A 57,006-nucleotide genomic window follows, 5' to 3' on the forward strand; every position below is an offset into this window, starting at 1 on the left:
AGATGAGTATATAGAAAAAGGAACCGCGAGATTCCTTTTCATTTTTTAGAATGGCAATTTACCTGCAAAGGCACCCATTGATTTTTTAGTCGCTTCGTCAATTTGTTCAAGAGCATTGTTAAGTGCTTGAACAGTCATATCTTGGAGTGTTTCCACATCATCAGGATCTACGACAGCATCAGCGAAAGTGATGTTAACGACTTTTTTGTCACCAGTTAATTCAGCAACAACCAAGTCTTGTGCTGATTTTCCAGTGAAGGTTGTAGCAGCCAATTCAGCTTGGCTTTTTTCCATTTGTTTCTGAAGCTTTTGAGCTTGCTTCATCATGTTTTGCATGTTCATCATAATAGTTTCTAGATTCCTTTCATATCAAGGGTTTAGCCCTTGTTTGTTAAATTTTACTGCCCACTTCTGCCCAGAAATAAGTAGTATAAAAATCTTAACTATTATACCATGTTTAGCTTGATTGAAAAAGTGGGAGCAGCATTGGAGGAATTTGTTAAGACTTGATTTTTTCTTATTCATAAAAAATGTTAGAGCAATCACAAAGTAACCAATCCTTAAATTGTAAGACTTGTTAAAAATAGTGTACAATGGTTTATTGTTCATCCGGTCAAAAATTCGATTGGAAATAGAAAAAGAAAGAGAAGATGACAATGAAAAAAAGTAATATTTTAGGGATTTTTGTAGGACTAATTATAGGGCTGTATACAGTCTTGGGAATGAGCCTATTTACCTTTATTAATTTAAAATTTAACTCTGTTTATTATGCTCAGCATATTCCTCATAAGGAGGGGACAGATCCGGATGTCATTATGCTGATGGAGAATATGGGTTGGGCCTATACACCGGAAATAGAAGGTATTAGCTATGATGATGATGGAATGTACGCTATAACTAGAGAAAAAGGAACGAAAACGTCTATATTAGGTCTTTCAGGTGATACTCTATTTTTTCATTCCGAATCAAATGATAGGTATCTTCTTAATCGTAATTTTTCTGTCCAACATGCTTTTGATAAACGTTATCATACTATTAAATATAATCAACGAAAAGTCCAAAAAGAAATTAGAGAAACTGTTCAACCTGTGATTGATGCTCAACCAAAACCATTAATTAATCTTCAGTGGTTGTTTAATTTAATTTATCAAAATAGGTTTAACTAGAGAAAAGGATTGCATAGAAGTGTTTTGTAGGGACTCCTGCCTTTGCTATTTGAAAGTAGTATAGGTTGAGTGAAATAGTCGGGAGAGCGGTTCGATATAATAGGTCTATTTCCTGGCTATCTATGACGGCTAACCTTTGAAAACACCTCATTTTTATGCTACTATGAAAGTTATGAAAAAACAGTTACAAGGCTTGACGCAGGTGGAGGTCAAGCGGCGGATAGATGCCGGTAAAACAAATCATTTTAAAGCAAAAACTGGCTCCAGCAACTGGGAGATTTTTAGGCGTAATGTCTTTAACTCCTTTAATATGCTCAATTTTGCTATTTTTGTGGCCTTGATTGCTGTTCAGGCTTGGTCTAATCTTTTTTTCTTCGGAATCATTGTGCTTAATGCCTTTACGGGGATGATGACAGAGTTGCGTGCCCGTCGCATGATTGATAAGCTCAATCTCATGAATAAGGATCAGATCCGTGTGGTGCGTGATGGCGAGGTTACTTCTATTGATCCGAAGGATATTGTCTTGGATGATATCATGCTCTTGTCTGCGGGTGAGCAGGTTCCTAGTGATGCCGTGGTTGTTGATGGGATGGCTGAGCTTAACGAGGCTATGCTGACTGGTGAGAGTGATCACATTCTAAAGAAAGATGGGAAGGAGTTGCTCTCCGGTTCTTATCTTGTGAGTGGTCAGGTCTATGCTAAGGTCATTAACGTAGCCGAGGACAATTACGCCAACAAGCTCATGCTAGAAGCTAAGACTCATAAGCCAATCGTGTCCCGTATTCTTTATAATATGGACAAGATTGCTAAGTTTACGGGAAAGATTGTCATACCGTTTGGGCTTGCGCTCTTTTTTGAGGCTTACTTGATTAAACAGCTCTCCCTTCAAGAGTCGGTAGTTACCAGTTCGACAGCCCTTCTGGGAATGTTGCCTAAGGGAATTGCCCTTTTGACTATTACATCTCTTTTGACGGCTGTCATTAAACTTGGGATGAAACATATCCTGGTGCAGGAGATGTACTCTGTTGAAACCTTGGCCCGTGTAGACGTACTTTGTTTAGATAAGACAGGGACGATTACACAAGGAAAGATGACAGTTAAAGGTCTGGAACTACTGTCAGAGCGTTTTACGAAAGAGGAGTTGGAGCGTTTGCTTGCGGCTTATATGCAACATAGCAAGGATAAAAATGCAACAGCTCAGGCTATTCGAAATGCTTATGAGGGTCTGGAACATCATTATCAGGTAGGTGACGTTATTCCATTTTCAAGCGATCGTAAATGGGGTGCTGTGAGCGTTAATGAACTTGGAACTCTCTTTTTGGGAGCACCTGAGATGCTTCTTAAGGAAAATCCCAAAGCAGTCGATCAGGCTCAGGCACGAGGGTCTCGTGTTTTGATTTTGGCTTGGAGTCAGTCAGGTGTTGATACAGAGACCATGATTTTGCCGAATGACGTCGAGGCTTTGACCTTACTTGAAATTGCCGATCCTATTCGTGAGGATGCTGCAGAAACTCTGGAATACCTACGTTCAGAAGATGTGACGCTTAAGATTATTTCTGGTGACAATCCAGTGACGGTTTCTCATATTGCTCATCAAGCTGGTTTTGCCGACTATCAAAGCTATATTGACTGTTCTAAGGTCAGCGATGAGGAATTGGAGGCTTTGGCTGAGGATACTGCGATTTTTGGTCGTGTATCTCCGCACCAGAAAAAGTTGTTAATCCAAACCCTTAATGCCAATGGGCATACGACAGCTATGACTGGTGATGGTGTCAATGATATCTTGGCACTGCGTGAAGCGGATTGTTCGATTGTTATGGCAGAGGGAGATCCTGCAACACGTCAGATTGCCAACTTGGTGCTTATGGATTCTGAGTTTAAGGACATTCCTGAAATTCTATTTGAGGGACGCCGTGTGGTTAATAATATTGCCCACATTGCACCGATTTTCCTCATTAAAACTGTTTATTCCTTCCTTTTGGGGCTTATCTGTATTGCCAGTATTGTTTTTGGTAAGGCAGAGTACCTCTTGGTCTTCCCTTTTATTCAAGTTCAGATGACTTTGGCGGGTCAATTTATCGAAGGTTTTCCACCGTTTATTTTAACTTTTGAGCGTAATATTCGTCCTGTTGAGAAACATTTCCTCAGACGTTCGCTCCAGTTGTCTATTCCTAATGCCTTGATGCTGGTTATCAGTGTTCTTATTTTCCATCTGTCTCAGGTCTATCTTGGCATGAGCAATACGGACATGCTGACGCTGTCTTACTATATGATGGGATCAACGGGTGTCCTTGCCGTTATTCGTGCTTGTATTCCGTTGAATAAGGGGCGTGTGGCCTTGATTATCTACTCAGTCTTTGGCTTCTTGATTAGCTCTTACTATCTTCGAGATGTGATTGAGATTTCGACACTTAATAGCTATACCTTGCCAATCTATCTGGTCGCAATGGCTATCTGTACACCACTTTTCTTCTGGATTAGCTATAAACAAGGTGCTTTCCAAAAAGCATAAAGCAAAACTCGAGCTTGGTAACAGGCTTGAGTTTTTTGATAGCTGAACAGTAGGAAAAGCCTTGATGTGTATGAGGTGTGGTACAATAGAAGCATGAAAATAGTAGGTCACTTGACGCCAAAAGTCATTAAAACTTTTGATTTGGACTACAAGCCTGGTGAAGAAATCACGCTGTCTGCACAACGTAAGAAGCATATGGAAAAACATCGCCAGGAATTCAGTGATTTTGATGCTACCTATGAACGGATTCCAGAGATTATTGCTCATCCGGACTATATCGGTCGCCATCCTAATGGTCAGTCCTTGGAGTACATCAAACGTATTGATGGTAATGTTTTGGTAGCGGTCAGATTATGTGATAAACTTAATGTCCGTACCATGTTTGTGATTAAAGATTCTAAGCTGAAAAACTATCTAAATGCTGGTAGAGCTAAGAAAATGTGATATAATATAGTTAAGAAGTAACAACGAGGGCGGAAGAGGCAGCCGCCGCACCTTCGGGTCTGAAAGAGATGCAGGACTGTCACCCTGCCGTTGTTTATCAAACCAAGAAGTCCCTTTGGGGGCTTTTTTATTTTGTGTAGCTTAGGGACAAGACTATCTCACTTTCTGGATTAGGTATAGACGAATCTTATAGGAAGGGAATTGTCAAAATTAACAGAAAATTCTTGACATCTTTTTAAAAAGGAGTACAATAGTTAGTAAATCAGAAAGTAACTGGTCTTAGATTTTCAGGGAGCCTGCGGTGATTGTGAGTAGGTAATCGAGATGAGCGAACATTGGGCTGATTGGATGATAATGAGAAGGTAACACATATTCTTCTCGGTTGGCACCCCTTACCGTGCAACTCCTTGTTAGAGGAGATAGAGATGATGGTCGTTTTTTTGAGACCATTAACTGAGGTGGTACCGTGTTAAACTAGATTTAATGCCCTCACAGAGTTTTTCTCTGTGAGGTTTTTTGTTTACTTTTATCTTTAAAGGTCTATTTACCTTAAAGAAGTATTATTTCATTATTCAATGAAAGGTTGGGTATTATGGATGCATTAAACGATATTCGAAGTGATATTGATAATATTGATAGTCAGTTAATTCGACTCCTGGCCCAACGTCAAATACTTGTGGAAAAGGCAGGGCGGCTGAAGCCCAAAGGAGATAAGTCCGCAGTCTGGGCGAATGATCGTGTTGCTCAAGTCATATCTAACCGTCGCAAGGAGGCACTAGAGCTTGGCTTATCGCCAGATGTGGCTGAAAGTGTTTGGAGAAGCATGATTCAAGCCTTTATTGCTTTGGAAGAGAAAGTGAATAAAGAACAATAATGGTGCCGATACATCCTATAAAGGAGTCTTGTATCAGTCTTATTACTCTCGATAAACCAGTTTGAAAGGAAATACTATGAGAAAAATTTTACCAGCCGATACCTTAACACCAATCTTGGCTTATATGCGTGTTCAGGGGGAACACAAGGTTATCCTTGAATCCATTCCTCGTGAGAAAGAAAATGCACGTTTTTCTATTGTTGCCTATAATCCGGTCTTTGAAGTAACCTTCAAGGATGGTGTTCTTTATGAAAATGGTAAGGCGATTGATCAGGATCCTTTCGAATACTTGGACCAAGTAACAGTCAAGGGCATCAAGTCTGACCTACCTTTCGCAGGTGGTGCTATCGGGTTTGCAGGTTATGACATGATTGGTCTCTATGAAAATATCGGTGACATTCCAGAAGATACGATTGGGACACCTGATATGCATTTCTTCATCTATGAGTCTTATTTGATTTTTGACCACAAGAAGGAAAAGGTTTATGTGGTTGAGGACAATATCTACTCAGGTCGTGATAACGATGCGGTGCGTCAAGCTCTGGGGCAGGTGGTAACTAGCCTACAGACTCAGGCGCCAAACGAGTTTACACCTCAGGCCTTGCAAGCCTTGCAATTTTCAAATCATATCGAAAAAGAAGTCTTCATGGATATGGTGGCTAAGGCCAAGAAACTTATTCGTGAGGGAGATATGTTCCAATGTGTGCTTAGTCAACGCTTTTCAGCGGACTTTGAGGGAGATCCTTTGGATTACTACCGTAACATGCGTGTGACTAACCCATCAAACTACCTTTATTTCTATGATTTTGGAGATTATCAGGTGATTGGTGCTAGCCCAGAGAGCTTGGTTTCAGTGAAAAATGGAGAGGTGGTCACCAATCCGATTGCTGGAACTCGCCCTCGTGGTGCCAATGAGGCTGAAGATGTTGCCTTGGCGGATGAACTCTCACATGACATCAAAGAAACTGCGGAACACCGTATGTTGGTTGACTTGGGACGTAATGATATTGGTAAGATTGCCAAAAATGGTACGGTCAAGGTGACCAAATATATGGAGGTTGAGTATTTCCGCTATGTGATGCACCTTACCAGTGTGGTTAAAGGGCAACTCTTGCCTGAGTTGACAGCCCTTGATGCTCTTAAATCAACCCTACCAGCTGGAACCGTGTCAGGAGCGCCTAAGATTCGTGCTATGCGTCGTATCTATGAGCTTGAACAGGAAAAACGTGGTATTTATGCGGGAGCTATTGGTTATCTGTCTGCGACAGGAGATATGGACTTTGCCATTGCTATCCGTACTATGATTCTTAAAAATCAAAAAGCCTATGTTCAGGCAGGTGCAGGTGTTGTCTATGACAGTGTTCCTGAAAATGAATTTTACGAAACGATTAACAAGGCGAAAGCTATGACAAGAATAGGAGATGCCCAATGATTTTATTAGTTGATAACTATGATTCTTTTACCTATAATTTGGCACAATACCTAGGGACATTTACAGAGGTAAAGGTCTTGCGTAACGATGATGAGACTCTCTATGAAGAGGCAGAAAAAGCTGACGGGCTAGTCTTTTCACCTGGTCCAGGTTGGCCAGCTGATGCGGGTAAAATGGAAGCCTTGATTAAGGATTTCGCTGGTAAAAAACCGATGATGGGAATTTGCTTGGGGCACCAGGCTATTGCGGAAACTTTTGGTGGTAAACTTGGCTTGGCTAAGAATGTCATGCATGGCAAACAAAGCAATATTACTTTTGAAACGCCATCGCCAATTTTCAAGGATATTGACAATGATGTCCCAATCATGCGTTACCATTCCATCGTTGTTGACCAAATGCCAGAGGGCTTTGATGTGACAGCTATCACAACTGATGATCAAGAAATCATGGCCATTCAACATAAGGAGCTACCAATTTATGGTTTGCAATATCACCCAGAAAGCATCGGAAGTCCAGATGGGCTCAAGATGGTTGAAAATTTCGTGAAAATTGTTGCAGACTAGTTAGACAGTCTTTTGACTAGATTGGTCTATGCTCAAAACATCTCCTCGTGCATCAGAAAACATTGAACAGTTTTTAAAAGGAAAACAGATATGAAAGAAATATTCCTACAAATCTCAAACCGCCAAGACTTGTCTCAAGACCAAGTCCAAGCAGTCTTTGACCGCATTCTCAAAAATGAAGTCTCAGAAAGCCAAATTGCTGCCTTCCTTATGGGGCTTAAGACTAAGGGAGAAACGGCAGATGAAATTACAGGTATCGTGCGTGCCCTTAAGTCACATGCGACTGTCTTGCCTGAGACCTTCACAGATGCTATGTGTAACTGTGGAACTGGTGGGGATCAGTCTTATAGCTTTAACATCTCAACGACCGTTTGCTTTGTCCTAGCAGCAGGTGGTATTCGTATGGCCAAGGCTGGTAACCGTTCGATTTCCTCTAAATCTGGTTCAGCTGACGTGCTTGAAGCCCTTGGAATCAACGTTGCGGCATTACCAGAAACCCTATCTAAAGCACTTGATGAGGTTGGTTTGGCCTTTATCTTTGCTCAAACCATGCATCCAGCTATGCGTTTTATCGGTCCAGCTCGCCAAGCTCTTGGGATTCCAACGATTATGAACTTGGTTGGCCCACTGGCTAATCCGCTTGACCTTGAGACACAACTCATGGGGCTCTATCGTGTGGAATTACAAGAAATTGTTGCTAATGCTATTCAACAGTTGGGACGTAAACGTGCGGTTATTATCACAGGTCCTGACAATATGGACGAAGCTGCCCTCTATGGCACTAACACCTACACCCTTTTGGAAGATGGTCACATCAGCCAGCACACTTTCACTTATGAAGATTTGGGGATGGAAAAGGTTGAGTTGTCTGACATCACAGGTGGCGATGCCAAGGAAAATGCAGAGATTCTCCTTAGTGTCTTGAAAAATGAAGCTAGTCCTTATCTTGAAACAACAGTGCTTAATGCAGGTCTTGGCTTCTTTGCCAATGGTAAGGTTGCGACCATTAAAGAGGGTGTTGAGCTTGCTCGTCAATTGATTGCGGATGGCTCAGCCCTAGAGAAACTTCGCCAACTCCAAGAGGTACAAGTATGAGTAAAGCCTTTCTCCCAACAATTTTAGAACAAAAAGAAAAAGAAGTGGCCCAGTTGGTCATGGAAGACTTGCAGCCCTTACGTCAGACCTATCGTCTTTATGATTTTCTCAAGTCAAATCAAAACAAGTTGCAAATTATTTCTGAAGTGAAAAAAGCTAGTCCAAGTATGGGTGATATTAACCTAGATGTGGATATTGTGGCTCAGGCCAAGACCTATGAGGAAAATGGGGCAGCCATGATTTCTGTTTTGACAGATGAGGTCTTCTTCAAGGGTGATATCTCCTATTTGAAAGAAATTTCGTCACAGGTGGCTATTCCAACCTTGGCTAAGGACTTCATTATTGATGAGAAACAGATTGTGCGTAGTCGTAATGCGGGTGCGACAGTCATTCTCTTGATTGTAGCGGCCTTGCCAGAGGCTCGCCTCAAGGAGCTCTACGATTTTGCGACAAGCCTTGGCTTGGAAGTCTTGGTTGAAACTCATAATCTGCCAGAATTGGAAGTGGCTCATCGTATTGGTGCTGAGATTATCGGCGTTAACAACCGTAATTTGGTCACTTTTGAGACAGATATTAACACCAGTCTTGAGTTATCAACGCATTTCAAGGACAAGCCTGTTTATATTTCTGAGTCGGCTATTTTTACAGGTCAGGATGCTGCCTTAGTTGCCCCATATTTTAATGGGATTCTGGTAGGAACTGCCCTTATGACGGCTGACAATGTGGCTGAAAAGGTCAAGGAGTTGCAAATTGACAAAGGTTAAAATTTGTGGACTATCGACACCAGAAGCAGTGGCAACTGCGGTTGAAGCAGGTGCTGACTACATTGGCTTTGTGTTTGCCAAGAGCAAGCGTCAAGTGAGTCTTGAACAAGCTCACGAGCTGGCTAAAGGGGTGACAGGCCAGACAAAAATCGTCGGTGTCTTTGTTTCACCAAGTCTTGAGGAACTGGAAAAAGCGATTGGTCAGGTTCCTTTAGATATCGTTCAGATTCATGGAACTTTTGATGAAGCTCTGATTCCAAAGATTTCAGTACCAGTTATTCGAGCTATTCAGATTTCGGATAGCGATTCTCAAGTCAAGAGCCAGGCGGATTATCTTCTCTTTGATGCTCCCATTGCTGGTAGTGGCCAGACCTTTGACTGGCAGCTTTTGGCTGACAAGCAGATTGAGCAGGACTATTTCATCGCTGGTGGCTTGACTGTGGACAATGTGGCAGAGGCCAAGGAAACTTTCCAGCCCTATGCCTTAGATGTGTCCTCAGGTGTCGAAACAGATGGTCACAAAGATTTAGACAAGATTAAAGCATTTATAGAAAGAGTGAAAGCATGACATATCAACAACCTGATGCAAAAGGATTTTACGGAAAATTCGGTGGTCAGTTCGTTCCAGAAACGCTGATGACAGCCGTTATTGAATTGGACAAGGCCTATCGTGAAGCCAAGGAAGATCCAAGTTTCCAAGCGGAATTGGATGATCTCCTCAAAAACTATGTGGGCCGTGAGACACCTCTTTACCACGCCAAACGTTTGACTGACCATATCGGTGGAGCGCAAATTTATCTTAAACGTGAGGACCTTAACCACACAGGTGCCCACAAGATTAACAATGCCCTTGGTCAAGTTTTGCTTGCCAAACGTATGGGCAAGAAGAAAATCATCGCCGAAACGGGTGCAGGTCAACACGGTGTTGCAACAGCGACAGCCGCAGCCCTTTTTGACATGGATTGTACGATCTATATGGGTGAAGAAGATGTTAAACGTCAGGCGCTTAACGTTTTCCGTATGGAATTGCTTGGTGCCAAGGTATTTAGCGTGACAGATGGTTCGCGCGTGCTTAAGGATGCTGTAAATGCTGCCCTTCGTGCTTGGGTTGCAGGTATCGAGGATACGCACTACATCATGGGATCTGCCCTTGGTCCTGCACCATTCCCAGAAATTGTTCGTGACTTCCAATCTGTCATCGGTCGTGAAGCCAAACGCCAATACGCAGAAATTTCAGGCGGTAAATTGCCTGATGCTGTAATGGCTTGTATCGGTGGTGGTTCAAATGCTATCGGTATGTTCTACCCATTTGTTAATGATAAATCAGTAGCCATGTATGGTGCTGAGGCTTCTGGTTTAGGGCTTGATACTGAAAAACACGCCGCAACTTTTGCCAAAGGCCGTCCAGGTATCCTTCATGGAGCGCTTATGGATGTCCTCCAAGATGCTCACGGTCAAATCATGGAAGCCTTCTCTATCTCAGCAGGTCTGGACTACCCAGGGGTTGGTCCTGAGCACTGTTATTTCAACGAAATTGGACGTGCGACTTACGACTCTATCACAGACGAAGAAGCTCTTGAAGGCTTCAAACTTCTGTCACGTTTGGAAGGTATTATCCCAGCTCTTGAGTCTAGCCATGCCATTGCGCTTGCGCAAAAAGTGGCAGCTAAGATGTCACCAGACCAAAGCCTCATCGTCTGCCTCTCAGGTCGTGGGGACAAGGACGTTATGCAGGTTAAAGAACGTTTCGAAGCTGAAGCAGAAGGGAAATAAACCATGACAAAAACACTAACAAAACACCTACAAGCTATCAAAGACAGTAAACGCGGTATTTTCGTACCTTACATCATGGCGGGTGACCATGCTAAAGGTCTAGACGGACTCTTTGAGACCATTGCTCTCTTGGAAAATAGTGGTGTCTCAGCTATTGAGGTGGGTATTCCATGGTCAGACCCTGTGGCCGATGGTCCCGTTATTGAACTGGCAGGACAACGTAGTTTGGCTAAAGATGTGACTTTGACAGCTATCATCAAGAAGCTTCAAGAACAAAAAACACAGGTACCTTTGGTTATCATGACCTACATCAACCCAGTTTATCAATATGGTATCGAAGCCTTTGTTAAGGATCTTGCAGATACATCTGTCAAGGGGCTCATTATTCCTGATTTGCCAGACGAACACGCTGACTTTATCACCCCTTATTTGAAAGACAGTGATATTGCTCTCGTGCCTTTGGTAAGCTTGACTACAGGTATTGACCGTCAGAAACAGTTGATTGATGGTGCAGAAGGCTTTATCTACGCCGTTGCCATCAATGGCGTTACTGGTAAGACTGGTAATTACCGTGATGACCTTGATAAACACTTGGCTAACTTGACTGCTCATGCTGACATTCCAGTCCTCACAGGTTTCGGTGTGTCAACAGAGGAAGACATCAAACGCTTTAACGCTGTGTCAGACGGTGTTATCGTGGGATCAAAAATCGTCCGTGACCTCCACGACGGTAAGGAAGAAGAAGTCGCTGAATTTGTTACATTCGGTTCACACTTTGAAAAATAGCAGATGATATTCTCCAGAAATGGGGAGTATTTTTTATCAAATCATTCTTTGGGACATTTGATTTTCCTAGTTATCAAGCTTATAATATGGGTGGATTGTAGCGAATTAAATTTATCTCTTGTTTTTATTTTCATCTTACTTATAGAAAGAAGGTAGACAAATGAAAGTATCATTGAGGGTAATACTAGGAATCTGTTTCTTAATAGGAGCCTTACTATTTTTCTATCGAGGAGAAAATCACTATGCACTGATTTTCCTTTTAGTTGGTGCCCTCTATCTCTACAAGGGCTTAAGCTGAGGGTTAAATCTCTGTTAGAAGTAGTAATAGATCATCGTAATCATCTTTCGTATATCTCGTATCAAATGAATAAGGTTTTTTAGTGACATGAATGTCACTATTTTTTTCTTTTCGAAAGCTATAGACTGATTTTATAGCTAAAAAAAGAAGAGAAGGTATCACTAAAGATGATTGATTATATTTTTTCATTCTTTGTATCAAATAAAAAAGCTCTAGCAATACTCTTTATGATAATTTGCTTGGCTGTTATTTATCCTGGCATGTTTACATTTTTGTATGGTGAAGGCAGGGATTTTGGACGTAGCCTCGTCAACTCAATCTTATCTTAGTAAAGTTTAGCACCTCTTAGGAGGTGTTTTTCTAATGCGTTGAACTATTGAAGGCTAGTATGTTCAGTGTTACAATAATGGCAATGAAAAAGAAAAGGTTTAGAAATCGTTAATGTTTACCAACAATTCCAGAATTATTTTCCCTAATAGGTTTTTGTCGCTGATTATCGAGTACGGTTATGCGATAGCACTGAGCATTATTTTCTCTAAAATCTCAGTGGACTATGTCTTAGGGTTATGGATTGCCAAATTCTTAGGAGGGATTCTTGCCAATGTGGGACATCAATTTGTAGGAAAAATCACAAATAAAAAATATGTTTTGATTGGTATTGAATTGCTTAAGGCAGTCTGTCTGGCTTTGATTTATCTTGCCATGGGTAGTGTTTTTGTATTTGCTTTGGTGGTTTTGACTGAAGTGCTGACGACTTACTTTAACAGTTTGTTGTCCTCAGCGGTGCCTGTGCTTGTAAAAAAAGTCAACTTACAAAAATTTAACAGTACTTATACCATGATTGGGTCAGCTTCCTATTTCTTAGCACCTATGATAGTTGGTCTTTGGGGTAGCCTTGATTTAGGGAGCTTATTTTTGGTCTACAGTGTGCTAACTCTACTAACAACCCTCTTATTGTTTAAACTCGGACCGATTATTTTTGACCGTGAGAATGAATCAGAAGAGGAGGTTTCTTCCAGTCAAGGTAGTCCTATTTTTGGAAGGCAGAGTGTCGTCCTTAAGATGGTTATGATGACTATACTCTTACAATCAGTGGGTGTCTTATATGATGCATATGAGGTTATCTTCCTGACCAAAGATGTCGGTATTTCTAGTCAGGCATATTCTTTCTCTCTGTCCTTCTTGGCCATTGCCTTTCTAGCAACGAGTTCAATTCTATCTTTCAAAAGTCTCACTAAATACTCCCCTATGACCGTTTACTTGTTGGGGTCTCTTGTCTATTTGGGTTACGTTGTCGTCTTTCCATTTGTACCTAACCTACCGACTGTTTTGCTTAGCTATATCTTTTTAGCAGTTGGTCAAACTATTTCTGGAATCTCGCAAAATGTTTACCTGCAAGAGAAGTTGAATCCCCTACAGCTCAACAAGCTTTATTTGAAAATCGAGGTCTTGAATCAGGTTTTGACAGGGATTGTTGTATTTGTCAGTGGTATGCTTATTAAGAGAGGTCTGCAGGTCACTACGATTTATTTGGGATACAGTCTTCCAGTCATTATACTCGTCTTGGGAATAATGCTTATGACTAAACTGTATAAGAGAAATCCTGAGGCATAACTTTTATCCAAAGATAATGAAAACATTCCAAGGTCCTTGAAGTGATCTTGGAAATTTTTTTAAAAATAAATCTACAAATGTAAACAAAACTCTTGACACGTTTCTAAGATAGCGTTAAAATGAATTTACAAACGTAAACGAATAACGAAATTCAGAAAGGAAATATCATGCTGACAATTTCATCTGCGGAATGGGAAGTCATGCGAGTGCTCTGGGCTAAGGGGCAGGCGACTTCTTCAGAGATTATAGCGATTCTAGCTAAAAAGCTTGACTGGTCGGCTTCGACAGTTAAGACCTTGCTTGGGCGTTTGGCGGACAAGGGTTACCTAACCAGTCAGCGTCAAGGACGAGGGTTTATCTATCAAGCTAGCTTGGGGGAAGATGAAGCGAATTTTCAAGCTTTAGAGGCTGTTTTTGACAAGATTTGTTTGACCAAACACAGCGATTTGTTGGGACAACTCATGGCAAAGACACCCATGACCCAAGCTGATGTGGATAAGTTACAGGCCTTGCTTCTAGCAAAAAAACCTGTGGATCAGGTAGTTTGTGACTGTGTGCCAGGCCAATGCGCCTGTGGGCATCATATGGAGATGATATAGGAAATGGCAAAAGAAACCTTTGTGGTTAATGGGATGACCTGTGCATCCTGTGTAGCCAATGTTGAAAATGCTGTTAATAAGTTGGATGGTGTGGACAAGGCTGTGGTCAACCTAACCACCGAAAAAATGTCTGTGGACTATGCTGGGGATAAGGTCAGTCCAGAAGCTATTGAAAAAGCTGTGGCTGACGCTGGTTATGAGGCCGAAGTCTACAACCCAGATACAGCTAAAAGTCAGGAAGAACGTGAAGAGGACAAGATTCACAAGGTGCGTGAGCGTCTCATTTGGTCATCAATCTTCACCGTTCCTCTCTTTTATCTGGCTATGGGGCCAATGGTCGGTCTACCAGTGCCAAACTTCTTGTCTCCTCACCATGCAGCCTTGACTTATGCCTTGGTTTTGCTAGTTTTGACAGTTCCCGTCATGTGGTTGGGCCGTTCTTTCTATAGTAATGGTTTTCGTACCTTGGCCAAGGGTCATCCTAACATGGATGCTTTGGTAGCCTTGGCAACATCGGCAGCCTTTCTTTATAGTCTCTATGGTACTTACCATATTTCATTGGGGCATGCCCGTCACGCCCACCAACTTTATTTTGAGTCAGTGGCTGTTATCTTGACCCTGATTACTCTAGGTAAGTACTTTGAAATCCTCTCTAAGGGTCGAACATCAGAAGCTATCAAGAAACTCATGCACTTGTCAGCCAAGGAAGCAACTGTCCTTCGTGATGGTAAGGAAGTCAAGCTTCCTGTGGATAAGGTTGTTCTTGGTGACCATATTGTGGTCAAACCTGGGGAAAAGATAGCCGTGGATGGTCGAGTGATTTCTGGTAGCTCTGCTATTGATGAGAGTATGCTTACAGGTGAGTCACTTCCTATTGAAAAATCTGCTGGTAAACCAGTTTTTGCAGGTTCTATTAATGGTCAGGGTAGCTTGATTTATGAAGCTGAAAAGATTGGTAAGGACACCTTGCTTTCCCAAATTATCAAATTGGTTGAGGATGCCCAACAAACCAAGGCACCGATTGCCAAGGTTGCCGATCAGGTATCAGCAGTCTTTGTTCCCGTTGTCATGGCCATTGCCCTTGTTTCAGGTCTCTTCTGGTACTTTATCATGGGACAAACCTTTACCTTCGCTATGACAGTAGCAGTCAGCGTCTTGGTTATTGCTTGTCCATGTGCATTGGGACTTGCGACACCGACAGCCATCATGGTTGGTACAGGCCTTGGTGCTGAACACGGTATTCTCTACAAGCGTGGGGATGTGCTCGAGTTAGCTCACAAGGCTGATGTCCTCGTTTTTGACAAGACAGGAACCATTACTCAGGGGAAACCTCAGCTCGTTTCTAGCTATACTTATGGCAATAGCAGAGCAGCCTTGCAGCTTTTGGCATCCTTGGAAGCCAAGTCTGAACACCCCTTGGGTCAAGCCATCCTTGTGGCAGCAGAAAATGCTAACTTGGACTTGTTAGAGATGGACAATTTCTCAAGTTTGACTGGACGAGGACTAACTGCTAGCTATGCAGGAAAAACTTATCTAGCTGGGAATCAAACCCTAATGACAGAGGAAAAAGTCGACTTGACTTCAGCACAAGCTGATTTCCAAAGTTTGACGGCTGATGGTCAGACTCCTATTTTTCTGGCTGAAGATGGTAAGTTAATCGGACTCTTTGGTGTAGCTGATCAGGTTAAAGCAGATAGTGCCGATATGGTGGTAGCTCTTCATCAAATGGGCAAGGAAGTCATCATGTTGACTGGTGATAATGACCTAACAGCCCAAGCCATCGCTCAAAAGGTTGGCATCAAGCGTGTTATCAGTCAAGTGCTTCCGCAAGAAAAATCTAGGGTGATTAGCGACCTTCAAGCAGAAGGAAAATCAGTCATCATGGTTGGTGATGGTATCAATGATGCCCCAGCCCTTGCGACTGCAGATATCGGTATTGCTATGGGTTCTGGGACAGATATTGCCATGGAAAGTGCTGATATGGTCCTTATGAAACCAAACCTCATGGATGTCGTTAAGGCTCTGAAAATTAGCCAGGCGACAATTGCAACGATTAAAGAGAACCTCTTTTGGGCCTTTATCTACAATATCTTGTCTATCCCAGTGGCCATGGGTGTCCTCCACCTCTTTGGAGGTCCCCTACTTGACCCAATGATAGCAGGACTGGCCATGAGCTTTAGCTCTGTCTCCGTCGTTCTCAATGCTCTGCGACTCAAACGCCGCAAAGTCTAAGCGTCAGTTACTTATAACTCCCGCCACTTAAGCTGTGTATCAAAAAAATAATTAAAGAAAAGGAAGAAAGAAAAATGACAAAAACATATAATATTACAGGAATGAAATGCCAAGGTTGTGTCAACACCGTTACCGAAAAACTCTCTGCTGTCAAAGGCGTAGACAAGGTTCAAGTTGACCTCGAAAACAAACAAGTCACTATCGAAGGTAAACCATGGAAGTGGTCTCTCAAACGTGCCCTTAAAGGCACTAAGTTCGAACTTGGTGATGAAATTTAAGACAGGAAAAAAACAGCTATCAGGCTGTTTTTTTCTGCCCATAATCTTTTTGAAAATCCCTCTCTTTTGTGATATGATTAAGGTAATTATGTTCTCAAAATTGAGACTAGAAAATCAAGAAAAGAAAACGGTATACCTATGTCTAAACAAATCCTTATCCTTCTCTACGGTGGACGTTCAGCAGAACGTGAAGTGTCTGTACTCTCAGCTGAGAGTGTTATGCGTGCGGTGGATTACAGCGCATTTGAGGTTAAAACCTACTTTATCACTCAGTCTGGTGATTTTATTAAAACACAAGAATTTACAGAAACACCAGGTGATGACGAGAAGCTCATGACTAATGACACAGTTGTGGCTAGTCAGGCTATCAAACCGAGCGATATTTATGAAGCAGGCGCTGTGGTATTCCCAGTTCTTCATGGTCCAATGGGTGAGGATGGTTCTATCCAAGGTTTCCTCGAAACCCTCAAATTGCCATACGTGGGTACTAATGTTCTTTCTTCAAGTGTGGCTATGGACAAGATTATGACCAAGCATATTCTTGAAGTTGCTGGTGTGCCTCAGGTTGCCTACACAGTCTTCATCGAGGGTGAAGATTTGGAAGCAGCAGTAGCAGAGACACTTGAAAAATTAACCTTCCCAGTGTTTGTCAAACCTGCTAACATGGGGTCATCTGTTGGGATTTCTAAAGCTGAAAATGAAGCAGAGCTTCGTGCAGCGATTGATTTAGCACTCAAATATGATAGCCGTATCTTGATTGAGCAAGGTGTGGTTGCCCGAGAAATCGAAGTTGGTATCCTTGGCAATACAAATGTTAAGACAACAGATCCAGGTGAAGTGGTCAAAGACGTGGCTTTTTATGACTATCAAGCCAAGTACATCGACAATAAGATTACCATGGACATCCCAGCTCACGTGCCTGCAGAAGTCATGACGCAAATGCGTGCCTATGCGGCTAAGGCCTTCCGTGCTCTCGGTGGTTGTGGTCTTGCCCGCTGTGATTTCTTCCTGACAGAGGATGGAGCCATCTACCTTAACGAGCTCAACACCATGCCAGGTTTCACCCAATGGTCAATGTACCCACTTCTTTGGGAAAATATGGGACTTTCTTACTCAGACCTTATCAAGGAATTGGTGGCCTTGGGACAAGAAATGTTTGATAAACGTGAAAGCCATTTGATTTAAGCACTATGATTTAGAACACAGACATCTTAGTCTCGGATAAATCTCTGAGACTAAGGTGTTTTTTTCTTTACAGAAATCTAGATTTTATTTATATCTTTTCTTTATCACCTCGATAAAAAATACATATTATCCAAATAATCTAACAGGTGGTAGAATAAATCTAACGTTTCAAATGAAATAAAGCAATTCGTTCGTGTTTGATGAAGATTTGCGTATCGCAATGATTATCAGAGGCGAGTGAAGGTCAAAGGGCTAGAAGTAGATGGCAGTCAGCAAGTGTTGACGGAATTTTCCACGCCTTTTGTATCTTGTAGAATTGAACACAGGCTAAATTCCTAGAGCAAAAGATAAACTTCCTAGTGTGCCAGCACACGTCGTCAGTTTCCTATTTGTTTTACGGAATTTTCTACGCCTTTTGTATCTTGTAGAATTGAACACAGGCTAAATTCCTAGAGCAAAAGATAAACTTCCTAGTGTGCCAGCACACGTCGTCAGTTTCCTATTTGCTTACGGAATTCTATACGCCCTTTGTATCTTAAATGAGGAGGTAAGTTTTGGACTGGTCCATTGTTCAACAATATTTGCCCTTTTATCAGAAGGCATTCTTTTTAACCTTACATATTGCCGTTCTGGGGATTCTTGGTTCCTTCCTTTTGGGCTTGGTGGTGAGTGTTATTCGTCATTACCGAGTGCCGATTTTGAGTCAGCTTTCGACGGCTTATATTGAGTTATCTCGTAATACGCCGCTCTTGATTCAGCTCTTCTTTCTCTACTTTGGCTTGCCTCGTATAGGTTTGGTTCTATCGTCAGAGGCTTGTGCTGTGGTAGGTTTGATTTTCTTGGGTGGTTCCTATATGGCGGAGTCCTTCCGAAGTGGTCTAGAGGCTGTTAGTCAGACCCAGCATGAAGTGGGTTTGTCTATTGGTTTGACGCCATTCCAAGTCTTTCGCTATGTGGTCCTTCCTCAGGCAGTGGCTGTGGCGCTTCCGTCATTTAGTGCTAACGTCATCTTCCTTATCAAGGAAACGTCAGTATTCTCAGCGGTAGCCTTGGCGGATTTGATGTATGTGGCCAAGGATTTGATTGGTCTTTACTACGAAACCGATGTGGCTCTAGGCATGTTGGTGGTGGCTTATCTCTTGATGTTGCTGCCGATTTCTCTAGTCTTTAGTTGGATTGAAAGGAGGTTACGCTATGCAGGATTCGGGCTTTCAGGTTCTTCTTCAGGGGAATAATTTCCTACGTATCTTACAAGGTTTAGGCGTAACTATTGGAATTTCCATTGTCTCAGTTCTTCTGTCCCTTTTACTAGGAACCCTTTTTGGGATTGTCATGACTTCGAAGTCTAAGATTGTTCGTTTCTTGTCACGTATTTATCTGGAATTTATTCGTATCATGCCCCAGTTGGTCTTGCTCTTTATTGTTTATTTTGGTCTGGCTAGGAATTTTAACATCAACATCTCAGGCGAACTATCGGCTATTATCGTCTTTACCCTTTGGGGAACGGCTGAGATGGGTGATTTGGTGCGTGGATCAATTACATCGCTACCTAAACACCAGTTTGAGAGCGGAAGGGCCCTTGGCTTGACCAATGGGCAACTCTATACCTATGTGATTATTCCACAGGTCTTGCGTCGCTTGTTGCCTCAGGCTATTAACCTGGTGACACGTATGATTAAAACCACGTCCTTGGTGGTTTTGATTGGCGTGGTTGAGGTGACCAAGGTTGGTCAGCAGATTATCGACAGTAACCGCCTGACTATTCCAACAGCTTCTTTCTGGATTTATGGCACGATTTTGATTCTTTATTTTGCCATTTGTTACCCAGTATCTAAGCTGTCTACTTATCTTGAAAATCGTTGGAGGAATTAAGATGACAGAAAGCATTTTACAAATCAAGGATTTGAGAAAGTCCTTTGGGGACAATGAGATTCTCAAAGGCATCTCCTTGGATGTTAAACAAGGTGAAGTCGTTGTTATCCTGGGTTCCTCAGGTTGTGGGAAATCGACCTTGCTACGTTGCATCAATGGCTTGGAGACCATTCAAGGAGGCGATATTCTCCTGGATGGCAAGTCTATCACTGGCAGTAAGAAGGATTTCCACTTGATTCGTCAGAAAATCGGAATGGTCTTTCAAAGTTATGACCTCTTTCCACACTTGGACATCCTGCAAAATCTGATTTTGGGGCCGGTCAAAGCTCAAGGACGTAACAAGGAAGAAGTCATTGCGGAGGCTGAGAAACTTTTGGACCGTGTGGGACTTCTGGACAAGAAGCATAGCTTCGCACGACAACTGTCAGGAGGTCAAAAGCAGCGTGTGGCTATTGTCCGTTCCCTGCTTATGCATCCTGAAGTTATCCTCTTTGACGAGGTGACAGCTTCGCTTGACCCTGAGATGGTTCGTGAAGTTCTGGAATTGATTAATGACCTCGCTCAAGAAGGGCGTACCATGTTGATTGTCACCCATGAGCTTCAGTTTGCGCGTGCCATCGCTGACCGTATTATCTTTATGGATAAGGGAGTCATCGCTGAGGAAGGGACTGCTGAAGAATTCTTCAATCATCCGAAGACACAACGGGCTCAAGAGTTCCTCAATGTCTTTGATTTTAGTCAGTTTGGTGCCTATTTGTAACCCATTGTTTTTAGTAAAAATATAATATTTTAGGAGATATTTATGAAATTAACAAAGAAAATTTTTGCCCTATTAGCCCTCGTCTTTGCCTTGGTGGCAGTGACTGCTTGCTCAAGTAACAGTAGCTCTGGTAAATCAACAGCCAAAGCACGTACTATCGAAGAAATTAAGAAGAGTGGTGAACTCCGTATCGCCGTCTTTGCGGACAAGAAACCTTTCGGTTATGTAGATAACAAGGGTGCTTACCAAGGTTACGATATTGAACTTGGTAACCGTTTGGCCAAAGATTTGGGTGTTAAACCTAAATACGTCTCAGTAGATGCGGCCAACCGTGCAGAATTCTTGATTTCAAACAAGGTAGATATTACCCTTGCCAACTTTACAGTAACTGATGAACGTAAGAAACAAGTGGACTTTGCCCTTCCTTACATGAAAGTCTCAATCGGTGTGGTGTCACCTAAAGACAAGGTCATTAAGGACGTTAAAGAGCTTGAAGGTAAAACTTTGATTGTTACCAAGGGAACAACTGCTGAAACTTACTTTGAAAAGAACTACCCAAATATCAAATTGCAAAAGTATGACCAATATAGCGATGCTTACCAAGCCCTCCTTGATGGTCGTGGCGATGCCTTCTCAACTGATAATACAGAAGTTCTTGCTTGGGCTCTAGAAAATAAAGGTTATGAAGTAGGAATCACATCACTTGGTAACCCAGATACCATTGCCCCAGCCGTTCAAAAAGGTAACAAAGAACTCCTTGACTTTATCAATAAAGACATTAAGAAACTTGGTAAAGAGAATTTCTTCCACAAAGATTATGAAAAAACACTTCGTCCAACTTACGGTGATGCAGCTAAAGCTGATGACCTCGTGGTTGAAGGTGGCGAAGTGAAATAAGACTGACAGCCTTCGTAAGAGGCGAGTCTTGCTTAATAAGAATAAAACAAACCACCCCGTGGCTATCTAGCTCAGCTAGAAGCAGGGGTGGTTTTACTTGTTTTAGGGTGATTTTTTCTCACTTTTTGCTTTTTATGTTTCTCCAACAAATGACAATACATGACAAGAAAAGGGCTCCCATCATTCCCCAAAAAAGAAATGGTTCAATATAATCAAAAAAAGTTTTGCGTTCACCATAGACCGAGGTAGAGCCATCTTTCCAAGTAATGGTTTTGTCCCTATCATCAATCCTTTTGTAGGACTCCCCATTATAAGTCAAATAATGATCCTTCCGTACATACATATTCAAATAGTTATGGCCGTTCTTTGTGGGAAGGTCTGAGAACAGACTTTCCTTGGCGTAAACTTCAATGTAGATGGTTCCATCTTTAAGACCTTTAATTTTCTGAGTTCGAGCATTTTTGATAAGGAGTTTTCCATCTTGTACAATTTCCCAATCGTACTTACGACTTTTTCCTCCTTCGTTATAGGAAATAGCAAGCTTGTGATTTTCAGACTGCCATAGCCCGTAGATACTATTTTCACTGATACCATCATAAAAGCATCTAAGATAGATGGTGACTATAGGTACCATGAATAGAAAACAAATCCTCAAAATCTTGACTAAACGGTCTTTGAATTCACCCCAACGTGCTCGCCATCCAGTTTTGTACTTTTGTGTTCTTCGATATTCATTTTGTGAATAATCTTTTCTATCAATTTCCTGTTGATCACTATATTTTTTCTTTATTTGATGCCTCATTTAGCCTATTTTTCCTTTTTAGATTTCTTTTTATTCTCCAATCGACAAAAATGGCATACAAAATCATAGAACCAATAATTCCAAATACGATATAAGGTTCCAGACGATCAAACAAGGTTATTCGTTGACCATAGGGGCTGGTAGAACCATCCTTCCAGGTAATGCTCTTGTTTTCATCATCAATCAGTTTGTAGGATTCGCCATCATAGGTCAAGTAGTTATCTTTACGGACATACATATTCAAATAGTTGTAGCCGTTCTTAGCGGGAAGGTCTGAAAACAGACTTTCCTTAGCATAAACTTCAATGTAGAGGGTCCCATCCTCTAAGCGTTTAATATCATCGATACGTGCATTTTTGATGAGGACATTTCCATCTTGAACAATATCCCAATCACGCTTACTTCCCTTTGACCCATCTTCATATGATATGGCAAGTTTATGATTTTCAGATTGCCACAAACCGTAGATACCATCTTTATAAACCCCATCATCAAAGAAAATCATATGGACGATGAAAATCGGTATCATGAGTAAGAAACATATCATAAACACATTGACTAGACGGTCTGTAAATTTATCCCAGCGTGCTCGCCATCCCCTTTTGCGTTTTTGTTCTTTTCGATATGCTTTTTGTGAATGATACTTTCGGTTGAGTTTCTTTCGGTCAGCGTATTTTCTGTTTGTTTGGTGTCTCATTGAGTTTTTCTCTCCTCTTTTGCCGAGCCTCTTTAATGATAAGAACTGAGCAAATCCCCATAAGTATCAAATAGAGGGCTTCAAAAACCTCATCTATAGTTGTTTTCCTTTCACCATAAGGGCTGGTGGAACCATCTTTCCAAGTGATGGACTTGTTTCCAGAATTGATACGCTTGTAGGACTCACCGTCATAGGTAAGATAATTGTTTTTGCGAAGATAGAAATCCATATAGCTGAAGCCGTCCTTGGTGGGTAGGTCCGTCAGGTAGCCTTCCACAGTGTAGAGCTCCATGTGAAGAGTCCCGTCATTAAGTCGCTTGACCGAGCGAGTTCTAGCAGCATAGATAATATACTTACCATCCTGTACGACTTGCCAGTCGATATTTCCTCGTTTCCAAATATGCTTATAGGAAATCGCTAACTTATGATGATCAGACTGCCAGAGACCATAAATGTTGTCTTTATTGACTGTATAATGATCGTGATAATAAAAGCCACCCCATAGTAGTGCCAGTAGAACTAAGATAATCAATTCAGCTGTTGGTTCTAGTAGGATGATTTTTCTCCAATTAAGGCGCCATCCTTTAGGTTCTTCGATACTTTGGCAGTCGCTATTTATATTTTCCTTTCCTTTAGTGAGGTTGATTAATTTTTTCTTTGTCATGCCTAATCCTTTCATCAACCATTGTAACAAATTCGTCTCCCAAGCAAAAGCTAGCCTGATTTGTGATATAATTGGGAGTGATTGCAGGTAAGAAGATCTTATTTCTTACCAGACTTGTAAAAATTAAACAGAGGATTTTAAGATGAAACTGACACTCCATGAAATTGCCAAGGTTGTTGGCGCTAAAAATGATGTCACAGCCTATGAAGATGTTGCCATTAACCAGATTGAGTTTGATAGCCGTAAGATTACAGCGGGAGACCTCTTTTTACCACTAAAAGGTGCACGTGATGGACATGATTTTATCCCAACAGCCTTTGACAATGGTGCTCTAGCGACATTCACAGAAAAAGAATTATCGGCTGATCAAGCCCATATCCTAGTCGATGATGCTCTTGAAGCCTTCCAAAAACTAGCTGCCTACTATCTTGAAAAGACCGGTGTTGACGTTGTTGCGGTGACTGGTTCTAACGGTAAGACAACGACCAAGGACATGATTTATGATATCTTGGCCACAACCTATCGTACTTACAAGACCCAAGGTAATTACAACAATGAGATTGGTCTTCCTTATACTGCCCTACACATGCCTGATGATACGGAGAAAATCGTCCTTGAGATGGGGCAAGACCACATGGGAGACATTCACCTCTTGTCAACCTTGGCGAAGCCAAAAACAGCTGTTGTTACCTTAATCGGAGAGGCTCATTTGGAATTCTTTGGTAGCCGTGACAAGATTGCTCAAGGTAAAATGCAAATGCAAGACGGTATGCCTGATGGTAGCCTCTTGCTGGTACCTAGTGATCCTATCGTCGATCCATTCTTGCCAAGCAATCTTGAAGTGGTACGCTTTGGGGATGGTGCGGAGCTTACGGTCTCTGAGTTGACAGAGTTCAAAGACCACCTCACCTTCTCAACAAACTTCCTAGACGGACAAGTTACTTTGCCAGTCACTGGAAAATACAATGCCACAAATGCCATGGTTGCTGCCTATGTCGCAAAACACTTGGGTGTAACTGAGGAAAATATCCTCTCAGCTCTTGCTAACTTGCAGCTTACAAAGAACCGTACTGAATGGAAAAAAGCAGCTAACGGTGCCGACATCCTTTCAGATGTCTATAATGCCAATCCAACAGCCATGAAGCTCATTTTGGAGACCTTCTCAGCCATTCCTAAGAATGAAGGAGGCAAGAAAATCGCTGTCTTAGCCGATATGAAAGAACTCGGTGAACAGTCCGTGCAACTTCACACGCAGATGATACTAAGTCTGACACCAGATGCTATTGATACGGTGATTTTCTACGGTGAAGACATTGCAGAATTGTCACAACTTGCTAGCCAAATGTTCCCTCTTGGTCATGTTTATTATTTCAAGAAAACAGCTGACGAAGACCAATTTGACGCTATGGTTAAGCAAATCAAAGAAAGCCTAGGTGAGCACGATCAAATCTTGCTCAAGGGCTCTAACTCTATGAACCTAGCTAAGGTCGTGGAAGAATTACAAGCTAAGAATTAAGTTCTCTAACCTGCTCTCTAAAGCAGGTTTTTGCTTTACCCTGAAATTTGATATAATAGCAGGCATAGTAATTTCAGCAGGAGAAGAGAATGAAGAATTTTTTGACAACCACCCAAACTCATCCACCTCAGATACCTTTGCCCTATTATTTGCTTATGCTTTTGGCGATGGTACTTCTGAGTTACTTGAGTTGGCGTTGGTATAAGAATAAGATATGGCGTTGGACCTTTCTCACTTTCCAAGCCATTCAACTCTTTGCCCTTTATACCTGGTACCTCTGGCAGGGCTTTCCACTTTACATTAGTCTGCCCCTTTACCATTGCCGCATGGCCATGTTTGCTGTTCTCCTCCTGAAAAATAGTAGAATAAAGAGCTATTTCGCTATTATGGGAGTTGTCGGGACTTACTGTGCATTGATTTATCCAGTATTTGATCCCTATGAGTTTCCACATATCACAGGCTTTTCTTTCCTAATTGGTCACTATGCCCTACTGGTCAATAGCCTCAATGTCATTTTTAACAGTTATAAAATCCATCCCGTCAGCAAGCGGCTGATTGTGGTGGCTACCTTATTACTAAATCTAGCTTTGGTAATAGTTAACCAGACCATCGGTGGAAACTATGGCATGCTTAAACACACACCATTTATTATGGGAACTCCCTTACTTGTCAAATACCTTGCTGTTTCAGGAGCTCTGATTATTCTCATGATAATCATGAAAAAAGGTCTGGAGCATTTTGAAGAGAAATATTAAATAAATGAAGAAACACGCTATCAGAAAGTTGATAGCGTGCTTTGTCAATTTATTTGTTTTATTCTAGTTTTATTCTAACACAAAACGCTTTCAGAATTGCTTTCACACTGTAATTTGGATATAATAAAAGAGCTGTGCCTGCGAGAATTATCGCAAGCCTTGACAACAAATGTAGCTTTCAAAAGACAGAAATTTTCTGAAAGAAGTGCTACAACGATCTTGCTTTTCGTTCTGGTAAAAACCCTATTGCTATTAGTAGCTCTGGGACATGTGATTTTTGAGATTTACAAAGAAGCTGCTGACATCCATACCACTAAGGAAAAGTAACAAAAAGATTATTTTTAAAAAAGAAAGAAAACTATGAGCATTCAAGACGAAATCAAAAAACGCCGTACTTTTGCCATCATCTCTCACCCCGATGCTGGTAAAACAACAATCACTGAACAATTGCTTTACTTTGGGGGTGAAATCCGTGAAGCTGGTACCGTAAAAGGTAAGAAAACCGGAAACTTTGCCAAATCAGACTGGATGGATATTGAGAAACAACGTGGTATCTCAGTAACTTCATCTGTGATGCAGTTTGACTATGCGGGTAAACGTGTCAATATCCTTGATACCCCAGGGCACGAAGACTTCTCAGAAGATACCTACCGTACCCTTATGGCGGTTGATGCTGCCGTCATGGTTGTTGACTCAGCCAAAGGTATCGAGGCCCAAACCAAAAAACTTTTCGAAGTTGTCAAACACCGTGGGATTCCTGTCTTCACCTTCATGAACAAATTGGACCGTGATGGACGTGAGCCACTTGACCTCTTGGAAGAGTTGGAAGAAGTGCTTGGTATTGCCAGCTACCCAATGAACTGGCCTATCGGTATGGGTAAAGCCTTCGAAGGACTTTATGACCTCTATAACGAACGCTTGGAGCTTTACAAAGGTGACGAGCGCTTTGCCAAGATTGAAGATGGTGATACTCTTTTTGCCAACAACCCATTCTATGAGCAAGCTAAAGAAGATATTGAACTCTTGACAGAAGCGGGTAATGAATTCTCTGAGGAAGCTATTTTAGCTGGTGAATTGACACCGGTCTTCTTCGGTTCTGCCCTTACTAACTTTGGGGTTCAAACCTTCCTCGATACTTTCCTCAAATTTGCGCCAGAACCACATGGTCACAAGACAGTGGATGGCGATGAGATTGATCCTCTCAACAAGGATTTCTCTGGTTTTGTTTTCAAAATCCAAGCCAACATGGACCCACGTCACCGTGACCGTATTGCCTTTGTTCGTATCGTGTCTGGTGAATTCGAGCGTGGTATGAGTGTTAATCTAACACGTACTGGTAAAGGAGCTAAGCTCTCCAACGTCACTCAGTTCATGGCCGAATCCCGTGAAAATGTCGAAAATGCCGTGGCTGGAGATATTATCGGGGTTTACGATACAGGAACTTATCAGGTTGGTGATACCCTTACTGTAGGTAAAAACAAATTTGAATTTGAGCCACTACCAACCTTTACGCCCGAGTTATTCATGAAAGTCTCTGCTAAAAACGTCATGAAGCAGAAGTCCTTCCATAAAGGAATTGAACAATTGGTGCAAGAAGGAGCCATCCAGCTCTACACCAATTACCAAACAGGTGAATACATGCTTGGTGCCGTTGGTCAACTTCAATTTGAAGTCTTCAAACACCGTATGGAAAATGAATACAATGCCGAAGTCGTTATGACACCAATGGGTAAAAAGACTGTGCGTTGGATTCAACCTGAGGACCTTGACGAACGCATGTCATCAAGCCGAAACATCTTGGCCAAAGACCGCTTTGACCAACCAGTCTTCCTCTTTGAAAATGACTTTGCCCTCCGTTGGTTTGCGGACAAATATCCAGATGTAACGTTGGAAGAGAAGATGTAATGTACTAAGCTTGCTTGGCTATTTCATAGCCTAAGCAATCTACGCCACGTCCTATGGGACAGTGGCTAAGTCTCTTACTAACTCGAAAACGGAAAATAATCGTTTCCGTTTTCTCATGTCGTAATACTATGTATAGTTTATGTAAATCGTTCATCTTTTGACGCTAGCTAGCCGTCTCACTAACTATGTCAGACGAATAATATGGATTCATCTGACTTCGTGTCGTAATATCTCATAAAAACATGAAAAACCATAGGACTGTCAATTAAGACTGTCTTATGGTTTCTTTTATTTTTCCGTATTGAGTAATCTGCCTAGGAATCGTTGTAGAGCGAAGAAAACAATGAGGCTGGCCAATGTTTCTCCTAGGAAAGATGAGCTATTGACAATGAGTGAATAGAGATAAGGGCTTTGTCCCTTAGGGGCATAGCTTCCCCAAAAGATGACACCGGCTATAAAGTGAATGAGGTAACGAGCAAAGCTACCAAGCAGAATCCCCCAAGTGATAAGCATCAGAGACTTGACTTTATTGTCTTGTTTAATGGCTTTATCAAGGGCTGGTTTGACCACACCACTGATACCAATCAGACTAAAGGCGACAAAGTACTCCAGAAAACCTTGTGTCAAGGTCAGCCAACCACCGGCGGCTTGCCCTGTAACAACTTGAAGTAGCCCCCAGATAAGACCGCCCATAGCACCAGCTTTTAAGCCCCAGCGAAAACTGAGGAGAAAGATGGGCACCATCTTAAAGGAAAGGGAAATCCAAGGACCTATGGACATGGGTTGAGTAACCAAGTCGAGAATGTAAGCAATAGTTGCAAAAAGGGCAACCTCAATCATTGGTCGAATACTTGTTTTCGACATAAAAAAACCTCCTATACCAATCGTCTTGATTGGCTATTTTTGCCACATCAAAACGTTGTCATAGAAGTTCTTCTATTTCAATCTATTTTGAGACACATCCCTACGCAGGTCTTAACCTGATCAGGTGGTAAGAGTTTAGGCAAGTCTTGAAAAAAATTCAAGCTAGCCATTCTCAGCAATTGCTCCTCTTGTGACTCCTTAATTGTACTACCAGAAACCCATTTCTGCAAGTGTCTGAAATCCTAAAATTGTGGTATAGTTAAAGCAAGGATTATCTTTACAATAAAAAAGGAGAAATAACTATGGGACTTTTTTCAGGACTGCTTGGCAATGCATCTAAAAAAGATAATGATAAGGTTGAGCGTCAATTGGAGGGCATCTTAATTCCAGGTGAACAGGTGGAGTTAGCCTATGCCCTTGTTCGTGACTTGATTGTCTTTACAGAGAAGCGCTTGATTTTAGTCGATAAACAAGGTGTTACAGGGAAGAAGACTTCTTACAAGTCTATCCCTTATCACTCAATCTCTCGTTTCACTGTAGAGAGCTCGGGCCACTTTGACCTAGATGCTGAACTTAAGATTTGGATTTCATCAGCACTTGAGCCTGCAGAGGTCCTTCAATTTAAGAGTGATAATAATGTCTTTGAAATCCAACAAGCTTTGGCAGCAGCAGTGCTGGAATAATGAGGAAGAAAAATGTTTATTGAAAAAGAACTGGGTTATAAGCGTCACTGGATTAATATCGACTCAGATATTATTTCTGAGCAATCCTATCTTTATACCAAGTATGATATTGATCAGGAAACCATAGAGTATGCTTTGGATAAAAATGAACGAGCTCACATGGACTACAATCGTGAGAATGGGACAATCACCTTTATCTATAACGTTCTGGCGCTTGAAAAGGACAAGGAATACTATGAAACCATTCCTCTGACCTTTATTGTTCAAGATACGCGTTTGGTGACCATTAGTAACGAGGATAACGCTTATGTGATAAGCAAGATGCAAGATTATGTGGATAACCATGAGGATTTGTCTATCTACAAATTGCTCTTTGCAGGACTTGAGATGATTTCAAATGCCTACTATCCCGTCATTGAATGTTTGGATCAGCAAAAAGATGAGGTTAGTCGACGCCTAAGACAGACAACGACGAGTAAGAATCTTTACGATCTTTCAGATTTGGAAATAGGCATGGTTTATTTGGTGGCTGCCGCTACACAAAACCGTCTTCTTTTGGAGCACATCAAGGGGCACGCCATTTATCGTCGTCTCAACGAGGTCGAAAAAGAACAGTTTGATGATGCTATGATTGAAGCTAGACAGTTAGTAGCCATGACGGACCTCATTTCTAAGGTCTTACAGCAATTATCAGGTTCTTATAATAATATCCTAAACAATAATCTGAACAACAACTTGAGTAATTTGACCATTATTGAGGTACTCTTGGGAGTGCTCGCCGTCATTACCGGTTTCTTTGGGATGAATGTTCCTTTACCGTTTATGACGGTTAGTCCAGCCTGGATTTTCATCATTATCGGTAGTGTGATTCTTTGTTTGGTCTTGGCCCGCCACCTTCGTTGGTTGGTCCATAAATAATAATTAGTGAGTGAAACCGTCTTCTCAAATTGAAGGCTGTTTTAAAACGTTATTTTCTGTCTTTTTATTTCTAAATATGATAGACTAGATGAGTTGTTAAAATAAACGACTATTAAATACAGGTAGTTAATCTACTACACAACCAAGTCTCATAAGGTGGCTTCGCACCGCCTTCAAATAGAAAGAAGAATACTTTGAAATTTACAGATTTAAACCTATCAGAAGACATCCAATCAGCTGTTGTAGCTGCCGGTTTTGAAAAACCATCACCTATCCAAGAGTTGACAATTCCACTCGCTCTTGAAGGTAAGGATGTTATCGGTCAGGCCCAAACTGGTACTGGTAAAACAGCTGCCTTTGGTTTGCCTACCCTAGATAAAATTCGTACAGAAGAAAATACAATCCAAGCCCTTGTTATTGCCCCAACACGTGAGTTGGCAGTGCAATCTCAAGAAGAGCTTTTCCGTTTTGGTCGTGACAAAGGCGTTAAAGTTCGCTCAGTCTACGGTGGTTCTAGCATTGAAAAACAAATCAAGGCCCTCCGTTCAGGTGCCCACATCGTTGTAGGGACACCAGGTCGTCTCCTTGACCTTATCAAACGTAAGGCTCTTAAACTCAATAACATCGAGACTTTGATTTTGGATGAAGCGGATGAAATGCTTAACATGGGCTTCCTTGAAGACATTGAAGCTATCATTAGCCGAGTGCCAGAAGAACGTCAAACTCTCCTTTTCTCAGCAACTATGCCTGATGCCATCAAACGAATTGGTGTGCAGTTCATGAAAGACCCTGAGCATGTGAAGATCAAGGCTAAAGAATTGACCAATGTTAACGTTGACCAATACTTTATCCGGGTGAAGGAACAAGAGAAGTTTGATACCATGACTCGTCTTATGGATGTTGATCAACCTGAATTGTCAATCGTCTTTGGACGTACCAAACGTCGTGTGGACGAATTGACACGTGGTTTGAAACTTCGTGGTTTCCGTGCAGAAGGTATCCACGGTGACCTTGACCAAAACAAACGTCTTCGTGTTATTCGTGACTTCAAGAACGACCAAATCGATATCTTGGTTGCGACAGACGTTGCGGCGCGTGGTCTTGACATTTCAGGTGTTACTCACGTCTACAACTACGATATTCCACAAGACCCAGAAAGCTATGTTCACCGTATTGGACGTACAGGTCGTGCAGGTCAATCAGGTCAATCGATTACGTTTGTAGCACCAAACGAAATGGGTTACTTGGGAATCATCGAAAACTTGACTAAGAAACGTATGAAAGGCCTTAAGCCACCAACAGCTCAAGAAGCCTTCCAAGCTAAGAAGAAAGTTGCCCTTAAGAAAATTGAACGTGACTTTGCGGATGAAGCTATCCGTGCTAACTTTGATAAGTTCAAAGGCGATGCGGTTAAATTGGCTCAAGAATTCACACCTGAAGAATTGGCGCTTTACATCTTGAGCTTGACCGTTCAAGATCCAGAAACAATGCCAGAAGTGGAAATTGCGCGTGAAAAACCATTGCCATTTAAACCATCAGGTGGTGGCTTTGGTGGTAAAGGTGGCAAAGGTGGCCGTGGTAACCGTGGTCGCGATAACAACCGTCGTGGTGGATATCGTGGCGATCGTAACCGTGATGATCGAGACGGTGGCCGTCGTGACTTCAAACGCAAGTCTAAGAAGAACAGTCGTGACTTCGAAAATCGTGGCAACAAACGCCCACACCGTACCTCAAGTGAAAAGAAAAACGGCTTTGTTATCCGTAACAAGGGTGATAAATAAACAATGAAAACGCTCTATGAAAATAGAGCGTTTTTTATTATTTGCCTAAGTGATTAAATTTTTATAATCTTAAAGATTAATATATATAACTTATTCTCTATTTGATATAATTGCACTATCAAGAGTAGGAGAATTTGAAAGTTATGAAAAAATGGTTTATAGCATTTTTAACAGTCTGTTTGATGTTTTTAGTATTAAAACCATACCGAATTTTAGGTGATACATACTATTTTGATGTACAGTCAGCTAATAAAAATCTGACATTATTTAATGCTGGTGAGGGATATGAGAAACAGAATAAAATAAATAAGAAGGACTTACACTATGGTTGGAATTTAGGTAAATTTGAAGTCTCTGGTTTCTCTAGTCAAACAGATGGTGACATACCGGTTTTTTATAAGACTACGGGAGATAATCTTATTCTGAAATTTAATTTGTTACAAAATATTGATAAGTTAAATAAAAAAGAAATGCATATTATTGAGGATAAGAAGGGACAAGATGTATTATTTGAAACTGAGAAAACAAATTTTGGAAAAGGTGCATTGATTATAAAATATACCGCGACAAACAATAATTCTGAATCTCCTAAAATATACACGGATTTTTTAACTGGTAAATCAAAGAATGCTAAGAATATGTCCGTTACTTTGAACGAAGAAGGAACGTATGAAATTGCCCTAGATTATAGAATCAAAAAAGATGGGACGAAAGTTTTTAAAAAAGTCATTACTTGGGACTCAGAGAGATATCGGATGAGCTTCAAATTTAAAGTATTAAACGCGAAAGCAATGGGATATTTGTTTGATTTAAAGTCAAACTCAGAGTTATCTAATAATGCTATAGCGAATGATGGTTTTAGAATAGATTTAGCAAACTCAAAAACATTAAAAGCAGAGGTGAGACGAGAAATTTGGAATGATGGTGAATGGGATTCAAAAGGTGTAGAACCTGCTTATGATGGTAAAAAGTATACTAAAAACGGTAAATATACTATCACTTTTAGTAACGAAGCGACCTCTGAATCAGTAACTAAAATTATATATGTTAATGAGAAAAAACATTCTTAGATACTAGGAGTCATTTATGAAAAAAATTCTATCAATAGTTGGGGTATTTATCTTACTTTTTGCTTTAGGATCAACTGCATTTAGTCTTTTTTATAGTGAACAAAAGAAAAATAGGATGATTTTTACAGAAAATTCTTCAGAAACCCAACAAAGTCGATTGTATGATGAGCTTGTAAAAGAGCTAGGAGATGATTACTTTATTGAAAATGTAAATTCGACTTATGTCTCTGAAGAGTATGTAGAAGATTTAGAATATAATTCAAAAAAGAATATTTACTTTGGATACACCTCTGAAGAGTTGGATAAGGAATTTGGTGGAAAAAAATATGTCTTTACTTATGATAAAAAAGTAAATTCAACCAAGGTTAAAGAATTTGAAAAGTATGATGATACTTACGATAAAGCTTTAAAAAATGTGGCTGTGGGTTCTGGCGTAATAATTACATGTATTACCGTATCATCTCTGACAGCGGGAACAGCACCTGCGATAAGTGTTATTTTAATGACAGCTGCTAAGACAGGAGCAGTTTCGGCTCTATCTACTGGTACGATGTCCGCATTAACTGCTGGTGTGATTGAAGCTGTAAAAACAAACGATAGTGAAAAGGCGCTTAAAGCAGCAGCTAGTGAAGGTAGTAAGGGATTCAAGTGGGGGGCCATTGCAGGTAGTGTTGGTGGTGGCTTTAGCAAATTTAAAGTTTTAAAGGGTGCAACACTAAAAGGTCTAACTATGAATGAGGCTGCAATTATTCAGAAAAAAACTAACTGGCCTTTGGAAGTAATCAAAAATATATCCAGCATGGATGAATATAAACTATATGAAGCAGCAGGATTAAAAGTACAGGTGATTAACGGTCGAATTATACTTGCACAACCGATAGATTTAACAATTAAGAGTAAGTTAGGTGGAAAAACGGTGACTAATCTTGAGAGAATATTGAAGGGGGCTTCCCCTGTAGATAAAACTGGTACTCCGTTTGAACTACATCATATTGGTCAAAGTACAAATTCACCTTTAGCGATATTAACTAGAGAACAACATCGATTAGGAGAGAATAATAAAATACTTCACAATTCTAAAATAGAAAAGGGAGTGCATAAAGCTCTTGAAGATAATAAATGGAAGAACGAGAAAAAATCTATTTGGAAAGCTATCGGAGAAATCTATAAAGGGTCTGCATAATGTCGAGTAATTTGATTGAAATATTAAAAAATAACAGTGAAGTGATTCATGGGCAAGGTGTATCAATAAGTAAGGTTAAGGAAGCGGCGAAAATGCTGGAACTAACATTTTCTTTAGATTACATTGATTATCTAGAACATTTTGGTATTTTGGCTTACGATGGTCATGAATTGACAGGATTAATTGGAGATGATAGGACAAATGTTGTAAATATAACCAAAGAATTATGGAAAGAAAATCCATTAATTCCACATAATCTTTATGTGATTGAAGATACAGGAATTGATACAATAGTGGTTTGGCAAAATGAAAAAGGTCAGATTTTTCAGTCAGCAGTTGGTTTAGAACCTGTTAAAATTTGTGATTCACTAATAGAGTTTCTATTTGATTATTAATTCTTCAGTAATGTGGTGAGAGATAGTAAAAGTGATAGCATGATGATTTTTCCTATATCAAAAAAACACACGGTTATTTTTCCGTGTGTTCTTTGATATAAGCTAGTTTTTTTTCTCGGCTTTTTTTCTTAAAGAGTGCTTCGGCGCTCATGGCTTCTGGTTTGCTGGCGAAGGCTTCTGAGTAGAGGAGTTTAACTGGTAGGCGGGCTCTGGTGTACTTGGCGCCTTTGCCTGCGTTATGGGTTTTGAGGCGGCGTTCGACGTCTGTGGTATAGCCTGTATAGAGGCTGCCATCGGCACACTCAACCACATACATGTAGGCCTTGCTATTCTTTTCTATCATCGTCTAGGACTCACCCTCAGTCTTTTTTCCAAAGTAAATCTCAAAGATTTCGTCAGTATAATCACCATTTTCCTTATGCACAAAGAGAGGTGGAAGGATTTTCAAGCCATCTGTCGAGCCGTCTTTAATGGCTTCAATCAGGAGCATATTAGCCTCACGTCCCATCTTAGGATAGATAAACTGGATGCGTTTAGGTGCTAGATTATATTGGCGCATGGTGTCAATGATATCCAAAAAGCGGTCAGGGCGATGCACCATGGCAATGCGTCCATTGGATTTTAGGGCATGACGTGCGACCTGACAAATTTCCTCCAGATTGGTCGTGATTTCGTGACGGGCCAGGAGGTAGTGCTCTGACAGATTCTTCTTGGACGTTTCTGTCGCCTTAAAGTAAGGTGGGTTACAGAGAATAAGGTCTACTTGAGATCGCGGCGCATGGTCAAGCAAATTTTTCAGGTCGTCATTGACAACAGTCACCTGATTCTCTAGTTGGTTGAGAGTGACGGAACGCTTGGCCATATCAGCCAGACGTTCTTGCAACTCAACCAAGGTAATCGGTGCCTCGGTGCGTGTGCTGGCAAAGAGGCCAACGGCACCATTTCCCGAACAGAGGTCGACGATTAATCCCTTCTTTGGAATTTTTGGAAACCGAGAGAGGAGGACGCTATCAATAGAGTAGCTGAAGACCTCCTTATTTTGAATGATTTTCACATCTGTGGAGAAGAGCTGGTCAATGCGTTCTCCATCTTTTAAAATTGGATTTGTCATAGTTTTTATTGTAACAAAAAACAGCTCCCAAAGGAACTGTTGCGAGTGATTACTCTAGGACACCGAAGGTATATCCTTGATTTTTGAAATATTCGATAATTTGTGGAAGGGTCTGAACAGTCAGCTCCTTACCAGCTGTATCGTGCATTAGTACAACTTTAACAGTAGTTTCAGGGAAATATTTCTGTGAACCGTCCATATAAGCCATCATGCTTTCAGATGTGGTTGGACGAACAGAGAGTGGTTCTGCATCTCCACAGAGCATGTTCCAGTCAATCCACTGGATATCTTCCTTGGCGAGAGCATGGTCAGTACTTTCTAGACCTTGCCATGACATATGACCACCAGGATAACGGAAAATTCTTGTCTTGAAGTCCTTGCCTAAGATAGCTTGGAAATTGGCATTGGTTTGGTTAACCTCAGAAACAATTTGACTTTGATTTGGAACGCGCCCAGGATAAAGTAGGTTAAAGTTGTGGCTAAGGCTATGGTTAGCAATAGCGTGCCCTTCTGTAATTTGACGTTTGAGGATGTCCGCGTTTTCTTGAGTAATAGTATTCCCAATGTGGAAGAATGTGGCATGAACACCGTATTCTTTCAAGATACTCATGACTTGTGGGGTCAGTGTTGGATCAATTCCGTCATCGAAGGTTAAAAAGACAACCTTACCGTCAACATCTTGAGATACACCACGGATAGTGTTATTAACAGCAGTAACGTCGTAGGCATAGTCAGAGGCTTCAATGCTATGGTTACTACCTTTTTTGAGTTGTGTTTTATCATCTTCTTTAGCTTTTTCTGAAGATGAGCTTGTGCTATTAGCGACTTGTTCAGTCTTTTCAGCCTTGGCTACTTGTTCAGCTTTAGAGCTGTGGCGTTGTGACAAGGCAAAGCCTAGAATAGCCAGTACGGCTAGGTTAGCAATAATGAGGCATAGATTAAGTGCCTTCCTGTTTTTCCCTATAATCTCAATACATTTTTTCATAGTTACATTATAGCTCAATATATTAGAAAGTGCCACAACATTTTCAATTGTTTTACAAAGAAATTCGATGAAAAAGCACTCCTTTTTTTGGTATAATAGTAAAAAACTTGTAGAAAAAGAGGTAAAAACGTGTTTTACGCTTATTTACGTGGGCTTGTTGTCTTCCTTCTATGGATTATCAATGGGAATGCCCATTACCACAATCGCGATAAATTATTGAACAAGGACGAAAACTATATCTTGGTTGCTCCGCACCGAACTTGGTGGGACCCTGTTTATATGGCTTTTTCAGCTCGTCCTAAGCAGTTTATTTTCATGGCTAAGAAAGAACTCTTCAAGAGTCGTATCTTTGGTTGGTGGATCCGCATGTGCGGAGCCTTCCCAATTGACCGTGAAAATCCTGGTCAGGAAGCTATCAAGTACCCTGTTAACATGCTTAAGAAGAGTAATCGTAGTTTGATTATGTTCCCAAGTGGTAGCCGCCATTCATCTGATGTTAAGGGTGGGGTTGCGGTTATCGCTAAGATGGCCAAGGTTAAGATTATGCCGGTTGTCTATCAAGGACCTCGTGAACTCAAGGGACTCTTGACAGGTGAACGTGTGGATATGAACTATGGTAATCCTATTGATATTTCAGATTTGAAGCGTTTGAATGACGAAAATATTCAAGAGGTTGCTCGTCGTATCCAGTCTGAATTTGATCGCCTTGATGAGGAAGCTTTGAGCTATCAAACAGGCAAGAAACCCAATCCTTTGACTTATATTTACCGAGTACCTCTCGGTATTGTGGCTATCATTGCGGTACTTTTGACCATGGCTTTCTCATATGTAGCTAGCTTTGTTTGGAATCCTGAAAAACACCGTGCCAAAGAAACACAGAAATAGGCTAATAACTCTGTCAGACATAGATCTGATGGAGTTTTTTTTCTTTTTGATATATTTTTCAAGTTTTTTACGAATATGAAAGAAAATATATCAATTAAGGAGAATAGCGTGAAGGAAAAGATTCTAGCCTATGTCAAAGATAATCGTCTGTTTGTGAGTGTCATCGCTGTACTGATGATGATTTTTTGCTTCTTTCTATGGATGACTTGTGGTGCCGGCAACAGCATGGAGGCGGAGACGTCTTATACAGATGTGACAACCTTGTCTACCTCTTCATCCAAACAAAGCTCAAAATCACTTACGGAATCGTCGTCTGAGTCACAAACTGAAGGAAGTGAAAAAGATAAGTCAAAAGTAACGGTAGATGTTAAGGGGGCTGTGGTCAAGCCAGGTGTCTATACGCTAAAAGCAAGCGCTAGGGTGACAGATGCCATTCAGGAAGCAGGAGGAATGACAGAGGATGCGGACGCTAAGAGTGTTAATTTAGCCGCAAGCTTGTCAGACGAAGAGGTTATCTATGTGGCAACTAAGGATGAAAACCTTTCTGTCCTTGGTCAATCAGGAACTAGTCAGGTTTCTGACAAAGGAGGACAAACTAATGCTAAGGATGGGAAAATTAACTTAAATACAGCGACTGCAGAGGAATTGCAAACCATTTCTGGAATTGGAGCTAAGCGAGCAGAGGATATCATAGCATATCGTGAAAGTCATGGCGGCTTTCAGTCTGTAGATGACCTGAAAAATGTTTCAGGAATTGGTGATAAAACGTTAGATAAAATCAGAGAGTCCATATATGTGGCTTAAAAAAGCGCCAATCAATCTCTTTTCCCTAGCACTCTTAATAGCTGTCCTTTATTTTACGATTTTTGTATCTAATTTCTATGCTATTGGGACTTTTGTCTTTCTGATGGTCTGTTTTTTGAAGCATCATTGGAAGAATAAGGCAGCCCTAAAGTTGGTGGGACTTGTAGGTAGTTTCTTTTTGGTCTACTTTTTATTCTTGCATCATAGAGCTAGCATACAAGATAAACAAGCTCCTGTTGAAATCAATCAGGTGACTCTGGTTGCTGATACGCTGTCGGTTAATGGTGAGCAATTATCAGCTATTGGAAAGGCAAAGGGACAAACCTATCAGGTCTTTTACCGACTCAAATCTGAGAAGGAGCAGCATTTTTTTAAGACTGCTAGTCAAACGATGGTATTAAAAGGGAAAATAAAATTATCCCCAGCAACTGGTCAACGTAATTTTCAAGGGTTTAATTATCAGTCTTATCTAGCCAGTCAAGGTATTTACCGAATGGCTCAGATTGAGCGCTTGGACCATGTGGTACCTAAAAAATCTCTATCTCCCCTAGCTTTTTTTCATCAACTGAGGAGGAGGGCTTTGGTTCATATTCAGACGCACTTTCCTAATCCGATGAGACACTACATGACAGGCCTACTCTTTGGGTATTTGGATAAGGAGTTCGATGAGCAGAGTCAGCTTTACACGAGTTTAGGGATTATTCATCTATTCGCACTTTCGGGAATGCAGGTGGGCTTTTTTCTGGGATGGTTTCGCTACGGACTCCTACGCTTGGGCCTTCCTAAAGATTATCTATTTATTATCTTGCTGCCTTTTTCCTTATGCTATGCCTTAATGACAGGATGGACGGCTTCAGTCCTACGTTCCCTGATTCAAAGTTTGTTAGCGGAGTTTGGTATTAAAAAACTGGATAATATGGGAATAACCTTGCTTCTATTGTTTCTCTTTTTACCTCATTTTCTTTTAACAGTGGGAGGTGTTTTAAGTTGCTCCTATGCCTTCTTGTTATGTTTGTTTGATTTTGAGGAGATGTCATCACTTAAAAAGTCAATCTGTACAAGCTTAGTGTTAAGTCTTGGGATTTTGCCCTTTCTAACTTACTATTATGGGACCTTTCAACCGGTGAGTTTAATTCTGACGGCGATATTTTCGATAGTATTTGATAGCTTTCTCTTGCCTGTCTTGACGGTCTTCTTTGCCCTTTCGGGGTTGGTAATCTTTTCTCAAATCAACCCACTTTTTGAATGGATGGAGACCTTTTTGACTTGGATACAATCCTGGATAGGCCAGCCTTTAATTTTAGGGAAACCTAGTTTGTTACAGTTTAGCTTGATGATAGCTGTATTGGTTATGCTCTTTGATTTTTGGAAAAAGCCTCAGTTTAGGATTTGCCTTTTGATGATTTTTGGTCTTTTGATGGTCTGGGTCAAACATCCTTTAACCAATGAGGTGACTATGGTTGACGTTGGTCAGGGAGATAGTATTTTTCTGAGGAGTATGAAAGGCGATACCATCCTAATTGATGTGGGTGGCAAGGTGACTTTCGGTTCAAAGGAAAAATGGCAAGAGGCTAGTCAGACGAGCAATGCGGAGAAAAACTTGATTCCCTATCTACAGGCTAGGGGAGTGTCCCACATTGATCATCTGGTCCTGACTCATACGGATACAGACCATATTGGTGATTTGGAAGAAGTGGCCAAGCGGTTTAAGATTAAGGAAATCTGTGTCAGTCAGGGGGCTTTGACTAAGCCTAGTTTTGTGAAACGACTTAGGACTTTAAAATGCCCAGTTCGCACTCTAAAGGCTGGAGACAACTTACCCATGATGGGAAGTAAGCTACAGGTTCTTTATCCAAATAAAGTTGGTGATGGTGGTAACAATGATTCGATAGTTCTTTACGGAAAACTATTAGGAAGCATTTTTTTGTTTACGGGTGATTTGGAAAAAGAAGGTGAGGAGGAACTGATGGCCAGTTATCCCAATTTAAAGGCAAGTATCCTCAAGGCTGGACACCACGGTTCAAAGGGTTCTTCGTCTGAAGCGTTTTTGGATCAGTTGCATCCCTCCCTTGCCCTTGTTTCAGCTGGTGAGAACAATCGTTATAAACATCCGAATGATGAAACATTAGAACGTTTTAAGCAACGTCATATTAAGGTTTTACGAACAGATAAAGACGGGGCCATCCGTTTTAAGGGCTGGTTTAAATGGTCAAGTGAAACTGTCCGATAATTGTAAGAGTTCTTAATTTGTCATGCACCTCAATCTATGGTAGAATGTAAAAGCTAATATTCCAGTATAAGAAAGATTGAACAGTATGCGTAAAATTATCATCAACGGTGGTAAGAAACTTCAGGGAGAAGTTACAGTATCAGGGGCTAAAAATTCAGTTGTTGCATTGATTCCGGCCATCATTTTATCTGATGGAGTGGTTACTCTTGACGGGGTACCAGCAATCAGCGACGTCGATAACTTAATTGAAATTATAGAAGTAATGGGTGGTTCTGTTAAGCGTGATGGCGAAACACTCGAAATTGATCCACGAGGCGTTAAGGATATGCCAATGCCATTTGGTAAGATTAACAGTCTTCGTGCTTCTTACTATTTCTACGGTAGCTTGCTTGGACGTTACGGTCAAGCAACAGTAGGCTTGCCTGGTGGTTGTGATTTGGGACCACGTCCTATTGACCTTCACCTTAAGGCTTTTGAAGCGATGGGTGCTAGCATTTCCTATGAAGACGAATCTATGCGTATTGCGACTGATGCTGGTCAACGCATTAAGGGTGCTCATATCTACATGGATACGGTCAGTGTTGGAGCGACGATTAATACCATGTTGGCAGCGGCTAAAGCTGACGGTCGTACGGTCATTGAGAATGCGGCGCGTGAACCTGAGATTATTGATGTAGCAACTCTTCTTAACAATATGGGCGCACGTGTTCGTGGTGCTGGTACAGAAGTCATCACGATTGAAGGTGTAGAGAGCTTACATGGCACTCGTCATCAGGTTATTCCAGACCGTATTGAAGCGGGTTCCTACATTGCTATGGCCGCGGCTATCGGTAAGGGAATTAAGGTTAAAAATGTTCTTTATGAACACCTTGAGAGTTTTATTGCTAAACTTGAAGCAATGGGTGTTCGTATGACAGTTGAAGAAGATGCCATCTTTGTTGAAGAGCAAGGTGATTTAAAACCTATTGACATTAAGACATCGCCTTATCCAGGTTTTGCGACGGATTTACAACAACCGATGACACCGTTGTTACTGAAAGCAAGTGGTCGAGGAAAAATTATTGATACGATTTATGAGAAGCGTGTGAACCACGTTCCTGAATTGGCTCGTATGGGTGCTGATATTCAGGTACTCGGTGGACAAATTGTTTACAGTGGTCCAACGCAACTCTCAGGTGCGCCAGTAAAAGCCAGTGATTTGCGTGCAGGTGCTGCGCTTGTTACGGCAGGTCTTATGGCAGAAGGTCAAACTGAAATTACCAATATTGAGTTTATCCTTCGTGGGTATTCAAATATCATTGAGAAACTTTCTGACCTTGGTGCAGATATTCGTTTGATTGAAGATTAAGTCTAAGGTTCAACCCCTAGTGGTTGAGCCTTTTTCCATTTCTAAAACTGTGTTATAATACTATCATGGATATTTGGACTAGTCTGGGTGCTTTTGCCTTCTTTGAGTCGGAGCGCCTTTCTTTTAGACCACTCATCTTTTTGGATCGTTTTGATTTACACGAAATTGTATCAAATCCTCAGAATCTACAATTTTTCTTTCCTGCCACTCAAACCCAGCATGAAACGGATTGCCTTTTGGTTCATTACTTTATGAAGGAGCCTCTAGGTGTATGGGCTATTGTAGATAAAGAGTTAGAAAAGATGATTGGCGTCGTTCGTTTTGAAAAGATAGATGTCCAGAAACGGACTGCAGAGCTTGGCTATTTTTTGAATGCCTCATACTGGGGTAGAGGCTTAATGACAGAGGCAGTTACTTGTCTGTCAAATTTGGCTTTGACAGCTGTGGGAATGGATCGTATTATTCTTATTGCCCACTTGGAAAATAAGGCATCGATTCGTGTAGCGGAGAAGTCTGGCTTTAAACTTGTGTCCCGCTTTAAGGGAGCAGACCGATACACCCGTACCATGCGTGATTATCTCCGCTTTGAGAAGGAGGAGAACTGTGAGTAAACACCAAGAAATTCTAGATTATCTTGAGGCCTTGCCTATCGGTAAGCGTGTTAGTGTGCGTAGTATTTCGAATCACTTACAGGTTTCTGATGGAACTGCCTATCGAGCAATTAAAGAAGCTGAAAATCGAGGGTTGGTTGAGACACGTCCTCGGAGTGGGACGGTTCGAATTGAAAAGAAAGTCCAAGTTCGCCTTGACAGGCTGACCTTTGCGGAGATTGCAGAGATTACAGAGTCTGAGGTTATCTCTGGTCATGAAGGTCTGGAACGTGTCTTCAGTAAGTTCTATATTGGAGCCATGACTATTGAGAATATCACCCGTTATCTAACCAAGGGAGATCTTCTTATTGTTGGGGACCGTGAGGATATTCAATTGCTTGCTCTGGAACACAATAATGCTATTCTAGTGACAGGGGGCTTTCAGGTTTCCGATAGGGTAAAAGAGCTTTCTCGTTTGAAGCAATTTCCGGTTATGGTCACAACCTACGATACCTTTACCGTGGCAACCATGATTAACCAGGCGCTTTCGAATGTTCGTATCAAAACAGATATCAAGACTGTAGCTCAAGTCTATACCAGACGAGAAGACTACAATTACATGACTCCAGAAATGACGGTCAGGGATTTTCAGAATTTGGTTAAACGGACCAACTTGGTACGTTTTCCAATTTTATCTGAGTCTGAAAAAGTGATTGGGATTGTGACCATGCGGGATGTGTCTAATCAGCAACCGACGACCATGCTTAAAGCAATCATGACCAAGCCGACGGTGACACGACTTGAGACTAGTTTGGCAACTGTTGCCCAAAAGATGATTTTTGAAGACTTTGATATCATTCCTGTTGTGGACGAAGAAAAACACTATCTAGGTGTTATTACCCGTCGTCAGGTTTTGGAAGAACTTCAGGACAATAATCGTGGCAACTTGCATACCTTTAGCGATCAAATGATAGCTAACCTAAACCAGGACAAGCATGCTTTCAGCTTTGAGGTAGAGCCCACTATGATTGACAATTCTGGAAACCTCACTCAGGGTGTTCTTGCAGAGATGGTTAAAGAGGTTGTCTATCGTATCATGGAAAAGCAGGAGCAAAATGGTCTTGTGATTGAAGAGATGATGTTTTACTTTCTTCAGGCGGCTCAGATTGATGACAAGGTGACGATTACACCAAGTATTATCGCTGAGACCAGACGTAGAGCTCATCTGGACCTTATGGTTACTCATGGTAATCATACCGTCTGCAAATCAGTTGTTGTGGTTAAGAAAACTTAGTAACGAATAAAAAATAAAAGATATAAAGAAAACGGAGAAAACAATGATTACATTAAAATCAGCACGTGAAATTGAAGCGATGGATAGAGCAGGAGATTTTCTTGCAAGTATCCACATTGGCCTACGTGACCTCCTGAAACCAGGAGTGGATATGTGGGAAGTTGAAGAGTATGTTCGCCGTCGCTGTAAAGAGGAAAATGTTCTTCCACTTCAGATTGGGGTTGAAGGAAGCATCATGGACTATCCTTATGCGACATGCTGTGGCCTTAATGACGAAGTGGCACATGCCTTTCCACGTCACTATATTTTGAAAGATGGTGACCTCTTGAAGGTTGATATGGTCTTGTCAGAACCTATCGATAAGTCAGTCCTTGATGTGTCAAAATTGGATTTTGACAATGTTGCTCAGGTTAGAAAATACACGGAATCATATTCTGGCGGTTTGGCTGACTCATGTTGGGCTTATGCGATTGGAACGCCATCTGACGAAGTTAAAAAACTTATGGAAATAACACGTGAGGCTATGTACCTTGGTATTGAACAAGCGGTAGTCGGTAACCGTATCGGTGATATCGGTGCAGCTATCCAAGAATACGCTGAAAGTCGTGGTTACGGTGTTGTTCGTGACTTGGTTGGACACGGAGTTGGGCCAACAATGCACGAAGAACCAATGGTGCCAAACTATGGGGTAGCTGGACGAGGTCTCCGTCTCAAAGAAGGAATGGTTTTGACTATTGAGCCAATGATTAACACTGGTACTTGGGAAATCGATACTGACCTTGAAACGGGTTGGGCTCACAAAACTCTTGATGGTGGACTTTCTTGTCAATATGAGCACCAATTTGTTATTACTAAGGATGGTCCAGTAATTTTGACTTCTCAAGGCGAAGAAAGAACTTACTAATATGAAACGACAAGGCTTAATGGCCCGTCTATTGGATAAACTCCAATGGCGCCCTTTGCAGGTTTATCTTAGGCATTATCGTAGTGCAGAGATAGACATTTCAACTATCGCAGTGGCTTACTATCTCATTTTGACGATTTTTCCGCTCATTGTCATTGCGGCCAATGTCTTTCCCTATTTGAATATTGATACGACAGATCTCTTGAAGTTTATGAATGAGCACCTTCCTAAGCAGTTTTATGCACCTGCAGCCAACGTTGTTCAGGATATCTTCTCGACACCTTCTGGACAGTTGTTGGGAGTTGCCTCTTTGACGGGATTCTGGACTATGATTAAGTCCTTGTCTTCACTTCAAAAGGCGATTAACAAGGTGTATGGTGCTTCAGAACACCGTGATGTCTTTATTAGTCACATTATCGGTGGTTTCATGAGTCTGGTCATTTTGTTCCTGCTCACCTTTGCACTAATGCTGTCCACGATTATTCAGTCGGTCCTTCGAGTTATCAATCAGACCTATCCTATTGGTTCCAAGATGACCCAGCTTATTCTAAATAGTATTCAACCTCTGAGTATTGCAGTTGTCTTCCTGGGAATGATGGTGCTTTATTTCGTGCTTCCAAATGTGAAGATTCGAAAAATCCGCTACGTTATGCCAGGGACTATCTTTACGACTTTAGTGATTGGCTATTTAAGTAACTTGTTTGGAACCTACGTGATTCGTACCTTGAGTCGATTGGTTGACATCAAGTTATTTGGATCCATTATGATTTTCGTCTTCATGCTTTGGTTCATCTTTTTGGCCAGGATATTGATTTTGGGTGCCGTCTTTAATGCGACCTATCAAGAGCTTAGACAAGGTGAACTGAAAAGTAGAAGAGGAGATGTGATTACTATTATTCAGAGTTTTTCTGGAGATGGTAGTGACAGCAAAAAACACAAAAAACATGAGGATGATTCCTAGATGATAAAAAGAGCTTGGTGAGATCCAGGCTCTTTTGACGGGATTATTGATTTTTCGTAGCTAATAAAAAACATTGATTAAGGAGGGAAAATGAAAAAACAAACTGTTCGTGATTTAACACATATTGCTATTGTGGCGGCCCTTTATGTGGTCTTGACTGTTGTGCCACCTTTTAACTTAATTTCCTACGGTCCCTACCAGTTCCGTATTGCAGAAATGTTCAATCTTTTAGGGTTTTATAACCGTAAGTATATTATTGCTGTTACTTTGGGCTGTGTGATTGCTAATTTCTTTAGCTTTAACATGATTGATGTGGTTGTTGGAAGCCTATCAACACTGGTCTTTGTCGGCTCAGGTGTTTACTTCTTTGATCGCTTTAAAAACCAAGATATCTTGGGTGGTCTCTTTGACAAAGCCCATGTTTTCTTTGCCTTTTATTTCTCATTCTTCATGGTGACTATCGCAGCTGAGTTGACCTTAGTGACTCAAGCACCATTTTGGGCAACTTGGTTCACCGTAGCAATGGGAGAATTGGCCTCACTCTTGGTTGGTGCAATTCTTATTAAGAAATTGGCCAAAGTCATTGATTTTGTTTCCTAAATTAACGTCTGTAAAGGCGTTTTTTTCTGCTTTTATGTTAAAATGTTCCTATGGAAAAACGAATGAAAGAGCTGGTTGCTAAACTTAACCAGTATGCAAAAGAGTATTATACGGAAGATAATCCATCGGTGTCAGATGCAGACTACGATAAGCTCTATCGTGAGCTTGTAGCTTTGGAGGCTGAGCACCCTGAACTTGTTCAAGCAGATAGTCCAACCCATCGTGTAGGAGGGGTGGTTCTTGATGGTTTTGAAAAATACCAGCATGAGTATCCGCTTTATAGTTTGCAGGATGCCTTTTCACGAGAAGAGCTAGACGCTTTTGATAAGAGGGTCAAGTCTGAATTTCCTAATGCTGACTATATGGCTGAGCTGAAAATTGATGGACTTTCTATCTCGCTGACCTATGTGGATGGTATTCTTCAGGTAGGTGCGACACGTGGTGATGGCTCTGTTGGTGAAAATATCACTGAGAATGTCAAACGTATCTCGGATATTCCACTGAAGTTGGACCAACCGCTTAATATTACGGTGCGTGGGGAGTGTTATCTGCCACGGGCTGAGTTTGAACGCATCAATACCCAGCGTCAGGAGAATGGTGAAGCTGAATTTGCCAATCCACGTAATGCTGCAGCAGGAACCCTTCGTCAGTTAGACACTAAAGTAGTTGCGGAGCGTCGTTTGGCGACTTTCCTTTATCAGGAAGCTAGTCCAACGGAGCGTCTAACACAAAATGATGTCTTAAATGAAGTGTCAGAACTCGGTTTCTCTGTTAATCCACGTCGCATTGTCACATCATCGATGGATGAGATTTGGGACTTTATTCAAGCTGTTGGAGAAGATCGTGATCACTTGGCCTATGACATTGATGGTGTTGTCATCAAAGTCAATAGTTTGGCTATGCAAGAAGAACTCGGTTTTACAGTTAAGGCGCCACGTTGGGCTATTGCTTATAAATTCCCGGCTGAGGAAAAGGAAGCAGAGCTTCTCTCAGTGGACTGGCAGGTAGGTCGTACGGGTGTAGTAACGCCGACTGCTAATTTGACTCCAGTGCAATTAGCGGGGACAACGGTTAGTCGGGCCACCCTTCATAATGTAGATTACATTGCCGAAAAAGACATTCGTATCGGTGATATTGTAATTGTCTACAAAGCTGGTGATATTATCCCTGCTGTACTTCGTGTAGTAGAGAGTAAGCGTACGACACAGGAGCCGATGGAAGTACCGACGCAATGTCCATCTTGTGGCAGTGGTCTTTTACATTTTGAAGATGAAGTTGCCCTACGTTGTATCAATCCTTCTTGCCCTGCTCAGATCAAGGAAGGCCTGATTCATTTTGCCTCTCGAGATGCCATGAACATCGCAGGTATGGGACCTTCAGTGGTTGAAAAGCTCTTTAAAGCTGAATTGGTTAAAGATGTGGCTGATATCTATGGCTTGAACAGTCAGGATTTCCTTCAATTGGAAGGTTTCAAGGAAAAGTCGGCTGAAAAACTTTACGCAGCTATTCAAGCATCAAAAGAAAATTCTGCAGAGAAATTGCTCTATGGCTTGGGTATTCGTCACGTTGGCGCCAAAGTTAGTAAGCAGTTGCTAGAAGCTTTTGGCAGTATACAAGAGTTAGCCAGTGCAGATGTCGAGGCTATCGCTGCTGTAGATGGTTTAGGAGAGGTTATTGCCAAGTCTATCCAGCGCTATTTTGCTAAGGAGGAGGCTCAAGTTCTTATGAAAGAACTGGAATCCTATGGTGTTAATTTGTCCTATCTTGGACAAAAGGTGGCAGATGATGCTATCTTATCTGGTAAGACAGTTGTTTTGACAGGAAAATTGGAGCATCTTAAACGTAGTGATGCAAAGGCAAAACTAGAAGCTCTGGGTGCTAAGGTGACAGGTTCTGTCTCTAAGAAAACAGATTTAGTAGTTGCTGGTAGTGATGCCGGAAGTAAGTTGGAAAAAGCACAAAGCCTAGAAATTGAAGTAAAAGATGAGGCTTGGTTGCTGGATTTATAGGAGTTCAATATGAAACAAAAACGTGCCCGCTTAATTTATAATCCAACATCTGGACAAGAAATTATGAAAAAAAATGTTGCCGAGGTCTTGGATATTCTGGAAGGTGCTGGCTTTGAAGCGTCAGCCTTTCAAACAACACCAGATGAGAACTCTGCAAAAAATGAGGCCACTCGTGCGGCCAAAGCAGGCTTTGACTTAGTTATTGCTGCTGGTGGCGATGGTACAATCAATGAGGTTGTTTCTGGGATTGCCCCGCTTAAAAAACGCCCACAAATGGCGGTTATTCCAACGGGAACGACAAATGACTTTGCACGCGCCTTGAAGATTCCAAGAGGTAATCCTGTTGAAGCAGCCAAGGTTATCGCTAAAAATCAGACCCTTCAGATGGATATTGGCCGTGCCTATGATGACAAATACTTCATCAATATTGCGGCAGCTGGTTCCTTTACGGAACTAACCTATAGTGTACCTAGTCGCTTAAAGACAGTACTTGGTTATTTGGCCTACCTTGTTAAGGGGGCAGAGTTGTTGCCACAGGTAAAGAAGGTTCCTGTTCGTATTACGCATGATGAGGGTGTTTTTGAAGGTGGTCTTTCCATGATTTTCGTTGCCTTGACCAATTCAGTTGGTGGCTTTGAAACGATTGCCCCAGATGCTAAACTGGATGATGGTAAATTTACTCTAATCATGGTTAAGACAGCTAACCTCTTTGAATTGGTTGACCTCATTCGTCAAATTCTCCAAGGTGGTAAACACATCTATGACAAGAGAATTTCCTATATCAAAACGAGCTCGCTGTATATTGAGCCTTTAAGTGATGATCGTATGATGATTAACCTCGACGGTGAATACGGTGGTGATGCACCAATTCATCTCCAAAATCTGAAGAATCATATTGAATTTTATGCAAATATTGATGAGATTTCTGATGATGCCATCACTCTTCCAGATACAGATGAATTAGCTCTTGAAGCCATCGCACAAAAATTCAGTACAGAAGCTGAAAAAATTGAGAATGACTAATGTTAAACCTTTAAGCAACCTAAGATAGGTTGCTTTTTTAGTATATTTGTAGAAAATGACGCTTTCATTTGTTACAATAGAAAAAACTGGGAAATTGTTATATAGAATATTTAGGGGAGTAGATGTTTAATAAAGAGAATGAACATTATTTAAGTGATGATCATCTAAAGAATGGTGATCAGGCTTTCGAGTCGGCTTTTAGTAATAAAGGGTCAGAGTTTGACTCAGCTTTTCAGGAGGAAAAAGCTGAAAAGCGACATTTCTTTTTGACCCTTGCTTTGCCACTGATACTCTTAAGTGTGAGCTGGATTTCGGTCTTCTTATCTTGGAAGTTTAAGCCGATAATTGTGTATCTGGCTGTAATTGTGGCATGTTTTGTCCTTGCTATCATTCTCTTTAGAATGGGACGGAAGCTAGGTAGATTTCTCTTCACCGCAATCGTGGTTGGCTTGATTGGACTATCCTTCTTTGCCACTTTAGGTGGTTCTGTCTATCGAGGGGCTATGAAAAAATACAGGTTGATTCAGCAGGTGTCTCAGTCAGATCTTGATGAAGATAAACCAGATAGCGATGATCCCAAAGATTACGAAGATGAGTCTGCAATTTATAACTGGACGGAAGAAGATTTTGAAAATCTGAAACCCAAGGCTGATACCTTACGTTCGATTATTAAAAGTCATGGTAAGGGGAATTATGTCGAGATGGAGTCTAGTGGTCTCAAGGTGAGATATGACCGTGGAGATGGCAATGAGTATATTAATCTCTCTTTTGTGAAGGACGAAAAGGGACGCTTTGTCTATGATGGCGGAACAGCGACTTATCCAGTTGATGGCGTTACGGTAGTTGATAATTATAGTAGTGACTGGACAATAGAACAGCTTAACCGGTTACGCACTAAAGACCAAGACTATCTTGGTCCAGCAACAGCCTTGTCTGAGGTGGTGAGGGAACACCCTCAGGCGGACAGTGCTCAGAGGCGCATAAGCGTGCACTCTTCAGGAGCTATGCATAAGACAGTTGATCTTGATTATACTGACCAGAATAGCTTTATTGAGAAAGCAAAATGGTTAAGACTATCTTTTGAGTATAACGAAAAGAAAAAGGACTATTATTTGAGCTATAATTCTGCTGCTCGTCGCCATTGGTGAGGGACTATCTAGGCTTATTGATAACTAGACAGCAATTTTTTTAGTAATAAGAGGTTTGATTATAAAGGGGGATTTTATAATGACAGCATCAAAAACCAAACGTCTCTTGTATTTTATGTCCGAATTGGAAAAGGGAAATGACATTTCAAAAACGGACTACCTAGCTCGCTTTGGCATAAGTGAGCGTACACTTAAAGAGGACGTGAGTGAACTCAAGGAAAATTTGACTGAGTTACGTCCAAATATGAAGGTTAAGTATTCTAGAAAATACGGTTCCTATCATGCTGAGTATGAACAAGGTTATGGTAACCTTAAATACAATCAGGCAGTTATCCTATCTAAGATTCTTTTAGAGAGTCGTGCTCTTCGAAAGGATGAAGTAGCAGAGATAATCAACATCTTTGTTGAGAGGGCGGTAGATGATAAGGAACGCAGACGTATCAAGCGATTGACCGAGCTAGAACTAGATAGTTATCAAGAGCTTAAGATTTATCAGGAACAAGATAAGTCACTCTTACCAGCTATTTCAGCCATTTTCGATGCTATTGTGGACCAACGTCCATTGTCATTTAGCTACCGTAAGCCAGGAGAAAAAGTGGAGGAGTATAAGGTCTTTCCGATTTCAGTCATTTTTGACAACCACTATTTCTACTGTATTTCTTACAAATTGGATGAGAACTTTACTTGTGATTACAAGTTCTCTGAAATACGTTATTTCCGTGTCGATCGTTTTCAGACCATTCATAAATCTGAAAATGACGTCGCCTTCACGCTTAGTCCAGAACAAGAAGCCCGTCTCATTACAGATGAGCAGGTGCGCTACCAAGCTTTCTCAATGCTTTCTGGTAACGAATGGGCTCGAATTACCTTTGAGTATAAAGGACTTTACCGTGATGTCTTGGAATCAGATATTCCAAAACTAAAATTGCTTGAAGAAAGCACTAGTGATGGTGTTGATCAGGTCCGTTATGAGATTGAAACCTTTAGTTTATTAGGTTTTCAAAAGTACATTCAACGCTTTGATGGGGATTTTGTGTTCCTCAAGATTGAAGCAATAGATAACAAATGAAAAAGGCCTTCGGTTATCCGAATGCCTTTTTAAATCTGACAAAAATAGTACAATTGTGTTAAAATAGGAGTACGGAAACGTTATCATTTCCATAAGGAGGGAAAATATGAAAGAAAAGAAAAAAGAAATGCAAAAACAAGTCTTAACTCTTTTAGGAATCTTGATTTTTGCCTTTGTCAATGTGTTTATCTTTGATAATAAGATGGGCGCTGGTTTTTCTGCCTTCTCAACTATCACCCTGATGAGTATTGGACTCTTGTCTAAGCGCACCAGTCTGCGAGTTTTGGCCATTATTTCCTATCTCATCAATGTGGTAGCAGCCGTTTTTGGCTTCAACTACGTTGGTTTTCTAACAGCAGTTCAAGCCATTGAACTTATCTTCGTTATCTGGTATCTTTACCCACGTGACACGTTTTTGAGACGAGATACAACTGATAAATACACTTACCGCTATCGTTGGATTCATTTGCTCTTGACGGTTTTAATCTCAATTGGAGGTTATATCGTTTTTACAGTTGTTTCTAGTATTTGGAATGGTTCCTTCCTAGAATACGGTGGGAACACAGCTCTCATCTTTGCCATGCAATATTTACTCTTTTTGAGTATTACCAAGTCAAGGGAAGATGAACCGACCAAGGTTGCCCATTTGTTCCAAAAGGAACGCCGTACTAAGGAAATGAAAGCAGCAATAGAGGCTGAACGCCAAGCCAAAGAAAGAGCACTTGCACAAGCTTTCGAGGTACCTTTAAAGGCACCTAGTCAAACGGCTGCAAAATTTGGTAACAACATGATCAAATTTGCATCTGTCTGGCTTTTGGTGATGGATATGTCCATCTTGGCTTATTTCTTCCGTCCAAATGATGTTGGCTTCGGCTTTGGTGCCTTCTTTGTACTCTTGACCATTGTCTTGTCCTTGATTTTCAAATCTGAGGAAGACAAGGAGGACGTTTTCTCTATCATCTATCATAAGGTCCGTCCTATTCAACCTATTTTCTTCATTTTACTTTTGATTGCCCATGCGCATAAGTTCAGCTACGGTGCTGCTTACGCTCTCTTGTTCTCAGCTGCTTATTTCTTCTGGGCTATCAATAAGATTAATATGAAGACCCTCTTGACCTTTACAGTCATCATTTATTTCTTCCCAGTCTTTGGTTACCTTTCTAACCCATACCGTCTGGGTGCTGAAAACCTTAAGATGGTAGGTGAACTGGTGACAGATCGTGAGAAGTCTAATACCTTCTATCTCGGTCATTATTGGTCACTTCTAGGTCTACAGAGTGATGGTGAATATGAAGGAGTCCCTACTTCTTGGCAGGCTGCTAAGTTCGCTGACATTCAGACATTCTCTGATGATAGTGACATTACTTCAGGTGTTTTCCAAGTGAATAGCCACAATGATTATGATTATGATTATGATTTGCATTTAACAAATAACAAGGGCACCATTGAAGTCACAACTGGCTCTGGAAAAGATAAGAAAGAATACCAGTTCACTGACTTTGCCAGAACTTATTATCGATATGAAAAATTGAAAAAAACGGATAACCAAAAGCGTTATAAAGATTTTTACAAGGTAGGTACTGTTTCGACTGAGTTGGGAACTTATAATCTTTACCTCGAAATGAATCAAGATTGGGTTGATGAGTATCAAAAAGATCCTACTAATGTTGACTACCGTTTGCTTATCTCTGGTGACAAATTGACACCAAGAGAAGCTTACGAAAAAGCTTTTGATTACTAAAAAATATCTCTGCACATTGCAGAGATATTTTTGTTTGTCAGTCTTTATATCCTCGTTTAGCCAACTCTCGTACAAGGACAGCTCCCAAGATTGAAGGAACTAATTGTCCCAGGAGGAGATTAATAACGAGAGCAAAATAAGGAAGTTTGAGCAAGGCACTAAGCCAGATTGGTACCACTAAAGCAGGAACGAGTAGGATTGGAAGGATGATGAACCAGCTAGATAACTTGGCTTTACGGATGAGGTAGATGCTACCAGTTGTTAAAAAGCTAGCACAGAAACCACCAACCACGTCAATCAATCCCAAACCTCCAAAAGAGTTTGCGATGGCATTAGCCAGACTAATTGGGAATACCAAAAACGGGAAGATGTAGGTTAATCCATATAAAGCGGTAGCCAGACGCATTTGAACCGCACCAAAGGAAATGGCTTGAGAGACAAAGAGGATAGCGATGTAAAGAGCCATCATAATAGCTGACAGAACGAGCTTTTGAGTGGTATTAAGTTTGGTTTTCATAATTTCTCCTTAATTGGGCATAGTAAAAGAGTAGCAGGTCTACTCTTTTTGTGATTTAGGTCTAGAGTTATTTTATAAATCAATCTCTAAGACAATAGGTGTGTGGTCTTGGCGATCACCAGAGTCAATCATGTCTGATTTTGTGACCTTATCGGCAATACGATTTGAAGTCAACCAGTAGTCAATCCTCCAGCCTGTATTGTTGATTTTAGATGTTTTACTACGTTGGGCCCACCATGTGTAGGCTCCTGTAACGTCGCCATTGAGGTGACGGTAGGTATCGGTGAAACCTTTTGCAAGGAGGTTAGTGAAACCAGCACGTTCTTCATCTGTAAATCCTGGTGAACGACGATTACTTGAAGGATTAGCCAAGTCGATTTCCTTGTGGGCAACATTGTAGTCACCAGTCGCAAGAACTGGTTTCTGAGCATCCAATTCAGCTAGGTAATCCGCATATTTTTCGTCCCAGATTTGACGTTCAAGCAGACGTTTGAGGCCATCACCAGCATTTGGTGTGTAGACCTGTGTCACAAAGAAATTGTCAAATTCAAGAGTGATGATACGTCCTTCACAGTCCATGGTTGAAGGTGCTCCGATTTCAGGATAGGTAATGACTGGATTCAGTTCTTTTTTATACAAGAACATGGTTCCAGCATAACCTTTACGGGCAGGTTCAACAGATGAACGCCAAGTATTGTCATAGTCAGGGAAGTAGTCTTCCAAGATTTGCAGATGTTTTTTAGTCGGACCTTTGGCAGACAGTTTTGTTTCTTGAATAGCAATGATGTCTGCATTTTCGGCGACTAAAGTGTCGATAACAGCACGTGACAATTGAGCACGTGCAGAATCACTAGTAAGAGCGGCGTTTAGGGAATCAATATTCCAAGAAATTAATTTCATGTGTACAGTTTCCTTTTTTGAATCTTTCCTTTCTATTGTAGCAGAAAATAAGGTGTCAGGCGAGTTATGGGCTTGATAAGGGAAGCTAGGAGGAGTATACTTATCTTAGATTGAGAGGTACATATTAATGAAAAAGCAATCCTACATTTATTACTTGTTTTGGGGTCTCTTGTTGATACAAGTCTTTCTTACAATCATGATTTGGTGGTCACAGGGGCTAGTGCTTCCTCTTGTTATTTTTCCGGGGATGAGTTTCTTCTTTTTATTTCACTTAAGGTATCTCTTAGGCTACAACCTTAAGCAATCTCCCTCAGAACCCTTATTTGTCCTCCGTAGGTATGGCCTTGGAACCAGTTTAAATCCCAAAAATCCCCTAGGCTATAAGATTAGTCTCCTAGTGGTCGTGGGTGCTTTAGTTTTACTTTTCTGCCTAACCCTATTAGCCTTTCTTGGAAAATAGAGTCTTAGGTTTTTTTATTTGTAATTATCACTAACTAGTTATAATGTATTCTCATAACAAATAAAAGAATCACTGGAGGAAAGATTTATGACGATTGAACTTGGCATTTCAACTTTTGGAGAAACAACCCTCCTAGAATCGACTGGAAAATCTATCTCTCATGACCAACGTATTAGAGAGCTCGTTGAAGAAATTGAATTGGCGGATCAAGTTGGACTAGACATTTATGCGATTGGAGAGCATCACCGTGAAGACTTTGCGGTATCGGCACCGGAAATTGTTCTTGCAGCAGGTGCTGTGAATACCAAGAAAATTCGTTTATCTAGTGCAGTAACCATTTTGTCGTCTATTGACCCGGTTCGTGTCTATCAGCAGTATGCAACCATTGATGCTCTGTCAAGTGGCCGTGCAGAAATCATGGCGGGTAGAGGCTCCTTTGTTGAGAGTTTCCCACTTTTTGGCTATGATCTTTCAGACTATGATGAACTTTTCAATGAAAAACTAGACATGCTTCTGGAAGTGAAAAAGCAAACGAATTTAACTTGGCAAGGTAAGCATACTCAATCTGTTGACAATCGTCCTGTGTATCCGCGAGCAGTCCAAGATGATTTTCCAATATGGGTAGCGACAGGTGGTCACATTGAGTCGACCATTCAAATTGCGGAAAAAGGTCTGCCAATTGCCTATGCTACAATCGGAGGAAATCCGAAGGCCTTTGCAAAATTAGTTGAGGTCTATAAGGAAATCGGTGCTCGAAATGGTTATTCGGATGAACAACTTAAGGTGGCGGCTCATTCTTGGGGTTGGATTGAAGAAAATAATTTCCAAGCGATAGAAAATTATTTTTATCCAACGAAACAAACGGTAGATAACATTGCTAAAGATCGCCCACACTGGTCTGAAATGACTAAAGAGCAGTACTATGCTAGTGTTGGACCAAACGGAGCCATGTTCGTTGGGGACCCTGCTCACGTTGCTCAAAAAATCATTCGTATTATTGAGGATTTACAGCTAGATCGCTTCATGCTTCATCTCCCGATTGGTTCTATGCCACATGAAGACGTTCTAAAGGCTATTAAACTTTATGGTGAAGAAGTGGCACCGATTGTTCGTCGTTATTTTGAAAATAAAGGATAGTAGCTTGAAGGTAAACCTCAAGTTCTCTCTACTATTGTCATCATCACTGTTCTATGATAGGATGGAAGATAATTGATAAAGAGAAGAGGAAAATTATGCGAAAGCTGTCAGAAGCAGAATGGATAAGTCGTTTTGAGCAAGTTCAGGGGCGTAAACCGAAACCTGATGAATTACAATTAGCTTATCAGTCTGGCCTTATTGGAATCTCGAAAAATTATAATTATATCTATATTCTTCTGGGGGCTCTAGTTGCGATCGTCGTTGGTATTGGCTTGACTCTAGTCTCTAGTTCAATGAAGAACGTCAAACAGACTAGGTCGTCTGCCACAGTGGCTAGCTCGATATTCTCATCGACAGATAAGGCTAGTGCCAAGCCAAGTACGTCATCGACCGAAAATACGAAGACAAGTGAATCTAGCAGTGCAAGTATTGATACACCTGACGCTAACCATGCTAAGGAAGCCTATACTGAAAATCCACGTTGGACCAATGACAAAGCTAGTCGACTTGCTAGTTTGATGGTTTCTTGGGGCAATCAGATGAATCAGCCAGGATACAAAGAAATTACCAATGAAGCCTCTTCCTTGCCTATCCGTTGGATGTCGGACCATAACCAGACTGTGGATGCTACTTATGCTGCAAATGGTAATAGCAATTCGGAGTATACCATTGTTTCGGTATACGAGAGATGGGAAAATGTATCTGTTCACCGTTATTTCTTTACGATTAAAAAAGATGGGACTCCCTTTGTGCTTTATTCACCAACTACCAATGGAGGTGTCTATTATGTCAAAGAAACAGAAAATGCAGACCTTAAATCAGGGTATGCAGATATTGTAAACAATTAAAAACTAGGATTCCAGTTGGAATCCTAGTTTTTAATTTTTGTGACTTTAAGTCCGTTTCGCTCCGA

General features: G+C 41.1%; 55 protein-coding genes and 1 riboswitch. Of the genes, 45 read left to right on the forward strand and 10 right to left on the reverse strand.

Translation table 11 applies throughout. The annotated features are described in order from the left end of the window. Positions 1–45: 45 nt before the first annotated feature. Positions 46–345, reverse strand: coding sequence for a YbaB/EbfC family nucleoid-associated protein (locus HMPREF2979_RS05125; protein ID WP_021143723.1), 300 nt, complete (start codon positions 343–345; stop codon positions 46–48). Between the two features lie 311 nt (positions 346–656). Between HMPREF2979_RS05125 and HMPREF2979_RS05130 the strand changes: the two genes are divergently transcribed. The 20 genes from HMPREF2979_RS05130 to HMPREF2979_RS05230 all read left to right on the forward strand — a co-directional run bounded on the left by HMPREF2979_RS05130 (position 657) and on the right by HMPREF2979_RS05230 (position 21,144). Further along, the gene (locus HMPREF2979_RS05130) at positions 657–1,166 is read left to right on the forward strand and encodes a hypothetical protein (RefSeq protein ID WP_070655466.1); all 510 of its coding nucleotides are present in this window, start codon (positions 657–659) and stop codon (positions 1,164–1,166) included. 163 nt (positions 1,167–1,329) lie between these two features. After that, positions 1,330–3,678: a cation-translocating P-type ATPase gene (locus HMPREF2979_RS05135; RefSeq protein WP_070655468.1), complete on the forward strand. Its 2,349-nt coding sequence runs from the start codon at positions 1,330–1,332 to the stop codon at positions 3,676–3,678. Positions 3,679–3,771: 93 nt separating this feature from the next. Beyond that, positions 3,772–4,122: a PBECR3 domain-containing polyvalent protein gene (locus HMPREF2979_RS05140; RefSeq protein WP_070655470.1), complete on the forward strand. Its 351-nt coding sequence runs from the start codon at positions 3,772–3,774 to the stop codon at positions 4,120–4,122. A 592-nt stretch (positions 4,123–4,714) separates the two neighbouring features. Beyond that, positions 4,715–4,996, forward strand: a complete 282-nt coding sequence (locus tag HMPREF2979_RS05145) for a chorismate mutase (protein WP_070655472.1) — start codon at positions 4,715–4,717, stop codon at positions 4,994–4,996. Positions 4,997–5,072: 76 nt separating this feature from the next. Continuing rightward, positions 5,073–6,428 carry an anthranilate synthase component I gene (trpE, locus tag HMPREF2979_RS05150; RefSeq protein WP_070655474.1) on the forward strand — a complete coding sequence of 452 codons (1,356 nt, stop codon included), beginning with the start codon at positions 5,073–5,075 and terminating at the stop codon, positions 6,426–6,428. Beyond that, complete coding sequence (locus tag HMPREF2979_RS05155) at positions 6,425–6,991, forward strand: aminodeoxychorismate/anthranilate synthase component II (protein ID WP_070655476.1); 567 nt, start codon at positions 6,425–6,427, stop codon at positions 6,989–6,991. Before trpE ends, HMPREF2979_RS05155 begins: the two co-directional genes overlap by 4 nt. A 90-nt stretch (positions 6,992–7,081) precedes the next feature. Then, positions 7,082–8,086, forward strand: coding sequence for an anthranilate phosphoribosyltransferase (gene trpD / locus HMPREF2979_RS05160; protein WP_070655478.1), 1,005 nt, complete (start codon positions 7,082–7,084; stop codon positions 8,084–8,086). After that, entirely contained in the window at positions 8,083–8,850 is a 768-nt protein-coding gene (gene trpC / locus HMPREF2979_RS05165; RefSeq protein WP_037604059.1) for an indole-3-glycerol phosphate synthase TrpC, read from the forward strand. Before trpD ends, trpC begins: the two co-directional genes overlap by 4 nt. Continuing rightward, positions 8,837–9,418: a phosphoribosylanthranilate isomerase gene (locus tag HMPREF2979_RS05170; RefSeq protein WP_070655480.1), complete on the forward strand. Its 582-nt coding sequence runs from the start codon at positions 8,837–8,839 to the stop codon at positions 9,416–9,418. The genes trpC and HMPREF2979_RS05170 overlap by 14 nt, the downstream gene beginning before the upstream one ends. Next, the gene (gene trpB / locus HMPREF2979_RS05175) at positions 9,415–10,623 is read left to right on the forward strand and encodes a tryptophan synthase subunit beta (protein WP_002891598.1); all 1,209 of its coding nucleotides are present in this window, start codon (positions 9,415–9,417) and stop codon (positions 10,621–10,623) included. The genes HMPREF2979_RS05170 and trpB overlap by 4 nt, the downstream gene beginning before the upstream one ends. Positions 10,624–10,626: 3 nt before the next feature. Then, positions 10,627–11,409 (forward strand): tryptophan synthase subunit alpha, encoded by a 783-nt coding sequence (gene trpA / locus HMPREF2979_RS05180; protein WP_070579613.1) that lies wholly within the window; start codon positions 10,627–10,629, stop codon positions 11,407–11,409. Between the two features lie 781 nt (positions 11,410–12,190). Then, positions 12,191–13,321, forward strand: coding sequence for an MFS transporter (locus HMPREF2979_RS05190; protein ID WP_261787292.1), 1,131 nt, complete (start codon positions 12,191–12,193; stop codon positions 13,319–13,321). Between the two features lie 167 nt (positions 13,322–13,488). Next, positions 13,489–13,920, forward strand: coding sequence for a CopY/TcrY family copper transport repressor (locus tag HMPREF2979_RS05195; protein ID WP_070655486.1), 432 nt, complete (start codon positions 13,489–13,491; stop codon positions 13,918–13,920). 3 nt (positions 13,921–13,923) lie between these two features. Then, complete coding sequence (locus tag HMPREF2979_RS05200; protein ID WP_070655488.1) at positions 13,924–16,152, forward strand: heavy metal translocating P-type ATPase; 2,229 nt, start codon at positions 13,924–13,926, stop codon at positions 16,150–16,152. Between the two features lie 74 nt (positions 16,153–16,226). Then, positions 16,227–16,430 carry a copper chaperone CopZ gene (gene copZ / locus HMPREF2979_RS05205; protein ID WP_002891592.1) on the forward strand — a complete coding sequence of 68 codons (204 nt, stop codon included), beginning with the start codon at positions 16,227–16,229 and terminating at the stop codon, positions 16,428–16,430. 138 nt (positions 16,431–16,568) lie between these two features. Then, on the forward strand, positions 16,569–17,615 hold the full coding sequence (locus tag HMPREF2979_RS05210; RefSeq protein ID WP_048674672.1) for a D-alanine--D-alanine ligase: 1,047 nt from the start codon (positions 16,569–16,571) through the stop codon (positions 17,613–17,615). Positions 17,616–18,169: 554 nt separating this feature from the next. Further along, entirely contained in the window at positions 18,170–18,850 is a 681-nt protein-coding gene (locus HMPREF2979_RS05215; RefSeq protein ID WP_002884251.1) for an amino acid ABC transporter permease, read from the forward strand. After that, entirely contained in the window at positions 18,810–19,487 is a 678-nt protein-coding gene (locus HMPREF2979_RS05220; RefSeq protein WP_014632732.1) for an amino acid ABC transporter permease, read from the forward strand. The genes HMPREF2979_RS05215 and HMPREF2979_RS05220 overlap by 41 nt, the downstream gene beginning before the upstream one ends. Position 19,488: 1 nt before the next feature. Beyond that, positions 19,489–20,247, forward strand: coding sequence for an amino acid ABC transporter ATP-binding protein (locus HMPREF2979_RS05225; protein WP_014632733.1), 759 nt, complete (start codon positions 19,489–19,491; stop codon positions 20,245–20,247). A gap of 42 nt (positions 20,248–20,289) precedes the next feature. Then, positions 20,290–21,144 carry a cysteine ABC transporter substrate-binding protein gene (locus HMPREF2979_RS05230; protein WP_002884332.1) on the forward strand — a complete coding sequence of 285 codons (855 nt, stop codon included), beginning with the start codon at positions 20,290–20,292 and terminating at the stop codon, positions 21,142–21,144. Positions 21,145–21,262: 118 nt separating this feature from the next. Here the strand turns inward: HMPREF2979_RS05230 and HMPREF2979_RS05235 are convergent, their stop codons facing one another. The 3 genes from HMPREF2979_RS05235 to HMPREF2979_RS05245 all read right to left on the reverse strand — a co-directional run bounded on the left by HMPREF2979_RS05235 (position 21,263) and on the right by HMPREF2979_RS05245 (position 23,307). Further along, positions 21,263–21,778 carry a hypothetical protein gene (locus tag HMPREF2979_RS05235; RefSeq protein ID WP_398584219.1) on the reverse strand — a complete coding sequence of 172 codons (516 nt, stop codon included), beginning with the start codon at positions 21,776–21,778 and terminating at the stop codon, positions 21,263–21,265. A gap of 139 nt (positions 21,779–21,917) precedes the next feature. Further along, positions 21,918–22,643 carry a hypothetical protein gene (locus tag HMPREF2979_RS05240; RefSeq protein WP_070655490.1) on the reverse strand — a complete coding sequence of 242 codons (726 nt, stop codon included), beginning with the start codon at positions 22,641–22,643 and terminating at the stop codon, positions 21,918–21,920. Further along, positions 22,612–23,307, reverse strand: a complete 696-nt coding sequence (locus HMPREF2979_RS05245) for a hypothetical protein (RefSeq protein ID WP_261787293.1) — start codon at positions 23,305–23,307, stop codon at positions 22,612–22,614. The genes HMPREF2979_RS05240 and HMPREF2979_RS05245 overlap by 32 nt, the downstream gene beginning before the upstream one ends. Before the next feature lie 142 nt (positions 23,308–23,449). On the opposite strand from HMPREF2979_RS05245, the gene murF reads away from it, so the two are divergent. The 3 genes from murF to HMPREF2979_RS05260 all read left to right on the forward strand — a co-directional run bounded on the left by murF (position 23,450) and on the right by HMPREF2979_RS05260 (position 27,483). Beyond that, the gene (gene murF, locus HMPREF2979_RS05250) at positions 23,450–24,823 is read left to right on the forward strand and encodes a UDP-N-acetylmuramoyl-tripeptide--D-alanyl-D-alanine ligase (protein ID WP_070655492.1); all 1,374 of its coding nucleotides are present in this window, start codon (positions 23,450–23,452) and stop codon (positions 24,821–24,823) included. Positions 24,824–24,912: 89 nt separating this feature from the next. Continuing rightward, positions 24,913–25,578: a YwaF family protein gene (locus tag HMPREF2979_RS05255; RefSeq protein WP_070655494.1), complete on the forward strand. Its 666-nt coding sequence runs from the start codon at positions 24,913–24,915 to the stop codon at positions 25,576–25,578. A 360-nt stretch (positions 25,579–25,938) separates the two neighbouring features. Continuing rightward, positions 25,939–27,483 (forward strand): peptide chain release factor 3, encoded by a 1,545-nt coding sequence (locus HMPREF2979_RS05260; protein ID WP_002884210.1) that lies wholly within the window; start codon positions 25,939–25,941, stop codon positions 27,481–27,483. Between the two features lie 288 nt (positions 27,484–27,771). Here the strand turns inward: HMPREF2979_RS05260 and thiT are convergent, their stop codons facing one another. After that, positions 27,772–28,347: an energy-coupled thiamine transporter ThiT gene (gene thiT / locus HMPREF2979_RS05265; protein ID WP_070655496.1), complete on the reverse strand. Its 576-nt coding sequence runs from the start codon at positions 28,345–28,347 to the stop codon at positions 27,772–27,774. Between the two features lie 80 nt (positions 28,348–28,427). Continuing rightward, a riboswitch (TPP riboswitch) is annotated at positions 28,428–28,546 on the reverse strand. Between the two features lie 103 nt (positions 28,547–28,649). On the opposite strand from thiT, the gene HMPREF2979_RS05270 reads away from it, so the two are divergent. The 6 genes from HMPREF2979_RS05270 to HMPREF2979_RS05295 all read left to right on the forward strand — a co-directional run bounded on the left by HMPREF2979_RS05270 (position 28,650) and on the right by HMPREF2979_RS05295 (position 34,377). Beyond that, the gene (locus HMPREF2979_RS05270; protein WP_002891573.1) at positions 28,650–29,030 is read left to right on the forward strand and encodes a PH domain-containing protein; all 381 of its coding nucleotides are present in this window, start codon (positions 28,650–28,652) and stop codon (positions 29,028–29,030) included. Positions 29,031–29,042: 12 nt separating this feature from the next. Continuing rightward, positions 29,043–29,948, forward strand: coding sequence for a magnesium transporter CorA family protein (locus HMPREF2979_RS05275; RefSeq protein ID WP_037599204.1), 906 nt, complete (start codon positions 29,043–29,045; stop codon positions 29,946–29,948). 194 nt (positions 29,949–30,142) lie between these two features. Further along, the gene (locus HMPREF2979_RS05280) at positions 30,143–31,729 is read left to right on the forward strand and encodes a degradosome RNA helicase CshA (protein ID WP_070655498.1); all 1,587 of its coding nucleotides are present in this window, start codon (positions 30,143–30,145) and stop codon (positions 31,727–31,729) included. A 143-nt stretch (positions 31,730–31,872) separates the two neighbouring features. Next, a complete protein-coding gene (locus HMPREF2979_RS05285; RefSeq protein ID WP_070655500.1) occupies positions 31,873–32,799 on the forward strand; it encodes a hypothetical protein in 927 nt (308 codons plus the stop codon). 16 nt (positions 32,800–32,815) lie between these two features. Then, positions 32,816–33,982 (forward strand): HNH/ENDO VII family nuclease, encoded by a 1,167-nt coding sequence (locus tag HMPREF2979_RS05290; protein ID WP_070655502.1) that lies wholly within the window; start codon positions 32,816–32,818, stop codon positions 33,980–33,982. Further along, positions 33,982–34,377 carry an SMI1/KNR4 family protein gene (locus HMPREF2979_RS05295; protein ID WP_049528615.1) on the forward strand — a complete coding sequence of 132 codons (396 nt, stop codon included), beginning with the start codon at positions 33,982–33,984 and terminating at the stop codon, positions 34,375–34,377. The genes HMPREF2979_RS05290 and HMPREF2979_RS05295 overlap by 1 nt, the downstream gene beginning before the upstream one ends. A gap of 73 nt (positions 34,378–34,450) precedes the next feature. Here HMPREF2979_RS05295 and HMPREF2979_RS05300 read toward each other — a convergent pair whose 3' ends face one another. From HMPREF2979_RS05300 to HMPREF2979_RS05310, 3 genes are read right to left on the reverse strand one after another with little or no spacing between them, the layout of a single operon-like run. Beyond that, positions 34,451–34,720: a GIY-YIG nuclease family protein gene (locus HMPREF2979_RS05300; protein ID WP_070655504.1), complete on the reverse strand. Its 270-nt coding sequence runs from the start codon at positions 34,718–34,720 to the stop codon at positions 34,451–34,453. A gap of 3 nt (positions 34,721–34,723) precedes the next feature. Next, positions 34,724–35,488: a tRNA1(Val) (adenine(37)-N6)-methyltransferase gene (locus HMPREF2979_RS05305; protein WP_070655505.1), complete on the reverse strand. Its 765-nt coding sequence runs from the start codon at positions 35,486–35,488 to the stop codon at positions 34,724–34,726. A 49-nt stretch (positions 35,489–35,537) separates the two neighbouring features. Continuing rightward, entirely contained in the window at positions 35,538–36,473 is a 936-nt protein-coding gene (locus HMPREF2979_RS05310; protein ID WP_070655507.1) for a polysaccharide deacetylase family protein, read from the reverse strand. A 129-nt stretch (positions 36,474–36,602) separates the two neighbouring features. Here HMPREF2979_RS05310 and HMPREF2979_RS05315 point away from each other — a divergent pair, with 129 nt between their 5' ends. The 14 genes from HMPREF2979_RS05315 (at position 36,603) to HMPREF2979_RS05380 (ending at position 53,079) form a co-directional block, all read left to right on the forward strand. Next, positions 36,603–37,358 carry a lysophospholipid acyltransferase family protein gene (locus HMPREF2979_RS05315; RefSeq protein ID WP_002948862.1) on the forward strand — a complete coding sequence of 252 codons (756 nt, stop codon included), beginning with the start codon at positions 36,603–36,605 and terminating at the stop codon, positions 37,356–37,358. 108 nt (positions 37,359–37,466) lie between these two features. Further along, on the forward strand, positions 37,467–38,162 hold the full coding sequence (locus tag HMPREF2979_RS05320) for a helix-hairpin-helix domain-containing protein (protein ID WP_070655510.1): 696 nt from the start codon (positions 37,467–37,469) through the stop codon (positions 38,160–38,162). Further along, positions 38,152–40,392 carry a DNA internalization-related competence protein ComEC/Rec2 gene (locus HMPREF2979_RS05325; protein ID WP_070655512.1) on the forward strand — a complete coding sequence of 747 codons (2,241 nt, stop codon included), beginning with the start codon at positions 38,152–38,154 and terminating at the stop codon, positions 40,390–40,392. The genes HMPREF2979_RS05320 and HMPREF2979_RS05325 overlap by 11 nt, the downstream gene beginning before the upstream one ends. Before the next feature lie 85 nt (positions 40,393–40,477). Next, positions 40,478–41,740 carry a UDP-N-acetylglucosamine 1-carboxyvinyltransferase gene (locus tag HMPREF2979_RS05330; protein WP_070655514.1) on the forward strand — a complete coding sequence of 421 codons (1,263 nt, stop codon included), beginning with the start codon at positions 40,478–40,480 and terminating at the stop codon, positions 41,738–41,740. Between the two features lie 65 nt (positions 41,741–41,805). After that, positions 41,806–42,351, forward strand: coding sequence for a GNAT family N-acetyltransferase (locus tag HMPREF2979_RS05335; protein ID WP_070655515.1), 546 nt, complete (start codon positions 41,806–41,808; stop codon positions 42,349–42,351). Beyond that, on the forward strand, positions 42,344–43,624 hold the full coding sequence (gene spxR / locus HMPREF2979_RS05340; protein WP_002884454.1) for a CBS-HotDog domain-containing transcription factor SpxR: 1,281 nt from the start codon (positions 42,344–42,346) through the stop codon (positions 43,622–43,624). Before HMPREF2979_RS05335 ends, spxR begins: the two co-directional genes overlap by 8 nt. Before the next feature lie 43 nt (positions 43,625–43,667). Beyond that, the gene (locus HMPREF2979_RS05345) at positions 43,668–44,528 is read left to right on the forward strand and encodes a methionyl aminopeptidase (RefSeq protein WP_070655517.1); all 861 of its coding nucleotides are present in this window, start codon (positions 43,668–43,670) and stop codon (positions 44,526–44,528) included. A gap of 1 nt (position 44,529) precedes the next feature. Further along, entirely contained in the window at positions 44,530–45,489 is a 960-nt protein-coding gene (locus HMPREF2979_RS05350) for a YihY/virulence factor BrkB family protein (protein ID WP_002891558.1), read from the forward strand. A gap of 90 nt (positions 45,490–45,579) precedes the next feature. Then, positions 45,580–46,089: a QueT transporter family protein gene (locus HMPREF2979_RS05355; RefSeq protein WP_002891556.1), complete on the forward strand. Its 510-nt coding sequence runs from the start codon at positions 45,580–45,582 to the stop codon at positions 46,087–46,089. Between the two features lie 50 nt (positions 46,090–46,139). After that, positions 46,140–48,098 carry an NAD-dependent DNA ligase LigA gene (gene ligA, locus HMPREF2979_RS05360; RefSeq protein ID WP_070655518.1) on the forward strand — a complete coding sequence of 653 codons (1,959 nt, stop codon included), beginning with the start codon at positions 46,140–46,142 and terminating at the stop codon, positions 48,096–48,098. 9 nt (positions 48,099–48,107) lie between these two features. Beyond that, on the forward strand, positions 48,108–49,121 hold the full coding sequence (locus HMPREF2979_RS05365; RefSeq protein WP_021143749.1) for a diacylglycerol kinase: 1,014 nt from the start codon (positions 48,108–48,110) through the stop codon (positions 49,119–49,121). Positions 49,122–49,243: 122 nt separating this feature from the next. Beyond that, positions 49,244–50,269, forward strand: coding sequence for an energy-coupling factor transporter transmembrane component T family protein (locus HMPREF2979_RS05370; protein ID WP_070655521.1), 1,026 nt, complete (start codon positions 49,244–49,246; stop codon positions 50,267–50,269). Between the two features lie 79 nt (positions 50,270–50,348). After that, entirely contained in the window at positions 50,349–51,338 is a 990-nt protein-coding gene (locus HMPREF2979_RS05375; RefSeq protein ID WP_070655522.1) for a helix-turn-helix transcriptional regulator, read from the forward strand. A 106-nt stretch (positions 51,339–51,444) separates the two neighbouring features. After that, positions 51,445–53,079, forward strand: a complete 1,635-nt coding sequence (locus HMPREF2979_RS05380; protein WP_070655524.1) for a hypothetical protein — start codon at positions 51,445–51,447, stop codon at positions 53,077–53,079. Positions 53,080–53,116: 37 nt separating this feature from the next. Here the strand turns inward: HMPREF2979_RS05380 and HMPREF2979_RS05385 are convergent, their stop codons facing one another. Then, positions 53,117–53,596 carry a QueT transporter family protein gene (locus tag HMPREF2979_RS05385; protein ID WP_013991025.1) on the reverse strand — a complete coding sequence of 160 codons (480 nt, stop codon included), beginning with the start codon at positions 53,594–53,596 and terminating at the stop codon, positions 53,117–53,119. A gap of 72 nt (positions 53,597–53,668) precedes the next feature. After that, positions 53,669–54,496, reverse strand: a complete 828-nt coding sequence (locus HMPREF2979_RS05390; RefSeq protein WP_002884246.1) for an exodeoxyribonuclease III — start codon at positions 54,494–54,496, stop codon at positions 53,669–53,671. 547 nt (positions 54,497–55,043) lie between these two features. Between HMPREF2979_RS05390 and HMPREF2979_RS05400 the strand changes: the two genes are divergently transcribed. Continuing rightward, entirely contained in the window at positions 55,044–56,093 is a 1,050-nt protein-coding gene (locus HMPREF2979_RS05400) for an LLM class flavin-dependent oxidoreductase (RefSeq protein ID WP_070655526.1), read from the forward strand. 95 nt (positions 56,094–56,188) lie between these two features. Next, positions 56,189–56,941, forward strand: a complete 753-nt coding sequence (locus HMPREF2979_RS05405) for a DUF4767 domain-containing protein (RefSeq protein ID WP_070655528.1) — start codon at positions 56,189–56,191, stop codon at positions 56,939–56,941. Positions 56,942–57,006: the final 65 nt, after the last annotated feature.

The sequence above is a fragment of the Streptococcus sp. HMSC078H12 genome, from assembly GCF_001814615.1.
In the GTDB taxonomy this organism is placed as follows: Bacteria; Bacillota; Bacilli; order Lactobacillales; family Streptococcaceae; genus Streptococcus; species Streptococcus salivarius_F.

What these genes read in the sequence shown, in the direction of transcription:
- HMPREF2979_RS05230 (WP_002884332.1), top strand. Translation starts at nt 20,290, where the DNA reads ATGAAATTAACAAAGAAAATTTTTGCCCTATTAGCCCTCGTCTTTGCC.
- HMPREF2979_RS05325 (WP_070655512.1), top strand. Translation starts at nt 38,152, where the DNA reads ATGTGGCTTAAAAAAGCGCCAATCAATCTCTTTTCCCTAGCACTCTTA.
- trpD (WP_070655478.1), top strand. Translation starts at nt 7,082, where the DNA reads ATGAAAGAAATATTCCTACAAATCTCAAACCGCCAAGACTTGTCTCAA.
- HMPREF2979_RS05335 (WP_070655515.1), top strand. Translation starts at nt 41,806, where the DNA reads ATGGATATTTGGACTAGTCTGGGTGCTTTTGCCTTCTTTGAGTCGGAG.
- HMPREF2979_RS05155 (WP_070655476.1), top strand. Translation starts at nt 6,425, where the DNA reads ATGATTTTATTAGTTGATAACTATGATTCTTTTACCTATAATTTGGCA.
- HMPREF2979_RS05385 (WP_013991025.1), bottom strand. Translation starts at nt 53,596, where the DNA reads ATGAAAACCAAACTTAATACCACTCAAAAGCTCGTTCTGTCAGCTATT.
- HMPREF2979_RS05295 (WP_049528615.1), top strand. Translation starts at nt 33,982, where the DNA reads ATGTCGAGTAATTTGATTGAAATATTAAAAAATAACAGTGAAGTGATT.
- ligA (WP_070655518.1), top strand. Translation starts at nt 46,140, where the DNA reads ATGGAAAAACGAATGAAAGAGCTGGTTGCTAAACTTAACCAGTATGCA.
- trpE (WP_070655474.1), top strand. Translation starts at nt 5,073, where the DNA reads ATGAGAAAAATTTTACCAGCCGATACCTTAACACCAATCTTGGCTTAT.
- murF (WP_070655492.1), top strand. Translation starts at nt 23,450, where the DNA reads ATGAAACTGACACTCCATGAAATTGCCAAGGTTGTTGGCGCTAAAAAT.
- HMPREF2979_RS05220 (WP_014632732.1), top strand. Translation starts at nt 18,810, where the DNA reads ATGCAGGATTCGGGCTTTCAGGTTCTTCTTCAGGGGAATAATTTCCTA.
- HMPREF2979_RS05255 (WP_070655494.1), top strand. Translation starts at nt 24,913, where the DNA reads ATGAAGAATTTTTTGACAACCACCCAAACTCATCCACCTCAGATACCT.
- trpA (WP_070579613.1), top strand. Translation starts at nt 10,627, where the DNA reads ATGACAAAAACACTAACAAAACACCTACAAGCTATCAAAGACAGTAAA.
- trpC (WP_037604059.1), top strand. Translation starts at nt 8,083, where the DNA reads ATGAGTAAAGCCTTTCTCCCAACAATTTTAGAACAAAAAGAAAAAGAA.
- HMPREF2979_RS05195 (WP_070655486.1), top strand. Translation starts at nt 13,489, where the DNA reads ATGCTGACAATTTCATCTGCGGAATGGGAAGTCATGCGAGTGCTCTGG.
- HMPREF2979_RS05350 (WP_002891558.1), top strand. Translation starts at nt 44,530, where the DNA reads ATGAAACGACAAGGCTTAATGGCCCGTCTATTGGATAAACTCCAATGG.
- HMPREF2979_RS05380 (WP_070655524.1), top strand. Translation starts at nt 51,445, where the DNA reads ATGAAAGAAAAGAAAAAAGAAATGCAAAAACAAGTCTTAACTCTTTTA.
- HMPREF2979_RS05145 (WP_070655472.1), top strand. Translation starts at nt 4,715, where the DNA reads ATGGATGCATTAAACGATATTCGAAGTGATATTGATAATATTGATAGT.
- HMPREF2979_RS05370 (WP_070655521.1), top strand. Translation starts at nt 49,244, where the DNA reads ATGTTTAATAAAGAGAATGAACATTATTTAAGTGATGATCATCTAAAG.
- HMPREF2979_RS05365 (WP_021143749.1), top strand. Translation starts at nt 48,108, where the DNA reads ATGAAACAAAAACGTGCCCGCTTAATTTATAATCCAACATCTGGACAA.
- thiT (WP_070655496.1), bottom strand. Translation starts at nt 28,347, where the DNA reads ATGTCGAAAACAAGTATTCGACCAATGATTGAGGTTGCCCTTTTTGCA.
- HMPREF2979_RS05235 (WP_398584219.1), bottom strand. Translation starts at nt 21,778, where the DNA reads ATGGTACCTATAGTCACCATCTATCTTAGATGCTTTTATGATGGTATC.
- HMPREF2979_RS05310 (WP_070655507.1), bottom strand. Translation starts at nt 36,473, where the DNA reads ATGAAAAAATGTATTGAGATTATAGGGAAAAACAGGAAGGCACTTAAT.
- HMPREF2979_RS05405 (WP_070655528.1), top strand. Translation starts at nt 56,189, where the DNA reads ATGCGAAAGCTGTCAGAAGCAGAATGGATAAGTCGTTTTGAGCAAGTT.
- HMPREF2979_RS05140 (WP_070655470.1), top strand. Translation starts at nt 3,772, where the DNA reads ATGAAAATAGTAGGTCACTTGACGCCAAAAGTCATTAAAACTTTTGAT.
- HMPREF2979_RS05225 (WP_014632733.1), top strand. Translation starts at nt 19,489, where the DNA reads ATGACAGAAAGCATTTTACAAATCAAGGATTTGAGAAAGTCCTTTGGG.
- HMPREF2979_RS05330 (WP_070655514.1), top strand. Translation starts at nt 40,478, where the DNA reads ATGCGTAAAATTATCATCAACGGTGGTAAGAAACTTCAGGGAGAAGTT.
- copZ (WP_002891592.1), top strand. Translation starts at nt 16,227, where the DNA reads ATGACAAAAACATATAATATTACAGGAATGAAATGCCAAGGTTGTGTC.
- HMPREF2979_RS05390 (WP_002884246.1), bottom strand. Translation starts at nt 54,496, where the DNA reads ATGAAATTAATTTCTTGGAATATTGATTCCCTAAACGCCGCTCTTACT.
- HMPREF2979_RS05305 (WP_070655505.1), bottom strand. Translation starts at nt 35,488, where the DNA reads ATGACAAATCCAATTTTAAAAGATGGAGAACGCATTGACCAGCTCTTC.
- HMPREF2979_RS05375 (WP_070655522.1), top strand. Translation starts at nt 50,349, where the DNA reads ATGACAGCATCAAAAACCAAACGTCTCTTGTATTTTATGTCCGAATTG.
- HMPREF2979_RS05345 (WP_070655517.1), top strand. Translation starts at nt 43,668, where the DNA reads ATGATTACATTAAAATCAGCACGTGAAATTGAAGCGATGGATAGAGCA.
- HMPREF2979_RS05210 (WP_048674672.1), top strand. Translation starts at nt 16,569, where the DNA reads ATGTCTAAACAAATCCTTATCCTTCTCTACGGTGGACGTTCAGCAGAA.
- HMPREF2979_RS05245 (WP_261787293.1), bottom strand. Translation starts at nt 23,307, where the DNA reads ATGACAAAGAAAAAATTAATCAACCTCACTAAAGGAAAGGAAAATATA.
- HMPREF2979_RS05275 (WP_037599204.1), top strand. Translation starts at nt 29,043, where the DNA reads ATGTTTATTGAAAAAGAACTGGGTTATAAGCGTCACTGGATTAATATC.
- trpB (WP_002891598.1), top strand. Translation starts at nt 9,415, where the DNA reads ATGACATATCAACAACCTGATGCAAAAGGATTTTACGGAAAATTCGGT.
- HMPREF2979_RS05260 (WP_002884210.1), top strand. Translation starts at nt 25,939, where the DNA reads ATGAGCATTCAAGACGAAATCAAAAAACGCCGTACTTTTGCCATCATC.
- HMPREF2979_RS05130 (WP_070655466.1), top strand. Translation starts at nt 657, where the DNA reads ATGAAAAAAAGTAATATTTTAGGGATTTTTGTAGGACTAATTATAGGG.
- HMPREF2979_RS05290 (WP_070655502.1), top strand. Translation starts at nt 32,816, where the DNA reads ATGAAAAAAATTCTATCAATAGTTGGGGTATTTATCTTACTTTTTGCT.
- HMPREF2979_RS05400 (WP_070655526.1), top strand. Translation starts at nt 55,044, where the DNA reads ATGACGATTGAACTTGGCATTTCAACTTTTGGAGAAACAACCCTCCTA.
- HMPREF2979_RS05355 (WP_002891556.1), top strand. Translation starts at nt 45,580, where the DNA reads ATGAAAAAACAAACTGTTCGTGATTTAACACATATTGCTATTGTGGCG.
- HMPREF2979_RS05200 (WP_070655488.1), top strand. Translation starts at nt 13,924, where the DNA reads ATGGCAAAAGAAACCTTTGTGGTTAATGGGATGACCTGTGCATCCTGT.
- HMPREF2979_RS05135 (WP_070655468.1), top strand. Translation starts at nt 1,330, where the DNA reads ATGAAAGTTATGAAAAAACAGTTACAAGGCTTGACGCAGGTGGAGGTC.
- HMPREF2979_RS05240 (WP_070655490.1), bottom strand. Translation starts at nt 22,643, where the DNA reads ATGAGACACCAAACAAACAGAAAATACGCTGACCGAAAGAAACTCAAC.
- HMPREF2979_RS05270 (WP_002891573.1), top strand. Translation starts at nt 28,650, where the DNA reads ATGGGACTTTTTTCAGGACTGCTTGGCAATGCATCTAAAAAAGATAAT.
- HMPREF2979_RS05285 (WP_070655500.1), top strand. Translation starts at nt 31,873, where the DNA reads ATGAAAAAATGGTTTATAGCATTTTTAACAGTCTGTTTGATGTTTTTA.
- HMPREF2979_RS05300 (WP_070655504.1), bottom strand. Translation starts at nt 34,720, where the DNA reads ATGATAGAAAAGAATAGCAAGGCCTACATGTATGTGGTTGAGTGTGCC.
- HMPREF2979_RS05125 (WP_021143723.1), bottom strand. Translation starts at nt 345, where the DNA reads ATGATGAACATGCAAAACATGATGAAGCAAGCTCAAAAGCTTCAGAAA.